This window comes from Trinickia violacea (assembly GCF_005280735.1).
In the GTDB taxonomy this organism is placed as follows: Bacteria; Pseudomonadota; Gammaproteobacteria; order Burkholderiales; family Burkholderiaceae; genus Trinickia_A; species Trinickia_A violacea.
Window position 1 is genome coordinate 3484649 of record NZ_CP040078.1, and the last position, 57257, is coordinate 3541905.

Annotated in this window: 49 protein-coding genes (2 of these 49 running past the window's edge); 19 read left to right on the top strand and 30 right to left on the bottom strand. The window is 65.4% G+C overall.

What is annotated here, in order from left to right; all coding sequences use genetic code 11:
• On the bottom strand, positions 1-814 hold the 5' portion of the coding sequence (locus FAZ95_RS37760) for a GntR family transcriptional regulator (RefSeq protein ID WP_137337377.1). It extends 8 nt beyond the left edge of the window; 814 of the gene's 822 nt are visible here — the first part of the coding sequence; its start codon is at positions 812-814; its stop codon lies beyond the left edge, outside the window.
• 452 nt (positions 815-1266) lie between these two features.
• Here FAZ95_RS37760 and FAZ95_RS37765 point away from each other — a divergent pair, with 452 nt between their 5' ends.
• From FAZ95_RS37765 to acnA, 7 genes are all read left to right on the top strand, one after another.
• Positions 1267-2250 carry a malate dehydrogenase gene (locus FAZ95_RS37765; RefSeq protein WP_137337378.1) on the top strand — a complete coding sequence of 328 codons (984 nt, stop codon included), beginning with the start codon at positions 1267-1269 and terminating at the stop codon, positions 2248-2250.
• Positions 2251-2559: 309 nt separating this feature from the next.
• Entirely contained in the window at positions 2560-3576 is a 1017-nt protein-coding gene (locus tag FAZ95_RS37770; RefSeq protein WP_137337379.1) for an HpcH/HpaI aldolase/citrate lyase family protein, read from the top strand.
• Positions 3573-4466, top strand: a complete 894-nt coding sequence (gene prpB, locus FAZ95_RS37775) for a methylisocitrate lyase (protein ID WP_137337380.1) — start codon at positions 3573-3575, stop codon at positions 4464-4466. The genes FAZ95_RS37770 and prpB overlap by 4 nt, the downstream gene beginning before the upstream one ends.
• 34 nt (positions 4467-4500) lie before the next feature.
• Positions 4501-5679 carry a bifunctional 2-methylcitrate synthase/citrate synthase gene (gene prpC, locus FAZ95_RS37780; RefSeq protein ID WP_137337381.1) on the top strand — a complete coding sequence of 393 codons (1179 nt, stop codon included), beginning with the start codon at positions 4501-4503 and terminating at the stop codon, positions 5677-5679.
• A 110-nt stretch (positions 5680-5789) separates the two neighbouring features.
• Positions 5790-6281 carry a hypothetical protein gene (locus FAZ95_RS37785; RefSeq protein WP_137337808.1) on the top strand — a complete coding sequence of 164 codons (492 nt, stop codon included), beginning with the start codon at positions 5790-5792 and terminating at the stop codon, positions 6279-6281.
• A 37-nt stretch (positions 6282-6318) separates the two neighbouring features.
• Positions 6319-7770, top strand: a complete 1452-nt coding sequence (locus FAZ95_RS37790; protein ID WP_137337382.1) for a bifunctional 2-methylcitrate dehydratase/aconitate hydratase — start codon at positions 6319-6321, stop codon at positions 7768-7770.
• An 80-nt stretch (positions 7771-7850) separates the two neighbouring features.
• Positions 7851-10568 carry an aconitate hydratase AcnA gene (acnA, locus tag FAZ95_RS37795; protein ID WP_137337383.1) on the top strand — a complete coding sequence of 906 codons (2718 nt, stop codon included), beginning with the start codon at positions 7851-7853 and terminating at the stop codon, positions 10566-10568.
• A gap of 120 nt (positions 10569-10688) precedes the next feature.
• On the opposite strand, the gene FAZ95_RS37800 is transcribed toward acnA, so the two are convergent.
• Both FAZ95_RS37800 and FAZ95_RS37805 read right to left on the bottom strand, forming a co-directional pair.
• Positions 10689-11084 carry a SirB2 family protein gene (locus FAZ95_RS37800; protein WP_137337384.1) on the bottom strand — a complete coding sequence of 132 codons (396 nt, stop codon included), beginning with the start codon at positions 11082-11084 and terminating at the stop codon, positions 10689-10691.
• The gene (locus FAZ95_RS37805; protein ID WP_137337385.1) at positions 11084-11755 is read right to left on the bottom strand and encodes a DUF4410 domain-containing protein; all 672 of its coding nucleotides are present in this window, start codon (positions 11753-11755) and stop codon (positions 11084-11086) included. The genes FAZ95_RS37800 and FAZ95_RS37805 overlap by 1 nt, the downstream gene beginning before the upstream one ends.
• A gap of 172 nt (positions 11756-11927) precedes the next feature.
• Between FAZ95_RS37805 and FAZ95_RS37810 the strand changes: the two genes are divergently transcribed.
• From FAZ95_RS37810 to FAZ95_RS37825, 4 genes are read left to right on the top strand one after another with little or no spacing between them, the layout of a single operon-like run.
• The gene (locus FAZ95_RS37810; RefSeq protein ID WP_137337386.1) at positions 11928-12653 is read left to right on the top strand and encodes a TetR/AcrR family transcriptional regulator; all 726 of its coding nucleotides are present in this window, start codon (positions 11928-11930) and stop codon (positions 12651-12653) included.
• The gene (locus tag FAZ95_RS37815; RefSeq protein ID WP_137337809.1) at positions 12653-13633 is read left to right on the top strand and encodes an HlyD family secretion protein; all 981 of its coding nucleotides are present in this window, start codon (positions 12653-12655) and stop codon (positions 13631-13633) included. Before FAZ95_RS37810 ends, FAZ95_RS37815 begins: the two co-directional genes overlap by 1 nt.
• On the top strand, positions 13630-14574 hold the full coding sequence (locus FAZ95_RS37820; protein WP_137337387.1) for an ABC transporter ATP-binding protein: 945 nt from the start codon (positions 13630-13632) through the stop codon (positions 14572-14574). The genes FAZ95_RS37815 and FAZ95_RS37820 overlap by 4 nt, the downstream gene beginning before the upstream one ends.
• 23 nt (positions 14575-14597) lie before the next feature.
• A complete protein-coding gene (locus FAZ95_RS37825; RefSeq protein ID WP_137337810.1) occupies positions 14598-15713 on the top strand; it encodes an ABC transporter permease in 1116 nt (371 codons plus the stop codon).
• Positions 15714-15730: 17 nt separating this feature from the next.
• Here FAZ95_RS37825 and FAZ95_RS37830 read toward each other — a convergent pair whose 3' ends face one another.
• From FAZ95_RS37830 to FAZ95_RS37845, 4 genes are all read right to left on the bottom strand, one after another.
• Complete coding sequence (locus FAZ95_RS37830; RefSeq protein WP_137337388.1) at positions 15731-16756, bottom strand: lipase secretion chaperone; 1026 nt, start codon at positions 16754-16756, stop codon at positions 15731-15733.
• Positions 16757-16859: 103 nt separating this feature from the next.
• Positions 16860-17954: a triacylglycerol lipase gene (locus FAZ95_RS37835; RefSeq protein WP_137337389.1), complete on the bottom strand. Its 1095-nt coding sequence runs from the start codon at positions 17952-17954 to the stop codon at positions 16860-16862.
• 298 nt (positions 17955-18252) lie between these two features.
• Positions 18253-22029, bottom strand: a complete 3777-nt coding sequence (locus FAZ95_RS37840; RefSeq protein ID WP_137337390.1) for a DUF748 domain-containing protein — start codon at positions 22027-22029, stop codon at positions 18253-18255.
• A 101-nt stretch (positions 22030-22130) separates the two neighbouring features.
• The gene (locus FAZ95_RS37845; RefSeq protein ID WP_137337391.1) at positions 22131-23555 is read right to left on the bottom strand and encodes a DUF1254 domain-containing protein; all 1425 of its coding nucleotides are present in this window, start codon (positions 23553-23555) and stop codon (positions 22131-22133) included.
• A 237-nt stretch (positions 23556-23792) separates the two neighbouring features.
• On the opposite strand from FAZ95_RS37845, the gene FAZ95_RS37850 reads away from it, so the two are divergent.
• Together FAZ95_RS37850 and FAZ95_RS37855 are read left to right on the top strand one after the other, a co-directional pair.
• Positions 23793-24437: an FMN-binding negative transcriptional regulator gene (locus FAZ95_RS37850; protein WP_137337392.1), complete on the top strand. Its 645-nt coding sequence runs from the start codon at positions 23793-23795 to the stop codon at positions 24435-24437.
• A 106-nt stretch (positions 24438-24543) separates the two neighbouring features.
• Positions 24544-26898, top strand: a complete 2355-nt coding sequence (locus FAZ95_RS37855) for a heavy metal translocating P-type ATPase (RefSeq protein WP_137337393.1) — start codon at positions 24544-24546, stop codon at positions 26896-26898.
• Positions 26899-26961: 63 nt separating this feature from the next.
• On the opposite strand, the gene FAZ95_RS37860 is transcribed toward FAZ95_RS37855, so the two are convergent.
• From FAZ95_RS37860 to FAZ95_RS37870, 4 genes are all read right to left on the bottom strand, one after another.
• A complete protein-coding gene (locus FAZ95_RS37860) occupies positions 26962-27255 on the bottom strand; it encodes a hypothetical protein (protein ID WP_137337394.1) in 294 nt (97 codons plus the stop codon).
• Positions 27256-27723: 468 nt separating this feature from the next.
• Positions 27724-27879: a hypothetical protein gene (locus tag FAZ95_RS39695; RefSeq protein ID WP_175425876.1), complete on the bottom strand. Its 156-nt coding sequence runs from the start codon at positions 27877-27879 to the stop codon at positions 27724-27726.
• A 169-nt stretch (positions 27880-28048) separates the two neighbouring features.
• On the bottom strand, positions 28049-28588 hold the full coding sequence (locus tag FAZ95_RS37865) for a hypothetical protein (RefSeq protein ID WP_137337395.1): 540 nt from the start codon (positions 28586-28588) through the stop codon (positions 28049-28051).
• A gap of 210 nt (positions 28589-28798) precedes the next feature.
• The gene (locus tag FAZ95_RS37870) at positions 28799-30115 is read right to left on the bottom strand and encodes a hypothetical protein (protein ID WP_137337396.1); all 1317 of its coding nucleotides are present in this window, start codon (positions 30113-30115) and stop codon (positions 28799-28801) included.
• 230 nt (positions 30116-30345) lie between these two features.
• Here FAZ95_RS37870 and FAZ95_RS37875 point away from each other — a divergent pair, with 230 nt between their 5' ends.
• The gene (locus FAZ95_RS37875) at positions 30346-31452 is read left to right on the top strand and encodes an AGE family epimerase/isomerase (RefSeq protein ID WP_137337397.1); all 1107 of its coding nucleotides are present in this window, start codon (positions 30346-30348) and stop codon (positions 31450-31452) included.
• 169 nt (positions 31453-31621) lie between these two features.
• Here FAZ95_RS37875 and FAZ95_RS37880 read toward each other — a convergent pair whose 3' ends face one another.
• Positions 31622-33235, bottom strand: a complete 1614-nt coding sequence (locus FAZ95_RS37880; RefSeq protein WP_137337398.1) for a methyl-accepting chemotaxis protein — start codon at positions 33233-33235, stop codon at positions 31622-31624.
• Positions 33236-33477: 242 nt separating this feature from the next.
• Between FAZ95_RS37880 and FAZ95_RS37885 the strand changes: the two genes are divergently transcribed.
• Positions 33478-33936: a PaaI family thioesterase gene (locus FAZ95_RS37885; protein ID WP_137337399.1), complete on the top strand. Its 459-nt coding sequence runs from the start codon at positions 33478-33480 to the stop codon at positions 33934-33936.
• Between the two features lie 34 nt (positions 33937-33970).
• On the opposite strand, the gene FAZ95_RS37890 is transcribed toward FAZ95_RS37885, so the two are convergent.
• The 9 genes from FAZ95_RS37890 to FAZ95_RS37930 all read right to left on the bottom strand — a co-directional run bounded on the left by FAZ95_RS37890 (position 33971) and on the right by FAZ95_RS37930 (position 43074).
• Positions 33971-34819, bottom strand: coding sequence for an ureidoglycolate lyase (locus FAZ95_RS37890; protein WP_137337400.1), 849 nt, complete (start codon positions 34817-34819; stop codon positions 33971-33973).
• Positions 34820-34972: 153 nt separating this feature from the next.
• Positions 34973-35716, bottom strand: coding sequence for an SDR family oxidoreductase (locus FAZ95_RS37895; protein ID WP_137337401.1), 744 nt, complete (start codon positions 35714-35716; stop codon positions 34973-34975).
• 112 nt (positions 35717-35828) lie between these two features.
• Positions 35829-36659, bottom strand: a complete 831-nt coding sequence (locus FAZ95_RS37900; protein ID WP_137337402.1) for an amidohydrolase family protein — start codon at positions 36657-36659, stop codon at positions 35829-35831.
• A gap of 15 nt (positions 36660-36674) precedes the next feature.
• On the bottom strand, positions 36675-37724 hold the full coding sequence (locus FAZ95_RS37905) for an aldo/keto reductase (protein WP_137337403.1): 1050 nt from the start codon (positions 37722-37724) through the stop codon (positions 36675-36677).
• 17 nt (positions 37725-37741) lie between these two features.
• Positions 37742-39073 (bottom strand): UxaA family hydrolase, encoded by a 1332-nt coding sequence (locus tag FAZ95_RS37910; RefSeq protein WP_175425877.1) that lies wholly within the window; start codon positions 39071-39073, stop codon positions 37742-37744.
• Positions 39074-39125: 52 nt separating this feature from the next.
• A complete protein-coding gene (locus tag FAZ95_RS37915; protein ID WP_137337404.1) occupies positions 39126-39455 on the bottom strand; it encodes a UxaA family hydrolase in 330 nt (109 codons plus the stop codon).
• A 52-nt stretch (positions 39456-39507) separates the two neighbouring features.
• Positions 39508-40539 carry an ABC transporter permease gene (locus FAZ95_RS37920; protein WP_137337405.1) on the bottom strand — a complete coding sequence of 344 codons (1032 nt, stop codon included), beginning with the start codon at positions 40537-40539 and terminating at the stop codon, positions 39508-39510.
• The gene (locus FAZ95_RS37925; RefSeq protein WP_137337406.1) at positions 40529-42076 is read right to left on the bottom strand and encodes a sugar ABC transporter ATP-binding protein; all 1548 of its coding nucleotides are present in this window, start codon (positions 42074-42076) and stop codon (positions 40529-40531) included. The genes FAZ95_RS37920 and FAZ95_RS37925 overlap by 11 nt, the downstream gene beginning before the upstream one ends.
• A complete protein-coding gene (locus FAZ95_RS37930; RefSeq protein WP_437437806.1) occupies positions 42073-43074 on the bottom strand; it encodes a sugar ABC transporter substrate-binding protein in 1002 nt (333 codons plus the stop codon). Before FAZ95_RS37930 ends, FAZ95_RS37925 begins: the two co-directional genes overlap by 4 nt.
• Positions 43075-43366: 292 nt before the next feature.
• Here FAZ95_RS37930 and FAZ95_RS37935 point away from each other — a divergent pair, with 292 nt between their 5' ends.
• Positions 43367-44164 carry an IclR family transcriptional regulator gene (locus FAZ95_RS37935; protein WP_137337408.1) on the top strand — a complete coding sequence of 266 codons (798 nt, stop codon included), beginning with the start codon at positions 43367-43369 and terminating at the stop codon, positions 44162-44164.
• A 119-nt stretch (positions 44165-44283) separates the two neighbouring features.
• The gene (locus FAZ95_RS37940; RefSeq protein ID WP_137337409.1) at positions 44284-44622 is read left to right on the top strand and encodes a type II toxin-antitoxin system HicB family antitoxin; all 339 of its coding nucleotides are present in this window, start codon (positions 44284-44286) and stop codon (positions 44620-44622) included.
• Here the strand turns inward: FAZ95_RS37940 and FAZ95_RS37945 are convergent.
• From FAZ95_RS37945 to FAZ95_RS37960, 4 genes are all read right to left on the bottom strand, one after another.
• Positions 44619-45398 carry a DeoR/GlpR family DNA-binding transcription regulator gene (locus FAZ95_RS37945; RefSeq protein ID WP_137337410.1) on the bottom strand — a complete coding sequence of 260 codons (780 nt, stop codon included), beginning with the start codon at positions 45396-45398 and terminating at the stop codon, positions 44619-44621. The genes FAZ95_RS37940 and FAZ95_RS37945 overlap by 4 nt on opposite strands.
• A 65-nt stretch (positions 45399-45463) precedes the next feature.
• Positions 45464-46465: a 4-hydroxythreonine-4-phosphate dehydrogenase PdxA gene (gene pdxA, locus FAZ95_RS37950; protein WP_137337411.1), complete on the bottom strand. Its 1002-nt coding sequence runs from the start codon at positions 46463-46465 to the stop codon at positions 45464-45466.
• A gap of 62 nt (positions 46466-46527) precedes the next feature.
• Positions 46528-47781 carry a four-carbon acid sugar kinase family protein gene (locus FAZ95_RS37955; RefSeq protein WP_137337412.1) on the bottom strand — a complete coding sequence of 418 codons (1254 nt, stop codon included), beginning with the start codon at positions 47779-47781 and terminating at the stop codon, positions 46528-46530.
• Positions 47778-48770, bottom strand: coding sequence for a 2-keto-3-deoxygluconate permease (locus FAZ95_RS37960; RefSeq protein ID WP_137337413.1), 993 nt, complete (start codon positions 48768-48770; stop codon positions 47778-47780). Before FAZ95_RS37960 ends, FAZ95_RS37955 begins: the two co-directional genes overlap by 4 nt.
• Positions 48771-49114: 344 nt before the next feature.
• On the opposite strand from FAZ95_RS37960, the gene FAZ95_RS37965 reads away from it, so the two are divergent.
• Positions 49115-49660 carry a hypothetical protein gene (locus FAZ95_RS37965; protein WP_137337414.1) on the top strand — a complete coding sequence of 182 codons (546 nt, stop codon included), beginning with the start codon at positions 49115-49117 and terminating at the stop codon, positions 49658-49660.
• An 85-nt stretch (positions 49661-49745) separates the two neighbouring features.
• Here the strand turns inward: FAZ95_RS37965 and FAZ95_RS37970 are convergent, their stop codons facing one another.
• Complete coding sequence (locus FAZ95_RS37970; protein ID WP_137337415.1) at positions 49746-52241, bottom strand: bifunctional acetate--CoA ligase family protein/GNAT family N-acetyltransferase; 2496 nt, start codon at positions 52239-52241, stop codon at positions 49746-49748.
• Between the two features lie 193 nt (positions 52242-52434).
• Between FAZ95_RS37970 and FAZ95_RS37975 the strand changes: the two genes are divergently transcribed.
• Positions 52435-53325: a LysR family transcriptional regulator gene (locus FAZ95_RS37975; RefSeq protein WP_137337416.1), complete on the top strand. Its 891-nt coding sequence runs from the start codon at positions 52435-52437 to the stop codon at positions 53323-53325.
• A 111-nt stretch (positions 53326-53436) separates the two neighbouring features.
• Here the strand turns inward: FAZ95_RS37975 and cyoD are convergent, their stop codons facing one another.
• The 4 genes in view from cyoD to cyoA are tightly spaced (at most 10 nt apart) and all read right to left on the bottom strand, a layout consistent with a single transcriptional unit that may run on beyond the window.
• Positions 53437-53772 (bottom strand): cytochrome o ubiquinol oxidase subunit IV, encoded by a 336-nt coding sequence (gene cyoD, locus FAZ95_RS37980; protein ID WP_137337417.1) that lies wholly within the window; start codon positions 53770-53772, stop codon positions 53437-53439.
• Positions 53773-54387, bottom strand: a complete 615-nt coding sequence (cyoC, locus tag FAZ95_RS37985; protein ID WP_137337418.1) for a cytochrome o ubiquinol oxidase subunit III — start codon at positions 54385-54387, stop codon at positions 53773-53775.
• A complete protein-coding gene (gene cyoB, locus FAZ95_RS37990; protein ID WP_137337419.1) occupies positions 54387-56423 on the bottom strand; it encodes a cytochrome o ubiquinol oxidase subunit I in 2037 nt (678 codons plus the stop codon). The genes cyoC and cyoB overlap by 1 nt, the downstream gene beginning before the upstream one ends.
• A 10-nt stretch (positions 56424-56433) precedes the next feature.
• Positions 56434-57257: the 3' portion of a ubiquinol oxidase subunit II gene (gene cyoA / locus FAZ95_RS37995; RefSeq protein WP_137337420.1), read on the bottom strand. The gene runs 64 nt beyond the window's last position; 824 of the gene's 888 nt are visible here — the last part of the coding sequence; its start codon lies beyond the right edge, outside the window; the stop codon is at positions 56434-56436.

Consider the following 57257-nt stretch of genomic DNA (forward strand, 5'->3'; position numbering starts at 1 on the left):
AGTCGTTCTGATAGTAATACCCGGTTGTGACATACCAACCGCGACGCACTTCGACGGGCCGGTCTCCGTATGTATAGGACACCCGCTCGACGGACAGCAAAGGAAATCCTGCAGGCACCCCGAGTTGGTCGGCCACCGTCGGCTCGGCCGCCACCGCGCGGATCTTCTCCGACGCCCGGATCATCCGCGTGCCGAACTCCGTCTCGAACATGGCGTACAGGGGGCCTTTATACTCGCTTAAGCGCTCCAGCGTGAGTCCGCGGAACACGCCGCCCGGCAGCCAGATCTCGTCGAGCACCGTGGCTTCGCCGTCGAACTGCAGGAGGCGCTTGATCAGCACGACGGGATCGGCCGGCTTCAAGTCGAGCTGACGCGCGATCTCGGCCGGTGCGCGCAGGCGGCGGCATTCGAGCAGCTTGCTGATATGGGGATGTTCGGCGCCGTCGTCGGCCAGAAGGCGGAGGAAGCGGAATTGAGCGCGGTCTTCGTTGTGCGTTGCAACAAACGTGCCTTTGCCCTGGCGGCGCACGAGCAGGTTGTCGGCGGCGAGTTCGTCGATCGCCTTCCTCACCGTGCCCTGGCTCACCTTATAGCGGGCCGCCAGTTCGACCTCGCTCGGAATGATCTCGCCGGGCTTCCATTCGCCCGATTCGAGGCTCTGCGTGATGAGCCCTTTGATCTGCTGGTAGAGCGGACTGAACGTCGGCGAGGCCGCACCACCCGCGCCGGCACCGTCGCCGGCCCCGCCAGAGGCCGCCGCGCCTGCGCCGGCCGCGCCGATCGAATTCGCTGTGTTCGCCGGGTTCGCATTCATGCGCGCATTTCATCACAAACGCCTATTTCGCGTCCAGGTTTTTCCCTGCAATACATATGTCTTATATAAGACATAAGATACTGTTGACTTTGTGTTGCCCCCCTCCTACACTCCAACGCGAGCCAGGGTTTGCGGGTCGTGCGAAGCGCTTCCCGCCAGCCGCGAAACGCTTGGAGCAAAAGCCTTGCGAGTCGCGCGCTGCTGCAGTCGCCGGCGCCATCGAGCACTCCGGCAGGCGTCGTTACCGCCTTCGAACATCCCCATTCCCCGCTTCGCCGCCCCCTTCGCGGCACCGGTTATCCGGCATGGCGGCATTGCCGCAGCGCCAAGCCCGGCGCGGTTTTCGGGCCCATCGCGCGGCTTCGTTGCGCCATGCTTCATTCACGCTTCGCGTAACGCGCATAGAATGGCGTTTTCCCTAGCGTCCAACGCATCGTCCTGGAGATTTCTCAATGGCTAAGCCCGCAAAGCGTGTTGCCGTCACCGGCGCCGCAGGTCAAATCGGTTACTCGCTGCTGTTCCGTATCGCCAACGGCGATCTGCTCGGCAAAGACCAGCCGGTCATCCTGCAACTGCTCGACCTGCCGCAAGCGCAGGCCGCCGTGAAAGGCGTCGTGATGGAGCTCGAAGACTGCGCGTTCCCGCTGCTCGCGGGCGTGGTGGTCACCGACGAACCGAAAGTCGCCTTCAAGGATGCCGACGTCGCCCTGCTGGTTGGCGCCCGTCCGCGTTCGAAGGGCATGGAGCGCAAGGATCTGCTCTCGGCCAACGCCGAGATCTTCACGGTGCAAGGCAAGGCGCTCAATGAAGTGGCAAGCCGCGACGTGAAGGTGCTGGTGGTCGGCAACCCGGCCAACACGAACGCCTACATCGCGATGAAGTCGGCGCCGGATCTGCCGAAGAAGAACTTCACCGCCATGCTGCGCCTCGACCACAACCGCGCGCTGTCGCAACTGGCCGCCAAGTCGGGCAAGCCGGTCGCGTCGATCGAGAAGCTCGCCGTGTGGGGCAACCACTCGCCGACGATGTACCCAGACTTCCGCTTCGCGACCGTCGAAGGCCAGTCGCTCACGAAGCTGATCAACGACGACGAATGGAACCGCAACACCTTCATCCCGACCGTCGGCAAGCGCGGCGCGGCGATCATCGAAGCGCGCGGCCTGTCGTCGGCGGCTTCCGCTGCGAACGCGGCGATCGACCACGTGCGTGACTGGGTGCTCGGCACGAACGGCAAGTGGGTGACGATGGGCATCCCGTCGGACGGCTCATACGGCATCCCCGAAGACATCGTCTACGGCGTGCCGGTCGTGTGCGAAAACGGCGAGTACAAGCGCATCGAAGGTCTGGAAATCGACGCCTTCTCGCGTGAAAAGATGGACGGCACGCTCGCCGAGCTGCTCGAAGAGCGCGACGGCGTGCAGCACCTGCTCGGCTAAACGCCCGATGCGCGCCGGAAACCGTTGCTGTTCGACGCGTTTCCGGCACTTGTTTGCGAAGGCAGGCGCCGAAGATCCGCACGACAGCGCGTCGAGCGGACCCGCGAACGCCAGTCTTCGCACCTGATTCGAGCGCGTTTTGCAGCGCGTTTTGCCGCGAATAACGGCGCAGTCCCGCCGTTTTCATCGTTAGCCGATGCTCATCGCCGATAACAGCGGCAGCCGGCAACCTGCCAGCGACGATCCAGCGCGACAGAACTCGCCCGAATCAGGTTTTCTTCCCGACGACCCACGCTCCTGACGCCGAAGATGCGCGCACTCCTCCCTGCCGTTGTGCTGTTTGACGGCGAAGCGCCACCCGCCATCCTGCCTGCCTGCGACCACTACGCGGGCAGCGAGAAGCTGATGCTCAAATCGCTGGCGCTGCAGGCGCAGCTCGGGCCCGTATTCGACGTCACGCTCGATTGCGAGGACGGCGCCGAAGTGGGCCGCGAGGCCGAGCACGCGGAGCGGGTCGCGTCGCTGGTCGGCGGCGAGCACGATCCATTCGGCCGCGTCGGCGTGCGCATCCACGATTTCGATCATCCGCACTGGCGCGACGACGTGCGCCTGATCCTGCGCGGCGCGGCGCGCGCGCCCGCTTACATCACGCTGCCGAAAGTCCGCCACGCGGGCGACGCCGCCGAAATGTGCGCGTTCATCGAAGCCACGCGGCGTGAACTCGGGATCGCGAAGCCCATTCCCGTACAAGTGCTGATCGAGACGCATGGCGCGCTCGCGCAAGCCTTCGCGCTCGCGGCACTGCCGGCTGTCGAGGCGCTCTCCTTCGGGCTGATGGATTTCGTCTCCGCTCATAACGGCGCGATCCCCGATTCGGCGATGCGCTCGCCCGGCCAGTTCGATCACCCGCTCGTGCGCCGCGCGAAGCTCGAGATCGCCGCCGCGTGTCACGCGCACGGCAAGGTGCCGTCGCACAACGTGAGCACCGAGGTGCGCGACATGAGCGTCGTCGCGAACGATGCCGGGCGCGCCCGCAACGAGTTCGCCTACACGCGGATGTGGAGCATCCATCCTGCGCAGATTCCCGTCATCGTCGCCGCGTTCGCGCCGCGCGACGAAGAGATTGCGACCGCCGCCGAGATCCTGCTCGCCGCGCAAGCCGCGCAGTGGGGCCCGACGCGCCACGGCGACACGCTGCACGACCGCGCGAGCTACCGGTACTACTGGTCGGTGCTGCGGCGCGCGCGCGCCACGGGCCGGCCGCTGCCGCAGGAAACCGCACCGCTCTTCGGCCCGGACGACACAACGAAGGAGACAGGACAATGACGCCCCCCTCGGCGAACCCAGGCGCGGCGTTCCGTGCCGCAGTCGCCGCTGAAAAGCCGCTGCAAGTCGTCGGCACAATCAACGCGAACCACGCGCTGCTCGCGAAGCATGCGGGCTTCAAGGCGATCTATCTCTCCGGCGGCGGTGTCGCAGCCGGTTCGCTCGGGCTGCCCGATCTCGGCATCTCCACGCTCGACGACGTGCTGACCGACGTGCGCCGCATCACCAACGTCTGCGACTTGCCGCTGCTGGTCGACGTCGATACCGGCTTCGGGCCGTCCGCGTTCAATATCGCGCGCACCGTCAAGGAGCTGACGAAGGCCGGCGCGGGCGCGATGCATATCGAAGACCAAGTCGGCGCGAAGCGTTGCGGACACCGCCCGGGCAAGGCGATCGTCTCGCAGGACGAGATGGTCGACCGCATCAAGGCCGCCGTCGACGCGCGCACCGATCCGGACTTCGTCATCATGGCGCGCACCGACGCGCTCGCGGTCGAGGGCCTGCAAGCCGCGATCGATCGGGCCTGCGCCTGCGTCGAAGCGGGCGCGGACATGATCTTCCCCGAAGCGATGACCGAGCTCGGCATGTACCGGCAGTTCGCCCAGGCCGTGAAGGTGCCGATCCTTGCGAACATCACGGAGTTCGGCGCAACGCCGCTCTTTACCGTCGAGGAATTGCGCGGCGCGGAGGTATCGCTCGTGCTCTACCCGCTCTCCGCATTTCGTGCGATGAATAAAGCGGCCGAAAACGTTTACGGCGCGATTCGCCGCGACGGCACGCAAAAGGCTGTGCTCGACACGATGCAAACGCGCGACGAGCTGTACCGGAGCATCGGCTACTACGCTTACGAGCAGAAGCTCGACACGCTGTTCAGCAAAGACAAAGCGTAAGGGCGAGATAACCGCGCAAGGAGAACGAGACCCCATGAGCGAGACGACTACGCAAACCAATGGCGCGGCGGGCACGCCCGGCTTCAAGCCGAAGAAATCGGTGGCGCTCTCGGGCGTGACGGCGGGCAACACGGCGCTGTGCACGGTCGGGCGCACCGGCAACGACTTGCACTACCGCGGCTACGACATCCTCGATGTCGCCACGACCTGCGAGTTCGAGGAAATCGCCTACCTGCTCGTGCACGAAAAGCTGCCGACCCAGGCCGAGCTCACCGCCTACAAGACCAAGCTCAAGGCGCTGCGCGGCTTGCCCGCGAACGTGAAGGCCGTGCTCGAATGGATTCCGGCCTCGGCGCACCCGATGGACGTGATGCGCACCGGCGTGTCGATCCTCGGCACCGTGCTGCCTGAGAAAGACGACCACAACCTCGCCGGCGCACGCGACATCGCCGATCGCCTGATGGCCTCGCTCGGCTCGTTGCTGCTCTACTGGTACCACTACTCGCACAACGGCCGCCGCATCGAAGTGGAGACCGACGACGACTCGATCGGCGGCCACTTCCTGCACCTGCTGCACGGCAAGGAGCCGTCGAAGGCGTGGGTCGACGCGATGCACACCTCGCTGATCCTCTACGCCGAGCACGAATTCAACGCCTCGACGTTCACCGGCCGCGTGATCGCGGGCACGGGCTCGGACCTCTACTCGGCGATCACCGGCGCGATCGGCGCGCTGCGCGGCCCGAAGCACGGCGGCGCCAACGAAGCCGCGTTCGAGATCCAATCGCGCTACCAAACGCCCGACGAAGCCGAGGCAGACATCCGCCGCCGCGTCGAAGCGAAGGAAGTCGTGATCGGCTTCGGCCACCCGGTCTACACGATCTCCGACCCGCGCAACAAGGTCATCAAGGAAGTCGCGAAGAAGCTCTCGAAGGACGCGGGCAACCTGAAGCTCTTCAACATCGCCGAGCGGCTCGAGACGGTGATGGCGGACGCGAAGAAGATGTTCCCGAACCTCGACTGGTTCAGCGCGGTGTCGTATCACATGATGGGCGTGCCGACGGCCATGTTCACGCCGCTCTTCGTGATCGCCCGCACCTCGGGCTGGAGCGCCCACATCATCGAGCAGCGCATCGACAACAAGATCATCCGGCCCAGCGCGAATTACACCGGCCCGGAAGATTTGAAATTTGTCGCGCTAAATAGGAGAAAATAGCGTCCGCTGTGCGCTCTCGGGGCGCGTGCAGTTCAACCCTGGCGGCCGCATTTTCACGCTTTGCGCGGCCGCGCCACCGTTTAACTGATATTCGAAAAGGTCTTGATTCCATGAAGAAATTGCTGATCGCCACCGTTGTCGGCGCTCTCTCCACCACCATGCTGTTCGCCGCGACTGACGCGTTCGCTCAAGCTTCCGGCACCACTGCCAAAGCCAAGCCGAAAGCACCGGCACCGAAACGGCGCCTGATCAAGCGCAAAACCCCAGCGGTCGCGAAGGTCGATCCGGTTCCGGACGGCTCCGTGAGGTGGTCGTGCGACGAGGGTCTGTCTTTCATGCTGAAAGGCGACATGAAGCGCGACCAGATCGTGACCGTGCACTGGGGCGAAAAGAACTACAACCTGCCGCGCGAGCAAACCACGACCGGCGCCGACCGTTTCCACGATGCGGCATCGGGTATGGATCTCGTCGTGATCCCGACGAAGGCCATGCTGTTCTCGGATAAGGACAGCTCGCGTCTCGCCGACGAGTGCAAGACGCCGGAAATGGCGCAAGGCGCGCCGGCTCCGACCCAGTCGAACGAACTGAACAAGACCAACTAAGCCGTATCGGATAGGAACCCACAGGAAGCATCGCTCGATGTCCGCCCCGATCTCCAACGTCCGGCCCGCGCCGGACTCCGTGCTAGTCGATATCGTCGACTATGTGCTCGATTTTCGGATCGACGGCACACTCGCGCTCGAGACGGCACGCAACTGCCTGATCGATACGCTCGGGTGCGGACTCGAGGCGCTCTCCTACCCCGCCTGCACCAAGCTGTTGGGACCCATCGTGCCGGGCACGATAGTCCCCAACGGTGCCAAGGTGCCGGGCACCTCGTTCCAGCTCGATCCCGTGCAAGCCGCGTTCAACATCGGCGCGATGATCCGCTGGCTCGACTTCAACGACACGTGGCTCGCCGCCGAATGGGGCCATCCGTCGGATAACCTGGGCGGCATCCTGGCGACGGCCGATTGGTTGTCGCGCAACGCCATCGCGGCGGGCAAAGCGCCGCTGACGATGAAAGACGTCTTGATCGGCATGATCAAGGCGCACGAAATTCAAGGCGTGATCGCGCTCGAAAACTCCTTCAATAAGGTCGGGCTCGATCACGTGCTGCTCGTGAAGCTCGCGTCGACCGCGGTGGTCGGCCAACTGCTCGGGCTCACGCGCGACGAGCTGATCAACGCGGTCTCGCTCGCATTCGTCGATGGCCACTCGCTGCGCACCTACCGTCACGCGCCGAACACCGGTTCGCGCAAGTCGTGGGCCGCCGGCGACGCCACCTCGCGCGCGGTGCGCCTCGCGCTGATCGCGAAGACCGGCGAGATGGGCTATCCGTCGGTGCTGACCGCGAAGACGTGGGGCTTCTACGACGTGCTGTTCAAGGGCAACGCGTTCAAGTTCCAGCGTCCATACGGCTCGTATGTGATGGAGAACGTGCTGTTCAAGATCTCGTTCCCCGCTGAATTCCACGCGCAAACCGCGGCCGAAGCGGCAATGACGCTGCACGGCCGGCTCGCGGCAGCGGGCAAGCGCATCGAAGACATCCAGCAGATCACGATCCGCACGCACGAAGCGGCCATTCGGATCATCGACAAAAAAGGTCCGCTCGCGAACCCGGCTGATCGCGATCACTGCATCCAGTACATGATCGCGGTGCCGCTGATCTTCGGCCGGCTGACCGCGGCCGATTACGAAGACTCGATCGCCGCCGACCCGCGCATCGACGCGCTGCGCGACAAAATGCAATGCGTCGAAGACCCGCAATTCACGAAGGATTATCACGATCCGGACAAACGCTCGATCGCCAATGCCTTGACCGTCGAGTTCGTCGACGGCACGAAATTCGAAGAAGTGGTGGTCGAATACCCGATCGGTCATAAGCGCCGCCGCGCCGACGGGATACCTCTATTGGTCGAGAAGTTCAAGACCAATCTCGCGCGGCGCTTTTCAGAGAAGCAACGTCAAGCGATTCTCGACGTGTCGCTGGACCAGGCAAGGCTCGAAGCCATGCCGGTCAATGAGTACGTCGATTTGTACGTCATATAAGCAAACTTATGTTTATGTGCGAAAACTCGGTTCAGAAACGTAGCAACGTCATTTCCTCGAATCAATCCTAGGGAACCACCATGGCCCACAATCTCCACAAAACGCTCAAGGAATTCGACAGCGGTTCCGGCAAAGGCAAGTTCTATTCGCTGCCGCAGCTCGGCAAAGCGCTGGACGTCAAGATCGACCGCCTGCCGGTCTCGATCCGTATCGTCTTGGAATCGGTGTTGCGCAACTTCGACGGCAAGAAGATCGCCGAAGAACACATCGAACAACTGGCGAACTGGAAGCCGAACGCGTCGCGCGTCGATGAGATTCCGTTTGTCGTGTCGCGCGTCGTGCTGCAGGACTTCACCGGCGTGCCCCTGCTCGCCGACATCGCCGCCATGCGCGGCGTCGCGAAGAAAAGCGGCAAGAATCCGAAGGCGATCGAGCCGCTCGTGCCGGTCGACCTCGTCGTCGACCACTCGGTGCAGATCGACTACTTCCGCCAGAAGGACGCGCTCGACCTGAACATGAAGCTGGAATTCCAGCGCAACAACGAGCGCTACCAGTTCATGAAGTGGGGCATGCAGGCGTTCGACACGTTCAAGGTCGTGCCGCCGGGCGTCGGCATCGTCCACCAGGTGAACCTCGAATATCTCGCGCGCGGCGTGCACCAGAAGGCTGACAACGGCGACACCGTGTACTACCCGGACACGCTCGTCGGCACCGACAGCCACACGACGATGATCAACGGCATCGGCGTGGTCGGCTGGGGCGTGGGCGGCATCGAAGCGGAAGCGGGCATGCTCGGCCAGCCGGTGTACTTCCTGACGCCGGACGTGGTCGGCGTCGAGCTGAAGGGCAAGCTGCGCGAAGGCGTGACGGCGACCGACCTCGTGCTGACCATCACCGAGCTGCTGCGTAAAGAGAAGGTCGTCGGCAAGTTCGTCGAATTCTTTGGCGTTGGCACAGAGTCGCTCACGCTGCCGGACCGCGCGACGATCGGCAACATGGCGCCGGAATACGGCGCGACGATGGGCTTCTTCCCGGTCGACGAAAAGACCATCGACTACTTCAAGGGCACGGGCCGCACCAAGGCCGAAATCGCCGCCTTCGAAAACTACTTCAAGGCGCAGAACCTGTTCGGTATTCCGAAGGCCGGCCAGATCGACTACACGAAGGTCGTCACGCTCGACCTCGGCACGGTCGCTCCGTCGCTCGCGGGTCCGAAGCGCCCGCAAGACCGCATCGAAATCGGTCACGTAAAGTCGACCTTCACCGACCTGTTCTCGAAGCCGGTCGGCGAAAACGGCTTTGCGAAGAAGGCCGACGATCTCGGCGCCGAGTACACGACCTCGAACGATGTGAAGGTGCACAACGGCGACGTGCTGATCGCCGCGATCACGTCGTGCACGAACACCTCGAACCCGAGCGTGCTGCTCGCCGCGGGCTTGCTCGCGAAGAAGGCTGTCGAAGCCGGCCTGACGGTTGCGCCGCACATCAAGACGTCGCTCGCCCCGGGATCGCGCATCGTCACCGAGTACCTGACGAAGACGGGCCTGCTGCCGTACCTGTCGAAGCTCGGCTTCGAGCTCGCCGCCTACGGCTGCACGACCTGTATCGGCAACGCGGGCGACCTCACGCCGGAACTGAACGAAACGATCACGAAGAACGACATCGTCGCGGCCGCCGTGCTGTCGGGCAACCGTAACTTCGAAGCGCGTATCCATCCGAACATCCGCGCGAACTTCCTGGCTTCGCCCCCGCTCGTCGTCGCCTACGCGATCGCCGGCAACATCACGCGCGACCTGATGACCGAGCCGGTCGGCCAGGGCAAGGGCGGCAAGGACATCTACCTCGGCGACATTTGGCCGACGAGCGAGGAAGTCAACGCGCTGCTCAAGTTCGCACTCGACGCCGACGCGTTCCAGAAGAACTACGCGCAGCTCACGAAGAAGGGCGACCTGTGGAGCAAGATCGAGGGCGAGGAAGGCCAGGTCTACGATTGGCCGAAGTCGACCTACATCGCCGAGCCGCCGTTCTTCGGCGAGCACTTCTCGATGACGCCGGCTGACTCGATCCCGACGGTCAAGGGCGCACGCGCGCTCGGCATCTTCGGCGATTCCGTGACGACCGACCACATCAGCCCGGCCGGCTCGATCAAGGAAGATTCGCCGGCGGGCCGCTGGCTCAAGGAAAACGGCGTGCAGAAGGCCGATTTCAACAGCTACGGCTCGCGCCGCGGCAACCACGACGTGATGATGCGCGGCACCTTCGCGAACGTGCGGATCAAGAACCTGATGATCCCGCCGAAGGCGGACGGCACGCGCGTCGAAGGCGGCCTGACGATTCACCAGCCGAGCGGCGAACAGCTGTCGATTTACGATGCAGCAATGAAGTACATCGACGCCGACACCCCGACCGTCGTGTTCGCGGGCGAAGAGTACGGCACGGGTTCGTCGCGCGACTGGGCCGCGAAGGGCACGCAGCTGCTCGGCGTGAAGGCTGTGGTCGCACGCAGCTTCGAGCGCATCCACCGCTCGAACCTGGTGGGCATGGGCGTGCTGCCGCTGCAGTTCAAGGGCGCCGACAGCATCCAGTCGCTCAACATCACCGGCGACGAAACGTTCGACATCGAAGGTCTCGGCGACGACTTCAAGCCGCAACAGGAAGTCACGCTTGTCATCAACCGCAAGGACGGCAAGTCGCAACGCGTGCAAGTGCTGCTGCGTATCGATACGCCGATCGAAGTCGACTACTACAAGCACGGCGGGATTCTGCCGTTCGTGCTGCGCTCGCTGCTCGCGGCTTAAGCGCAAACGGAAGTCTGCTTCTTTGCAGGTGCCGCATCCCTCCGTCAGGGATGCGGCAATTTATGAGGCCCGGCTAAATGCCGGGCTTTTTTTCGTCCACCGAGAGGAGAAAAGGTCACGTCAGCTTCCCAGAAAGCCGAATGGATTGTGCGTCACCGCGACCGATGCGATGAACAGGTACACGCCGATTGCACATCCGTAGCTTGTGCCGCGCACGAGCCTCGAGCGTCCCTTCATCGCGAGCGAGCCCGCTGCGATGTAGACGAGCAGCAGAAGCAGCTTAGTGCCCAGCCACGCGTCGCGCACCGGATTCAGGTGAAGCATCAGCCACAGCGTGACGCCAGCGCCCAGCAGCAAGGTGTCGACGATTTGGCTGAGCACGCGAACAGGCCGGCGCGTCGGCCAGCCCTGTCCCATCCATACCGCCGCGCCGCGCACGGCGAACAGCACCCCGCTGCAGCCGACGAGCGAGACATGAATGAATTTCAGCGCGGGGTAAGCCTCAATCGCCAACATCAATGGGCCTGTGCCGCAAGATCCTTCTGCTGCAGCGTCTGCAGGTTGCCGACGATCTGATCGGCGATGTCCTTCGCGAGCCCGTCGACCGCGGTCGTGCCTTCGACTTTCTTGAACACGAACTTCGCCGCCACGATATACGGGTTCCAGCTCGCGACCGTGCCCTGCCCCTTGATCGCGTCCTCGGCGCCGATCACCGCGAACGGCACGTTGGGGTCTCCCGCCACGTCGGCGACGGTCACCGAAACCTCGGTATTGGGTGTGCTGCTTCCGCTCGAGCCGCCTTGAAGCAGCGACTGGATGCGCCCGCCCGAGTCGCGGGAATAGAACACGCCGCCGATCAGCCATCCCGACGCGGGCGCCGGCAGCGGCTCACCCGGCGCGAGATAACGCGCGGTAATGCCCTGGCTGCTCAACTGTTTGACGATAGCGTTCGCCAAGGCACCCGCATTCTGTCCAGCCGACCGTTCATGGGCCGCATCGCGCAAGCGATGGAGCAGACCTCCCGAACCACTGCTTTCCTGAACGGCCTGAAAGTCCTTCACGTACATGACCGGCGCCCCCGCTACGGCTGCGCCGCCTGGCGCCGCAGGCTGCTGCTGCGCATGCGCGAAGGTAGCCGCCAACGACACGACCAGTCCCGCAAAAAACAACCGATTCAACTGTTGCACGTCTGGCTCGCTTTTCAGGATTGAAACGTGGGCCAGCTTACGTCCGTGAAAGTGGAGCGTCAACGTGCGAGCGGTATAGCTTGCCCCCGCCTTTTGCCGCACCCATTGCCGCCGTCTTTCTACGGCAAAACCCTTCCTTGAATTTAACTAACTCGTCAATTAGCCTTTTTTGATGAAGCCCAATCACCCGGCCCCCAAGCCGCGCGGGCGCCGCCCGTCGGTGGAAGATTTCGACGTGCGCGAGCACATGCTCGACACGGCGACGCACCTGTTCGCCGAGCGTGGCATCGCCGCGACCACCGTCGCGCAGATTGCGGGCGAAGCCGGGGTCACATCGGCGATGGTGCACTACTACTTCACGAACCGCGAACAGCTGCTCGATGCCGTCGTCGACGAACGGCTCGCGCGCGTGGTCGATTTCGTCTGGCGTCCCGTCGAGCCCGAAACCGGCGGCGATCCGTTTGCGTTCGCGAACGAACTCGTCGAGCGGCTCTTCGACGTCACCGCGCGCATGCCGTGGCTGCCGCCGCTTTGGATGCGTGAAATCGTCAACGAAGGCGGTCTGCTGCGCGAACGGATGCTCAAGCGCATTCCTCTCGAACACGTGAAGCGGTTCGCTTCGCATGTGCAGGAAGCGCAGCAGGCGGGCACGGTCAATCCAGGGCTCGAGCCCGTGTATTTGTTTCATTCGATCCTCGCGCTCGTCATGCTGCCGCTCGCGACATCGAAGATCTGGCAAAGCGCGCGCGGGCTTCCACCGTTCGATCGCGACATGCTGCGTCGCCATGTGCGCGCATTGCTCGGCTCCGGGATGCAGGTGCCTGGGGCCTCTTCCGCGCGCGCCGCCGTGAAGGCGAACACGAACTCGAAAGCGAGCGCATCGCGGAGGAAGCCATGATGCCCGTGCGTCGTGCGCTCATCGCCACGTTTACCGCGTGCTGTGCGATCGCCGCACTCGCCGCACTCGCCGGATGCGAGCAGCGGTCCGGTTCGCATCTCACGTTTCAGGGCTACGTCGAAGGCGAATTTGTCTACCTGTCGTCATCGCAATCCGGCACGCTCACGCAATTGTCCGTGCAGCGCGGGCAGACCATCGCCGAGAACGCGCCGGTATTCACGCTCGAATCGGTCGACGAAACCGCCGCCTTGCAGCAGGCGCAGCATCAGCTCACTGCGGCCCAAGCCCAGCTCGCCGATTTGCTGACCGGCAAGCGTCCGCCCGAAGTGAACGTGACGAAGGCGCAGCTCGTGCAAGCGGTCGCGCAAGCGAACCACGCCGCCGAACAGCTCAAGCGCGACGAAGCGCAGTTCCGCATGGGCGGCATTTCGCAGCAGCAGCTCGACGATTCGCGCATGAACGCGCAAACGACCGCGGCGCAAATGCGCGAGATGCAGAACCAGGTCGACGTCGCGAATCTGCCGGGGCGCGGGCAGCAAATCGACGCGCAAGCCGCTCAGGTCAAAGCCGCTCGAGCCGAAGTCGCACAAGCCCAATGGAAGCTCGATCAGAAGCGCGTGGCCGCGCCGCGTGCGGGGCTCGTCTACGACACGCTGTATCGCGTCGGCGAATGGGTGCAGGCGGGCAACCCCGTCGTGCAGATGCTGCCGCCGCAGAACGTGAAGGTGCGCTTCTTCGTGCCGGAAGCGATCGTCGGCTCGCTCGCGATGGGACGCGGCGTGTCGATCCATTGCGACGGCTGCGCGGCCGACGTGCCCGCCACGATCACCTACGTCTCGAGCGAAGCCGAATACACGCCGCCCGTCATCTACAGCAACGAAAGCCGCTCGAAGCTCGTGTTCATGATCGAGGCGCATCCGGCCGTCGCCGATGCGCCGAAGCTGCATCCCGGGCAGCCTGTCGAAGTGAGGCTGCCATGAGCGAGCCCATTGCCGAATACGCGATCGACGTCCACAAGCTGAATAAACACTTCGGCATGAAGCATGTCGTCAAGGACGTCTCGCTCCAAGTCGCACGCGGCGAGATCTTCGGCTTTCTCGGCCCGAACGGCAGCGGCAAGACGACGTCGATCCGCATGATGTGCGGCCTCCTCACGCCCGATTCGGGCAGCGGCACCTGCCTCGGCTACGACATCCTCACCGAGAGCGCACAGATCAAGCGCCGCGTCGGCTACATGACGCAGCGCTTTTCGTATTGGGACGACTTGTCGATACGCGAAAACCTCGACTTCGTCGCGCGCGTCTATCAGATGCCGAATCGAAAGCAAGCCGTGCAGCGCGCGCTCGAATCGCTTGGCCTCGCGAGCCGCGCCAATCAGCTGACGGGTGCGCTCTCGGGCGGCTGGAAGCAGCGTCTCGCGCTGGCCGCGTGCATGCTGCACGAGCCCAAGCTGCTGCTGCTCGACGAGCCGACCGCAGGCGTCGACCCCGCCGCGCGCCGCGACTTCTGGGAGGAGCTGCATACGCTCGCCGCGCAGGGCATTTCGGTGCTCGTCAGCACGCACTACATGGACGAAGCCGAGCGTTGCCATAAGCTCGCCTACATCGCCTACGGCGAGCTGCTCGCGCAAGGCACCGCAAGCGAGGTCGTCGCATCGCAAGACCTGGCGACGTGGACGATTACCGGCGAGCGCCTCGCGGAACTGTCGAACCGTTTGCGCACGATGCCCGGCGTCGACCAGACCGTCGTGTTCGGATCGGCATTGCATGTGAGCGGCCGCGACCATCGCGCGCTCGACGCCACCGTCAAGCAAGTCACCGAAGGCACCGCGTTCGCCGCCGCACCGCTCGAAACCGGTCTCGAAGACGTGTTCATCTACATGATGGGCCGCACCGCCGACAATTATGGAGAGCCGTCGTGAGCGCGCGCGCGAGGTTTTCCTTCATGCGCTGGTGGAGCATCGTGCTCAAGGAGTTCCTGCAGCTGCGACGCGACCGCGTGACGTTCGCGATGATTGTCGGCGTGCCGATCATCCAGCTCACGCTGTTCGGCTTCGCGATCAATACCGATCCCAAGCACCTGCCGACCGCCGTCATCGTCGCGGATCAAAGCCCGTTCTCGCGCAGCTTCATCGCGGCGATGAAGAACTCGAACTACTTCGACGTCGTCGAAACCCTGCCGAACGAAGCCGCGGGCCGCCACGCGCTCGCGCGCGGCGACGTGCAGTTCGTGCTGTCCGTGCCGGTCGATTTCTCGCGCAAGCTGTTGCGCGGCGAGCGCCCTTCTCTTCTCGTCGAGGCCGATGCCACCGACCCGCTCGCCACGTCCACCGCGCTCGGCGCGCTGCCGGGGCTCGTGCAGCCCGTCATCGACAAAGACGTCACCGGCCCGCTCGCGCACTTGAGCGGCAGCCCCGCGGCATTCGACGTGACGGTCCACCGCCTCTACAACCCCGAGAACATCACGCAATACAACGTCGTGCCCGGCCTGATGGGCGTGATCCTCACGATGACGATGGTGATGATGACGGGCCTCGCGATCACGCGGGAACGCGAGCGCGGCACAATGGAGAACCTGCTCGCCACGCCTGTGCTTCCCGTCGAAGTCACGTCAGGCAAGATCGTGCCGTACGTGTTCATCGGCCTGATCCAGGTGTCGATCATCCTCACCGCCGCGCGATTCGTGTTCGGGGTGCCGTTCGTCGGCAGCGTCGTTGCGATTTATTTATCGGCGCTGCTCTTCATCGCGGCGAACCTCACGGTCGGCATCACGATCTCGTCGCTCGCGCAGAACCAGTTGCAAGGGATGCAGCTCACCGTGTTCTATTTTCTGCCGAACATCCTGCTCTCAGGCTTCATGTTCCCGTTCGCGGGGATGCCGAAGTGGGCGCAATACATCGGCAACGTGCTGCCGCTCACATACTTCAACCGGCTCGTGCGCGGCATTCTCCTCAAGGGCAACGGCTGGACCGACTTGTGGCCGTCCGTGTGGCCCATCGTGCTTTTCATGGTCGTCATGATGGCCATCGCCTTGCGCTTCTATCGCCGCACGCTGGATTAGCGTCGCCGCTAACCCGATCAACCGCCCGCGCCTCGATCCAATGAGGCGGCCCGCATTGCATCGCTCGGGTTCGGGAAAACCTGCTGCCTCAATTGCGCGATGCGCGCGTCGCGGCTCTCAGGGCTCAAGCCCTGTGCATCGATCTGCGCACGCTGCGCGGCGTATTCGGCGTACTTGGCCTGCCACGCGTCCTCGTCCTTTTGCATCTGCACGACGCGCTCCGCCGCGTCGGGCCCGAGCGTCTGCGCCACCTGTGCGCGCATCGCGTCGGCCGAAGCACCGCCCTTCTGCAAGGCGGCGACCGCGTCGATCGCCTGCTGCTGCTTGCGCATCCGCTCCCGCGCGGCTCGCTCCTCGGGCGGCAGTTGTTGTTCGAGCGCCTGCATCCGCGCCTGCTTTTGCGCGTCGCTCAGCGACGGATCGGCGGCGATGCGCATGCGTTCGAGATCGAGCTGCTGATGCTGGCGTTCGTCGCCAAAGAACGGCGCGTCCCACTCCCCCATCGTGCGGCTCGCCAGCGACGCGCGCTGCTCGAGCGAGAGCTGCACGGCGTCGAAGTTCAGCTTGCCGTCCGGCGGCGCGGGCACTCCGGGCAAATGCGCCAGCCCGTCCTGATACAGCAGATAGCGCCGCCACACGTCCAGCGCTTCCGCTTGAGCGGCCGTGCCGTCGAGCTGCGCCGCGATTTGCCGGCGCACCAGCGCATCGAGCGCGGCGGGGGACATGTCGTCTTGCGCCGTCATCAGATAGTCGAAGAAATCGCGTACGGCACGCGTCTTCAGCAAGTGGCCGCCGTCGCCTACGGGCAGGCGCGGCACCGACGAGCCCGCCAAGGATGCCGGCAGCGCTTGCGACGTGGCCGCCATCGCGCTGGCCGCCGCTGCGGCTCCCGCGCGAGGGACGTCGGCAACTTTCGCCGTGTCCGGGCCGTTAGCGCCCTTCGATGCAGCGAAGAGCCAAACAGCGCCGGCCAGCGCAACACTCGCTGCGATAAACAGCACACCGTAGTGCCGGCGCGTCAATCCGTTTCCGTTACGTGCCATCGATCCCATGTCCTGCGTGTTGCAGCGGTGTCTTCCGCCATAGCGTCCGCCGCGCCCGGCCTTGCGGACCTGCGGCGCGGCCAATCCCACCTCGTGCGGCTCGCTACACGCCCTGCAGCTTCAACCGGTTGGCGTGCGCGCGAATCACCGCCACCGGGTCCGCCGCGTTGGCGCCGCGAATCCCGAGCAGCTGATTGATTTCGTCGAGGTGATTCCACTTGTAGCTCGTGCTCAGCACGTTCCCATACAGCGCGCTGCAGACCGAAACCAGGCCGTCGTTCTGACCCGATCCGCGGTTGATCATGATCGTGCCCGTACCGTACAGCACGAGCGTCGACGGATCGGTGACATCGGCCGGGTCGAGCAGACCCACGCTGGTATCGGTCGCGCCCTGGATGCCCAGAACCGAGGTCGGTTGAATCGCGCTGCCGGCCCACGAGTACAGCAGGTGCGTGTTGCCGCCAACCGTCTCCGTCGGCGCACCCGTCTGGCACGAACCCGGCGCGCCGAGCCCCGCGCTCGGGAACAGCTGGTTGAACGACGCGGCGTTGGCCGTCTCCAGCGTGGCGAGCGCGGCAAGCGCGTCCTGATTCGTGTTGAGGTTGCTGCTAAAGAGCGTGCCGAGCACGTTCGCGAACGAGCCGATGATCGGTGCGGCGAGCCCGGTTGGGTCTTTCGCGAGCACCCCGGCGACGAAGTCCGCGAATTGCGAGCCCCAGTGCGGCGAGCCGATCGTCGTCACCGACGCCACCAGGTCCGGCGCCACCGCCGCGACATAGCGCGAGGTCAGCCCGCCCTGGCTATGGCCGATCAGATTGACCTTCTGCGCGCCCGTCACCGCGAGCACCTGCTTCACATACGCGAGCAGTTGCTCGCCGCGCCCATTCGGGCCGGTATCGCTTTGAAAGCCGGAAAGATTCGCGACATAGACCGTCGCGCCGTGCGACTCGAGATCCGACTGGATGCCGTACCAGTAATCGAGCACGCCCGCGTATTTGTCGGTGCCCGAGAGGCCGTGCACGAGGATGATCGGATAGCGCGTATCGGCGTAGCCGTCGGTGGCCGCCGGCGCGACGGCGGCGGCCGCCTCGCGCGCACTCGACAGCGAAAGAAAAGCGGTTAGTCCTGCGAATTGCGTGCTGCTTAGCGCCAGCGCCGTGAACCCGGCAAGCGCGCGTTTTCGAATGGATCTCGACATGCGTTTCCCTCCTTTTCGTTCACTTCATGGTTTCCGAGCGAGCCTGCGCGAACTTCGTCACGTACGCAGGCTTAGCAGTGAAACAGCAAAAAGAGAGACGGTGAATGAGGAAACGGCTGTTTAGACAGGTACCCCTAATCAGGTGACGCGCACGCCGCCGCGAGGCGGGTGCGGACCTTGAAACAATGAGGCCTATTGTTGTGCGATCGCGCCGTGCGGCTGCTCCATGATGGCGCACGCAAAGGGGAGCCTCACGGTTCCCCTGGGCTCCCCTGATTCGAAACGCATCAACGCGACGTCACTTCAGCCCGAAATCGACTCGCGTCGTCGCGCCCTTGTCCTTGATGCCTTGCGCATCGAGCTTCGGCGCGACGATGAACACGCGGCTCGAATCGACCTTGCTTTCGAAATACTGCTGAACGGCCTGCGCGCGCCGCTGCGCGAGCGCACGCAGGCTCGCGTCGTCGATCGGCGCGTGCTCCGCGAGCGCGGTCTTCATGTCGTCGGCGGGAATGCTCTTCGTCAAGCCGATGAAGTTGCGCGGCTTCTTGAAGTCCGCGTCCTTGTACGCCTTCGTCAGATAGTCGTCGTACTCCTTCGGATCGACCTTCACCGTCGACGGATCGACGCTCTCGCCGTGCCCGACCACATCCTTCACCTTCTCCTGCCGCACGAGGCGGTCGACGTAGGCAAGGCGCAGTCCGGGCGTATCGATAGCCGGGTCGACGCGGCCGATCAGGTCGATCTTCACCGATGGCTTGTCGTTGAGCGCCTTGACGATCGTGTCGAGTTTCTGGGTCGTCGCATCGGTGAGCTTGGCCGAGCCCGGATCGAACTCGACATAGCCGAGATCCTCGCCGCCTCCGCCAAACGCGTTGGCAAGCAGCGAGAACGGCGCAGTCACCGCCTTCTCGATCAGGTTCACGAACGCGTGCCAGATCACGCCGCCGATGCTGAACTCGGGATTCGCGAGCGACCCCGACACCGGAATGTTCACGTCGATCTCGCCGCGCGAGTTCTTCAAGAGCGAGATCGCGAGACGCACCGGCAGCTTCGTCGCCGTGTCGTTCTGGATGTGGTCGCCGAACGTGAGCTGGTCGATGAAGATGTGGTTGTTCGCGGTCAGCTGATCGTTGTCGAGCTTGTAGCTCAGATCGACGTTGAGCTTGCCCTTCGTGATCGGGTAGCCCGCGTATTTCGCGGAGTACGGCGTGAGGTTCGTGAGCTCGATGCCATGCGCGGTCGCGGTCAGGTCGAGCTGCGGCTTCTTGGCGAGCGGGTTCACCGTGCCGCGGATCGAGATCGGGCCGTTCGCCTCGAGCTTCGCGCCGACGTCGACCGGCGCGGGCGTCGTCGATTGCGTGCCGAAGGCGCCGATCGTGCCCGTGATGTCGACGAGATTCGCCGTGTAGTTCGGCTTGATGAAGTCGTCGGTGTAGTTCACACGGCCCTTTTGCAGCACCAGTTGGCCGAAGTGCAGATTGACCGGGGCGCTCGGAGCGGCGCTGGCCGTGGCCGCTGAAGCTGCGGCGGGCGCGGCGGCATGCGCGCTTGCGGACGCCGCCGCTGCTGCCGATGCTTGCTGCGCGACGGCAGCAGCCGGCGCCGAAGCCGGCACAGGCGCCGAGCCCGGCGTCAACGGAACCGGCTCGCCCTTGCCCTGCGCTGCCGATTTCTGCTGCGCGAGCACGTCGTTCAGGTTCAGCTTGCCTTGCGCATCGAGCAGCACGCGTCCGAAGAAGTTGGCGAGCGTCACACGACCGACGTCGACATCGGTGCCGTGCTCGTCGTAGCGCGCTTTCAGGTTGGCGAGCGACAGCGCGCCCCAGCCCGCGAGCGGCGTCGAATTCACGCGGTCGAGCAGGCGCACGTCGACGAGCGCGGCATCGCCGCTATACGACGCGCTCATCGCTTTCTCCGTCTGCGCGAACGCGAGATCGCCCTTCAGGTTCAAGAGCGCGCTCGCCATCGTCGCATTGAGCTTGCTGCCGAAGTACGGCTCGAACGCGGCCGCGTCGAGCCGGTTGCCGTTCACGTTCAGCGCGAGCTTGAGCGGGCTCGCGGTCACGTCGCCTTTCACGTCGACCGAACCCTTCTGGTTGAGCGTCGCCTGCAGCGTGACGGGCAGCGGCTTGCTCAAGTCGTCGCTGATGTTCTGCACCGAGAGCTGGATCGGCGTGAAGCTCAGCTTCGCGGGCTGCGGCGTGCTGTTGTCGACGAAATCGGCGGACGCATCCTTCAACGTGAACGAGCCGATCTTGTAGCGCCACGCCGGGCCTTGCGCCTGCGCCTGCTGCGCGCCGTGCGCGACCTTGCGCTCGGGCCCGGCTTGGCGCGGCGCGGCGAGCGTCTGCAGATCGATGCGGCCGTCCTTCATGCGCTGCGCGTTGATGGCGAGACCGGTCGCATCGATGCTCGTGATGTCGGCGGTGCGCGCGGTCAAGTCGATCTGCTTGATCGCGACGTGACCGTCCGCGAGCGCGACGGCGGGCGTCTTCGCATCGTTGCCCGCGATCTTGAGCGACTTGAGGTTCACCTCGCTGTCGCCGACCTGCACCGCGACCGGCGACTTCGACCAGTCGGCGGTCGCGTTCACCGTCGTGCTGAGCGTGCCGTCGGTCACGCGCGCGGAGCTCACGCCTTCGATATACGGCTGCGCGATCGGCAGCGGGATCGACGCGAGCGTCACCTTTGCGTCGGCGTTCTTCGCGACGAGGCCGAACGAACCCGCGAGCCCGACCGAGCCGCCGTTTTGCAGATCGGTGTTGAACGTGTAGCGGGCCGGCGTTTTCGCGAGCGTCGAAAAATCGTCGAGCCCGACGGCCAGATGCGTGAGCCCGACCGACACCGGCTGCGCGGGCACGCGGTCGTCGACATGGATCGTGCCGTCGTTGATCGCGAAGCGCTTGATCGACAGATCGAGCGGCGCGGCGGGCTTCGATTCGGGCGTCGATTCGGCCGTGGCCGAAGACGCCTCGGGAGCCGACGCCGCAGCCGCTCCGCTCGCGGCAGGCGGCGTCAACGCGCGCATGATGGAGAGCGTGCCGTCCTTCTCGCGCGCGAGATTCACGACCGGCTGATCGATGTGGATGTCATCGAAATGAAACACGCTCTTCAGCGGCTGCAGCTCCGCGGCCGCGACGTGCACGCCGCTCGCGGCGAAGAGCGGCGCCTTCGCCGCATCGACCACCGCCAATTCCGTGAGATCGGTCGTGCCGGTCACGGAGAGCGTCGGCGTCTCGCCTTCCATCATGAAGTTCAGCTTCAAGTCGCTCGCGAGCTTGCCCGAGGTCACCGTCACCGGCAGCTTGGCGGGCACATACGAGAGCATCTTCGGCACGTCGATGCCGTCGAACTTGAGCGCGACTTCCGATTCGCGCGATGCGGCAAACGGCTTGGTCTTGCCGTCGATCGCGAGCGGGCTGCCGTCGATGCGCGCGCGCAAGCGCGGGTCGACGAAGACGTTTGTCTTCGACGCCAGCGTCGCGATGAACGGCACGCCGAGCGCGAACTGATCGACGACGTGCTTCTGGCCGAGCAATTGGTCGTCGAAATAGAAGCTGCCGTTTTCGATCTGGATGTTCGAGATCGAGAACGGCGTCGGCTTGCTTTCGGGCTTGCTCGGCGTCGAGAACTTCTCGATCAGGTCGGTGAAATTGAAACGTTGCGCGTCGTAGCGAACGAGGTGAATGCGCGGCGAATCGATCTTGATTTCATTGACGATCGGCGCGAGACGAAACAGCGACGACCACGACGCCTGCACCACGAGCCGCGAGATATCGACGAAATCGCCCACGCCGCTGCGCTCGCCGACGTGAATGCGGTCGGCTTCGAGATTGAGCGTGTACGGATTGAGCGCAATGCGCCCGATGCTGGCCGGCCGGTCGAGCTGCTTGCTCAATTGCTGCTCGGCGATGTGCCGGATGAGCGGCGGCGCCGCGAAAAAGCCGAGCAGCCCGAACAACACGATGAAGATCAGCAGCCCGATCGCGATACGCTTCGCGCGATTCGATTGCGCTGCCGAGCGCAATGTCTGCAACGAGGAAACCAGTGCTGCTTTGCTTGGACTTGCCATGCTTTATTGCCTATTTATCGACGCGAAACCGCCGCGCAAGAAAACCAAAGTCCGCCGCTCGGAAGTATAGGCGGCGGCCTCCGCTCACGACAGCAGCCGGATTACTGCCGCTCGACCGCGGGCGGCTGCCAACTGCCGTCGGTGGCCTGCGGCTTCGGCGCGTACAGGCGCATGACGAGCTTGAAGTCGCTGCGCGGCGTCGGCAGCCAGTTCGACGCACGCACCTTGCCCGGCGAATTCGCCGACACGTAGATGTCGACCGAGCCGTCGCGGTTGTGGCGCAGCCGGTCGTGCGAGCTGATCGAGCGGCGCGCTTCGTCGGTGTCGGCGAGCGCGCCGTCCGTCGTGTATGGCGTGATTGTCCAGAACGCGCGCACCGGCGGCAGCGCCTTCGCGTCGAAGTGGATCACGTAGCGGTTCGCGCCGTTCAGCGCCTGGCCGTCGCTGTCGATCGTCACGGTCGGCCGCACCTCGTCGTCCTTCGTCCCGCTGCCCGGCTGCGCGTAGGCCGCGTAGGCGCGCAGCGCGTAGTCGTTGCTGTAGTGACCGATGTCGTCGCCGAGCCAGCTCCAGCCGTTCGCCGTGAGCGCGTTCGCCGGCACCGCTGCGACGCGGGCGCGTCCGTCGGCGAGACCCGCGGCGATCGCGTCGGCGGCGCCGTCCGGCAGCTTCACGGGCTCGCCTGGCTTCACGCCGAGATCGGCGAGGATCTTGACCGCGTGCGGATCGTCCGGCGACGGCGGGTTGTCGCGCAGCGCGTCGGCGAGCTGGGTGAAGTACGCGTTGGCGTCGAGCGCGGCGACCTGCGCGGCCGGCGCGGCTTCCGGCGCGGTGTCGGCGGGGCCGCCGTGCGCCGCCATCGACGAGCCGCGGGCGTCTCCCGTGTACACCGACAGCGGCACGACGCGAATCAGGCGCTGCAGCTTCTTGACCGCCGTCAGGTCACGCGGACCGTTCGACTGAATGCGCACCGACAGCCAGACGTTCGCCGAGCTCGCATCGACGCGTTGTACGTTCTTCGGCAATTTGCCGTCCCAGCCGGGCGCGACGAAAGCAATCGTTTGCGCCTTGGCCGAGCCGGTGCGCGGATTGGCGTCCGCGCCCGTCGACCAGATCACGTTGCTCCACATGTCGAGCGCGCGGGCGCCGAGGTAGCGGCCGCGGGCATCCGGCAGCGTCACGACGACCGGTTCGGCGGACAAGTCGAGCCAGCCGTGCGAGTCGAGCGTGTCGACATTGGGCGTCGGCGGATTGGCCGCGCCGACGGGCGGCTGCGCCTGTTCGTGGCGCAAGGTGTTCACGGGCGCCTGGCCGGGCTGCGTGCCGTCATCCCCGACGGCCGCCGTGCGCGACGTCTGCATCAGCACGAGCGGATAGCCGAACACATAGGAGTCGGCGACTTCGTCTTTGATCCAGCCATGATTGTCTGCCGGAGCGGGCGCGGGATGATTGGCGGCGCAACCCGCGAGGACAGCCAGGCCCGCGAGCGATGCGCAGGCCGTCGAAAGCAGTGATTTTCTTATCATTGGGTGATGTTGGGCGACGCTTGCCGGGCAGCCGGCCGTCGGGGGCCAGCGATGCAGCGCTTCCCGCCGACCCCGGTCCGGTCCGCGCGCGCTGTCCTTCTTGATCTTGAGAACGCGTTTTATCGTATCCTCGTCGGCTAAGCAAGAACAAGGCGGGCGTGGCGCGAAATCGCGTGCAAAACCGCCTTCTTGCACTATTTGACGTTGCCGGCGCCGACCGGCGCCAGGAGTCCCCGCATGTACATGCCCGCCCAATACGAAGAGGCCCGGCCCGAAGTCCTGCACCGCCTGATGGCCGATCATCCGCTCGGCGCGCTCGTCACCGTCGGGCCAAGCGGGCTCGACGCCAACCATATTCCGTTCGAATTCGCGCCGGGCGAGGGACCGCACGGCACGCTGCGCGCCCATGTCGCCCGCGCGAACCCGGTCTGGCGCGAGGCGGCGGACCGCCCCGACGCGCTCGTCATCTTCCAGGGGCCGACCGCCTACATCTCGCCGAACTGGTACCCGAGCAAGCACGAGGAGCACCGCAAGGTGCCGACGTACAACTACATGGTGGTGCACGCGCACGGACGGATTGTCGTCCACGACGATGAAGCTTTCGTGCGCGGCCTCGTCGCACGGCTCACGCGCAAGATGGAAGCCGGCGAGCCCGTGCCGTGGAAGATGGGCGACGCACCGGCCGATTATCTTTCCCAGATGCTGTCGATGATCGTCGGCATCGAGATCGAGGTGACCAAGCTCACCGGCAAATGGAAGCTCGGCCAGGAAAAAGAGGGCCGCGACCGTCGCGGCGCGATCGCCTCGCTGCGCGAGCGCGGCGGGGATGCGCGCTCTCAGGTGGCGGACGCGATGTTCGAAGCGAAGCCGGGGCTGGAGTGAGGCGTTAGCGTGCGGCATTGGCGCGAGCCGGGCTTGACCTTCCCATCATGGGAAGCTTGATACTGCATTCATCGGCGGCCATTGCCGCCTTCAAGCCCTCTCCGTCATGACCGACTTGTCCGAACCCACCACTGTCGCCATCCCGCCCGTTACGACGGAACTCGAGATCGGCGGCATGACCTGCGCGATGTGCGCGGCGCGTATCGAGAAGGCGCTCGCGCGTACGCCCGGCGTCGCGCGCGCCGCCGTCAATCTGGCGACGGAGCGCGCCACGGTCGCCTCCGATGCGCCGCTCGACGTCGACCGGCTCGTGGCCGTCGTCGTTCAGGCAGGCTACGAAGCACGCCCGGTCGCGGCACCCGAAGCGGCGGCTCAGCCTGGCGCAAACGCCACCGATACCGACACCCTCAAACGCCGCCAGGACCGCCGCGAGCGCAACGCGCTCATCGTCGCGGCGCTCCTGACGCTGCCGCTCATGCTGCCGATGCTCACCGAATGGTCGAGCGCGCCGCTCGCGCCGCCGGTCTGGCTGCAACTCGCGCTCGCGAGCGTCGTGCAATTCGGCTTCGGCGCGCGCTTCTACTCCGCCGCGTGGCGGGCGCTGCGCGCGAAGGCCGGCAACATGGATCTGCTCGTCGCGCTCGGCACGTCGGCCGCGTATGGTCTCTCCGTCTGGCAGGCGGCGGCGCATCCCGGCGAGACGGCGCACCTCTACTTCGAAGCCGCGGCGGTCGTCATCGTGCTGGTGCGCTTCGGCAAGTGGCTCGAAGCGCGCGCGAAGCGCCAGACCACCGACGCCATCCGCGCGCTCAACGCGCTGCGCCCCGACCGCGCCCGCATCCGCGGCGGCGACGGCCAGGAACGCGATGTGCCGCTCGCAGAGGTTCGCGTGGGGACGGTGGTCGTCGTGCGGCCCGGCGAGCGCGTGCCGGTCGACGGCGTCGTGCTCGAAGGCCGCACTCATATCGACGAATCGCTGATCACCGGCGAAAGCCTGCCGGTCGCCAAGGAAGCGGGCGAGCGCGTCACGGCGGGTTCGATCAACGGCGACGGCCTGGTTGCCGTGACGACGAGCGCGACCGGCGCCGAGACCACGCTCGCGCGCATCATCCGGCTCGTCGAGACCGCGCAAGCGGAGAAGGCGCCGATCCAGCGGCTCGTCGATCGCGTGAGCGCCGTCTTCGTGCCGGCGATCCTGGCGATCGCGCTCGTCACGCTGTGCGGCTGGCTGCTGGCCGGGGCGTCGGGCGAGACCGCGATTCTCAACGCGGTGTCCGTGCTCGTGATCGCCTGCCCTTGCGCACTCGGGCTCGCGACGCCTGCGGCGATCATGGCGGGCACCGGCGTCGCCGCGCGCCACGGCGTGCTGATCAAGGACGCGCAAGCGCTCGAGCTGGCGCAGCGCGTGTCCGTCGTCGCGTTCGACAAGACGGGCACGCTGACGGCCGGCAAGCCGTCGATGGTCGCGTTCGAGGCGCTCGGCATAGAGGCGCTCGGCATCGAGGCGCTCGGGATGGCGCGCGGCGAAGCGCTCACGCTGGCCGCCGCGGTGCAGCGCGGCAGCGATCATCCACTCGCGCGGGCGCTCGTCGCGGCGGCGGAATCGGACGCGGAAGGTTCGGAAGGCGTGAGAGGCACGGCAAGTCCGGAAGGCACGCAAGCACCGGCGGCGCCGCGCGCGCAGCCGAAAGTCGCGCACGCGGTCGCCGTGCCCGGACGTGGCGTCCAAGCCGAAGTCGACGGCCGCACGCTCGCCATCGGCAGCAGCCGCTGGCTCGCCGAGCTGGGTATCGATTTGCCGCCCGCCATCGCCGCGCGGGCCGAGGCATTCGAGGCGGCCGGCAACACCGTGTCCTGGCTGATGCGCCTCGCGACGCCGGACGCGCCCGCCGCCGCTCTCGCGCTGATCGCGTTCGGCGACACCGTCAAGGCAGGCGCGCGCGACGCCATCGAACGCCTCGCCGCGCGCGGCGTGACGAGCGTGCTCGTGACGGGCGACAACCGCGGCAGCGCGGCAAGCGTCGCCGCGGCGCTCGGCATCCGCGAGTTCCACGCGAACGTGCTGCCCGCCGAAAAGGCGCGCGTCGTCAGCGAATTGAAGACGCGCACCGGCGGCATCGTCGCGATGGCCGGCGACGGCATCAACGACGCGCCCGCGCTCGCGGCCGCCGATATCGGCATGGCGATGTCGACCGGAACCGACGTCGCCATGCACACCGCCGGCATCACGCTGATGCGCGGCGACCCGGCGCTCGTCGCCGATGCGATCGATATTTCGCGGCGCACATACCGCAAGATCCGCCAGAACCTGTTCTGGGCGTTCGTCTACAACCTGGTGGGGATTCCGCTCGCGGCGTTCGGCCTGCTCAACCCGATGCTCGCGGGCGCGGCGATGGCGTTTTCGAGCGTGAGCGTCGTGACCAACGCGCTCTTGCTGAAGACCTGGCGCAGCGGCAAATGAGCCCCAGAAAGGAAAAGCCCCGCGTCCAAGACGCGGGGTTCGTGCCGTGACACAGCGTGACGCTTATTGGCGGTAATCCCCGTGATCGCCGTGATCGCCGTGGTCGCGGTGCGGATCGTGATCGTGCGGATGATGGCGCATCCACTCGTCGTGCTCCCAGTAGCGGCGGCCGTCCCAGTAGCGCTCGCCGTGCCAGCCGAGCGAGACGTTCGCGTCGACGGGAATGGAGTGCGGCGCGTCGTACGCCGGATGCGGCGCGTACACCATCTGCGCGGAGGCCGACCCTGCGGCCAACAGTGCGCTCCCAGCAACGAGCGCGGCGGCGATCGAGTGCGAAATCTTCATCGTGAGTTTCATCGTCGTTCTCCAGTAGTCGAGTCAATATCCGGTCATGCCGCACGGCTTTGTGCCTGCGTGGAAACGTAGTCAGGCGCGGCGCCTGCCGCTCGAAAGGCGGCTTTCCGGGCGCCGGGCTCCGGCGACGCGCGTCAAACCGTGCGCTTGGGAACCAATGTACTGGACTCGGGGCTGGGGAAAAGTGAACGGGTGTAAGACGAAATTTCAAGCGAAACACACGGCTCGGACGGCGCAAATAGACGGGAAAGTCTGCACAGACAAAGCGATGCGGGCGTAGCGGCCCTATTTCCACGCTGAAACCGGCATGCAGCGCGTTACATCCGTAACGGACAGGAAATCTTTGAGGGTCACTTCAAAGCGTGCGCTCGAAATGCAAAACGCCGGCGTACGCAGTGCGTGCCGGCGTTCGAGAACTACCGCAACCGCAGGCCACGGCGACTGCCGAGGCCTGCCTAGGTTTTGCGCGGCTTAGCCGCGCATCAATCCGACGAGCGAGACCTGCGAGCGGCGGATGCGCTCAGCTTCGCGGTGGCGTGCTTCGTACGAATAGTCCGAATCGAGCGGCAGGTACGGCGATGCGAAAAGGTCGCTGGCCTTTTGGATCAGGGCGAGGATAAAGCTCATGAGCGACTCCTGTTGAACAATGGACTAGGGTTTTCCCTTAAGAAGAATTATAGGGTTTTCCCTAGCTCATTGCTAGTGCGACGCAGCAATTTTTTGACGCGCCACGCTGCCGCACGAGGTCGACGCCGCTTGTGCGTTGCACCAATACAACAAGCCACTGCCGTCTCGGTCAGGTGCCCGGCTTCCACGGCCAGGACGGATAGATCCGCTCGCTGGTCTCGACGCTTTCGCGCGGGGTCGTCTCCGAATCACTGGCGCGTTCGATGTCGCTCGACTCCGGCGCGTCGGCCTCGGGGGCATCCTCGACCGCCTCCCAAACCGGCTCCGCGACCGCTTCGAGCACGGCTACGCCCTCGCCGAACCACGGCACCTCGACGCGCAGCTCGGCAACGTAGGCGCGCCATCCGTCCGGGTTGCCGGCAAAGAGGTGCTGCTGCACGGTCGACGCAAGCTCCTCGCGATTCAACTCCGCTTCCAGCAATTCGCTCGGCCACGTGCAGAAAGCGGCGCTCGCGCGCTGTGCGAACTCGACCGGCGTCATGCGCGGCGATACGTGTTCGAGCAACGGAAGGCTCGCCAGCGACGTGTCGGTCTCGGCGAGCCGACGCACCGAGCGTTGACCGGCCTCGCGTTTCAGCAGACACGCCACCGTCTCCATGACCTCGCCAAGATGCAGCAACAGTGCGCGGCGCTCGATTCCGTCTTTCATTGATTCCTCTCCTGCGGGTGAACTCAATCCCAAATTCTAGCCGCCGTAGCGGGACTGCCAGTTGAATAGGCGCAATGGCGTGCGCGAATCCGCGCGTCCGGATTGCGTCGCTCGCGGCAAGTGCAAAGGCGGCGCGAAGGCAATGCGCGCGGGAATCGGCGGGAATGTGGCGACAAGCCGGCGCGCGACGAATTGTCGTGCGCCGCGCTGTCAATGCATCGGTGCCGCTTTGGGCTTGTGCGAGTGCGGCTGGGGTTTCGCGTGCTTGGCGACAGCCGGCGCCTGCGAGGTCGGGCGCGTCGCCGGCGCGGACGGCGGCGTCTCGTTGACGGGGGGAGGTGTGTTGGCCGATGCGGCGGCATCGGCGAGCGTCGTCAGCGTGGCCTGCTGGCTTCGCAGCATGTCTTCGATGCGCTGCTGCTGGGCCGCGCTCTCGCGCGTGAGCCGCATCAGCAGCGCCGTCTGCGTGATGCCGATCGCGATCGTCACCAGAAGCGCCGCCACGACGATCGACAGCAGCCACTTCATGCGCCGAGAATGATCGCCGGCCGCGCGGCGCTGGTCGGCGATGACGCCGTAGAGCGCATCGACCGTGTCGGCAAACGCCGTGGCGCGAGCCCAGTCGAGGTCCGGTGCGCGCCGCGAGGCGGCCGGCGTGTAGGGTGCAGTCTCGCGGGCAAAGGACTTGGCCTGAGCAGGCGCTGCGCTTTGCTGGACGGACGCCGGCGCGGGTTCCGGCGCGGGCGCGGATGCGGCACCCGTGCTTGTGGCGGTGGACCCGGTGGCCGATTGCGGCGCGGCTTGCGGCTGCGTCCCCGGCATCACCGTTGATTCCGCGACGACCCCAGGCGAGGCCGGCATTGGCTCTGCCTCATTGGCACGCGGGGTGACGCCGCTCGCCGCGTTCTCGCTCGGGCGCGCAGCGGCTTGGCGCCGCGCCGACGCCACGCTGCGTATCGTCGACGCGACGCCAGCCGACGACGGCGCCAGCACCGCATCGAGTTCCGCCGTGCTCTTGGGCACGGCATCGGCGTCCGGAGTCTTCGCGGTGGCGGGCAACGCCTTGGATGCAGCCTCCGGCCTGTCCGCGCCTCGAGACTCAGCTTCAAGCGCCGGTGCTTCAACGGCCGCGTCGCTCGAGCGCGCGCCGCGCGCACTACGCGACGCCTTGGCTTCCGCTGCTGCCGGTGCCTTGGACGAGGCCACCGCCTCGCCCCCCGTCTCGGCGCGCTCAGCGGCCGGCATCCCGACTGCCGCCAGCACGTCGTCCGGCAGCTCGAACCCCGCGAGCGTGCCTTGCCGCGTATCGATGTTCATCGCTTCGAGCACGGCGCGCGCCGGATCGTCGCTGAACAGATCGCCGGTGCTGTCGTCGCGGGTGGCGTCGCTGAGTTCCGCGAGGCGCTGCGCCGACTTGGCGGCGCGCGCGAGCTTGTTTTCGGTATCGGATGAGACGGCGCCTGTACGGCGCTGCGCCGTGGCAGTGCGGGAGGAGCGGGAAGTCGTGGGTGCTGCGGTGTCTGCCATAGCGTGGAGGAGCGGCCGCCCGTCAGGCGCCGCTCATGGATATTGTCTGCGTTTTGCGAGACCGCATTGTCTCATGCTCGCGACGCGTTGCCGCCGCGATTTGCGTCCTTCATCGCGCGCTTGCGTCGGCCCGCCCAGCAGGCTACGCGGGCGCAATTTGCTTTATCCTTGCGCATCGCGCGGCACCTCGCGCCGCGCACCGCCCGCTTTTTTCCGATCCAGCGCACACCATGCCCTCCGACGTTTCGACCACGGCCCAAGCCGCCACGCTCCGCGAGCACTTTTCGCAAACGATCCTGCCGATCTGGCGCGGCCCCGGTTTCAATGCGTCGCGGCAATTGCCGTACGAAGCCGTCAGCGCCGACGCCCACCAGCCGCTGCCCGTCACCCGCTATCGCGCGATGGCCTGCGCCCGGCAGCTCTTCGTGTTCTCGCAGGCGGGCGACGGGGAGCACGCGCACCGTCTGTTCGAGTCGCTCACGCGCTACTTCGCGGATACGCGCAAAGGCGGCTGGCTCTATAGCGTCGACGCGAACGGCGCCCCGCTCGACACGACCAAGGATCTCTACACGCACGCTTTCATCGTCTTTGCGTGCGCCGAATACTTTGCGAAGTTCGGCAACCGCGGTGCGCTCGCCACGCTGAACGAAACGGCCTCGCTGATCGAAGCGCGTTTTGCGGCGCCTGCGTCGAACGGCCTGCTCTACGCCGCGCTCGACGAAGACTTCGCCACGGTCCGCGAGGGCTTGCTGCAAAACCCGCTGATGCATCTGACCGAGGCGTATCTCGCCGCCAGCGAAACCACCAGCGGCACCGCGTTCGGCGACGCCCTCGCCCGCCTCGCGCTTGGCGTTGCCGGCACCTTCGTGCACGCGCCGACGGGCTGCATCGCCGAACTGCCGATCGGCGACGCGGACAATCGCTTCGAGCCGGGCCATCAGTTCGAATGGTTCTATCTCGTGAAACGCGCGGGCAAGACAATCGCCGCATCGGGTCTCGACGCGGCGCTGGAGCGTGCGTTCGATTTCGCGCAGGAGCGAGGCATCGACCGCGCGACGGGCGGTGTCTGCGCAGCGCTGGACGAACAAGGCGCGGTGAAGGACGCGACCCAGCGCATCTGGGCGCAAACGGAATACCTGCGCGCGCTCGCCACGCGCGGCGACAGTGCGTCGCTGCAAACCCTGCCGCAGCAGATCGAGCGATTTCGCACGCGCTTCCTGCACGCGCGCGGCTGGTACGAATGCAAAACGCCGGAGGGCGCGGTCGCGCGCGCCGACATGCCGTCGACGACGCCCTATCACTTGGCAACCGCCTACGCGTCGCTGCCTTCTAATTGATCGACGAACGCTCGGCAGGCGAGGCGATCGTAAGCGGCGTTGCACGGGACCGCTTTGCGTGGGACTCACTGTGGGCCTGGAGTAGCCGCTAAAGCGCTAACTCCGGTCGACAAAAAAACGCCGGCATATAAGCCGGCGCCAACTCCTACCCCAAAAACGCTGTCCGCGATCAGTACGCCGCCTGCGCCAAGCCTGCCGGTTCGATGCCGTTGGCCAAGAACCGCGCTTCGCCCAGCACCGTGTTCGAAATCTCGAACACCGAAACGGCCTCCTTCAACTGCCGCGTCTGATCGTGCAGCGACGAAGCCGCAGCCGCCGCTTCCTCGACTAGCGCCGCGTTCTGCTGCGTCATCTGATCCATCTGCACGACCGCCTGATTGACCTGCTCGATCCCGGTGCTCTGTTCGAGCGACGACGCGCTGATCTCCGACATCATCTGCGCGACACGCGAAATCGACGTCGACACGTTCTGCATCGCCTCGCCCGCGCGCTCGACGAGCTCCGAGCCGCCTTCGATTTGCGCGACCGATTCGCTGATCAGCGCCTTGATCTCCTTGGCCGACTGCGCGCTGCGCTGCGCGAGACCGCGCACTTCGCCCGCGACGACCGCGAAGCCGCGCCCCTGCTCGCCCGCGCGCGCCGCCTCGACCGCCGCGTTCAGCGCGAGGATGTTGGTCTGGAATGCGATGCCGTCGATCACCGTGATGATTTCGGCGATACGGTCCGAGCTTTGCGCGATCGCGCGCATCTTCTGCACGACGCCGTCGACGACGCCGCTCCCGCGCGAGGTCGCCTCGAGTGCGTCGTCGGCAAGCGCGTTCGCGGAGCGCGCGTGATCGGCGTTCTGGCGCACGGTCGCGGTCAGCTCCTCCATGCTCGACGCCGTTTCTTCGAGCGACGCGGCCTGGCTCTCGGTCCGGGCCGACAAATCCGCGTTGCCGGTGGCGATTTCATCGGCGCCGAGGTGGATCGAGTCGGCCGCGTCGCGCACGGTCTTCACGGTGCGCGCGACGCTCGCCTGCATCCGCGCGAGCCCGTCGAACAGGTGGCCGATCTCGTTGGTGCCGCGCTGCGTGATCGGCTGGTTGAGCCGGCCAAGCGCGATCCGGTCGAAATGGCGGCCGGCCTCTTCGAGCGGCGCGACGACGCCTCGCTTCAACGCGACATACACGGCGACCGTGCCCGCCAACAGCGCGACGAGAATCACGATGCTCACCGTGCGGAATACCGCGAGACGCGCATCGATCGAATCGATCGACGCCTGGCTCGCCGCATCGCCGAACTGCGAGAAGTTGTGCTGCTCGGCGAGATAGGCGTCCTGGAACGACTGCGTCGGCTGATCGAGGAACGCCTGCACGTTGCCGGCGTCGAGGTACTGCACCAGCTCGCCCAGCGCCGTGTGCAGCTTCTGATACTTCTCCGCGAGCGCCGCGGCGCGGGCGCTGTTTTCGTCGCTGGTCTTCGTTACGCTGCTGAACTTCGCGAACGATTGGTCGGCGAGCGCGAGCTGGTCGCGTGCGTGCTGCACGATGTCGGTGGGCTCGGTGCCGCCGCGTACCATGCGCGTGCCGGCGCGCGACAGGTTGATGCGCGCGTCCATCAGATGCTGGGTCGTCTCGTTGACCGCATCGACCTGCTTCAGTGCGACGTTAGCCAGATCGCCCACGTCGCTGTGCGTGGTCGTCAGCGACCAGAAACCCAAACCCGCTGTGACGAGCTGAAGCAGACAGAATGCGGCCAACACAGACAGCAGGCCGGAAGCGAGTTTGATCTTGCTGAACATCGTGAATACCTGAAAAAACCTAGAGAAAAACCACTGCACAGAACCACTGTGCTCGTTTACGGCACGGAGAACGTTTGCTTGAGTGCGGATCGCGCGATTTGTGCAAACTGCGGGAGGACGCGATGCTTACGGCGAATTTCGATCAATTTGCACAACAATTCGGGTCAATCGCTTCGAATTGCCTTGACTCGGCACACGGGCGCTTCCTAGAGTGAAGCCAACCAAAACCCGGGGGATCGAGGATGACCGATTTCGTAGATCTCGCGCGCAGTGCGCTGCACGCCCAGCCTTTCAGCATGCTGCTCGGCACCGAATTGATGCACGTCGGCACGCGCGAGCTGGCGCTGCGCTTGACGATTCGTGACGAGCTTCGCCAGCAGCACGGCTTCGTGCACGGCGGCGTCATCAGCTATCTCGCCGATAACGCGCTCACCTTCGCAGGGGCGCTGGCGCTCGGTCCGAGGGTGGTCACCATGGAGTACAAGATCAACTACTTGAGGCCCGCCGTGAACGGCACGCTGATCGCGCGCGCCGAGCTGGTCTACGCGGGGCGCGGGCATGCGACCTGCCAATGCAACGTGTTCGTCATCGACGGGGACAAGGAAAAGCTGGTCGCGATCGCGCAGGGGACCATCAATCGCGTGGGGGATGGGGGAGAGGGAGGAGAAAGCGCCGCCTCGCGCGAGACGGCGCCCAACTGAAGCGCGGCTGATTGGGCCGCGCTAGTTCACGGACTTATTCCGCCGCATAAGTCCGCTGCTGCTGCTCGCCGAGCCCTTGGATGCCGAGGCGTATCGTCTGGCCCGGCTTCAAGTACACCGGGTTCGGCTTCACGCCCATGCCGACGCCCGGCGGCGTGCCGGTCGAGATCACGTCGCCCGGCTGCAGGCTCATGCATTGCGACAGATACGACACCAGCTTCGCGACGCCGAACACCATCGTGCGCGTGTTGCCGTTCTGGTAGCGATGGCCGTCCACCTCGAGCCACAGGTCGAGCTGCTGCGGATCGGCCACTTCGTCGCGCGTAACGAGCCACGGACCGATCGGGCCGAAGGTGTCGAAGCCCTTGCCCTTGTCCCACTGGCCGCCGCGCTCGATTTGCCATTCGCGCTCGGACACATCGTTGACGACGCAGTAACCCGCCACGTAATCGAGCGCATGCGCTTCGTCGACATACTTGCAGGACTTGCCGATCACGACGCCCAACTCGACTTCCCAATCGGTCTTCTTCGAGCCGCGCGGAATTTCGACGTCGTCGTTCGGGCCGACGATCGCGCTCGTCCACTTGTTGAAGACGACGGGCTCGGTGGGCACCGGCAAGCCCGATTCCGCCGCGTGGTCCGCGTAATTGAGGCCGATGCAGACCAGCTTGCCGACATTGCCCACGCACGCGCCGATACGCGGGTTGCCGGAGACGAGCGGAAGCGATTTCGGATCGACGCCGCGCAGCTTGCCGAGACCGGCATCGGTCAGCACATCGCCGGCGATATCGCGCACGACACCCGACAAGTCGCGAATCTTGCCGTCAGCATCGAGCAAACCCGGCTTTTCCTGGCCCTTCGGCCCATAACGAAGCAGTTTCATCGTTGCACTTCCTCACGTCTCGTTCAGTTGATGTAAAAGCGAACCGGTTAATTCGGTTCTCCTATCGAACGCGCGCCCATACGATCGGCTTACGTTCGACAGGCGATGCCCCTCGAATCATTCTTTTGTTCGACGCGGCCGGCCTAGGCACGGTCAGTTCGACCAGCCGCCATCGATCACATGCGCGTGCCCGGTGGTGAACGCCGACTCGTCCGACGCCAAATATAACGCCAATGCGGCAATCTCATCCGCCTTGCCCACGCGCCCCATCGGCTGACGCGCGACAAACGCGGCGCGCACGGCCTCGATCGTCGCGCCCTGCGCTTTCGCCTGCGCGGCGATGCGATCCTCCAGCGACGGCGACTCGACCGTGCCCGGGCAAATCGCATTGCAGCGGATGCCGCGCGTAATGAAGTCGGCCGCGACCGCCTTCGTCAAACCGATCACCGCCGCCTTCGATGCGCCGTACACGCAGCGGTTCGGCACGCCCTTGATGCTCGACGCCGCCGACGAAATGTTGATGATCGACCCGCCGCCCTTTTCCAGCATCGCCGGCAGGAATGCGCGGATCATCCTGAACATCGCCTTCACGTTCAGATCGAACGCGAAGTCCCAATCCTCCTCGCTCGCCTCCAGAATCGAGCCCGCGTGCACGAAGCCGGCGCAGTTGAACAGCACGTCGATCGCGCCGACTTCGGCGGCGAGCGCCTTGATCGCCGCGCCGTCGCGCACGTCGAGCTTGCGGACTTCAAACGGGCGGTTGGCGAGGCCGTCGATGCGGATATCGGTGGCGATCACACGCGCACCCTCGCGCGCGAACGCTTCGGCCGTCGCGAGGCCAATGCCTTGCGCGGCGGCGGTAATCAAGGCCGTCTTCCCGGCCAGTCTTTGTACCATCTGCGGCTCCCCATGAAATGGCGTCTGAGACATAACGAGTATTGCAGTACGCACTCAACGAACGCGCAATACGGATTGCACATCGTCTCTTGCGTATTACGGATTGCGCGTTTTACAGGCGATAGAACGCGCTCGCGTTGGCGCCGAAAATCGCGTCGCGCTCCCCATCGGACAGATCGGCGACGAGCGCGTTCGCACACGCGTGCCAGAGCAGGTAGTCGCCGTTCAGGTTGAGCACCGGCCAGTCGCTGCCCCACATCAGGCGGGCCGGGCCGAAATGGGCGAGAAGATGGGCGACATAGGGCGCGAGCGTCGCTTCGCTCCAGCCCGCGGCGGCTTCGGTCGCGAGCCCCGAGAGCTTGCAGTGGATGTTCGGCAATGCAGCCAGGCGTGCGATGCCGTCCGCCCACGGTTGCCAGCCTGCAGCGCCGTCGCGGATCGGCGGCTTCGCGCCATGATCGACGACGATGCGCACCGCCGGAAAGCGCGTCGCGAACGTGTGGAGCGCGTCGACGTGGCGCGCGAAGATGAGCGCATCGAAAGCGAGGTCGTGGGCGATGAGCGCTTCGATAGCGGGCGCGAGCGCGGGGTTCGCGATCCAGTTGTCGTCGGGCAGGTCCTGCAGCATCGGCCGGACGCCTTTGAATTTGGGTTCAGACGCGAGCTCGGCGATCAGCGACGGCGCGTCCGGGTCCTCGAGCGGCACCCAGCCGACGACGCCCGCCACCGATGCCTCGCGACGCGCGATATCGAGCAAATAGCGCGTTTCGGCCACCGTCGGCGCGGCCTGCACGATCACCGTGCGATCGACGCCTGCGCGCTCGAGCCATGGCGCGAGGTCGGCAGGACCGAACTCGCGGTAGAGCGTGCCGAGCTGCGGCGTGAGCCATCCGTAGTCGCCGCGCTGCGGATTCCAGAAGTGCTGGTGGGCGTCAATTCGCATGGTGAGTTGGCCGGTCTATGAGCTTGGCACCGGCGCGGAGGCATCGAGCAGACCTTGCTCACGCAACTCGGACCACAGCGTCGGCGGAATCGGCCGCGAGAACGACGCGACGTTTTCGCGTAATTCGTCCGCGCTGCGCGCGCCGGTCAGCACGGTCGCGACCGCCGGATGCGCGTAAGGAAACTGCAATGCAGCCGCCGCGATCGGCACGTTGTGTGCCTTGCAGACACGCTCGATACGCGCCACGCGATCGATGATGTCAGGCGGCGCCGCGCCGTAGTTGAACTTGAGATCGCCTTCGACGCCGCGCGCGAGGATGCCCGAATTGAACGCGCCGCCAAGCAGGATGCTGACGCCGCGCTTTTCGCAAGCGGGCAGCAGATCGGCGAGCGTCGTTTGCTCGAGCAGCGTGTAGCGGCCGGCAAGCAACGCGCAGTCGATGTCGAACGCATCCATCGCTTCGAGGATCGCCGCGCCTTCGTTCACGCCGAGTCCGACCGCTTTCACCGCGCCCGATCCGCGCAATTCGTCCAGCGCCCGGAAACCGCCACCCTGCATCAATTGATTCCAGTAATGCGCGTTGCGCTCGCCATGCGTCACGCGGCCGATGTCGTGGATCAGCAGGATGTCGATTTCGACGATGCCGAGCCGCTGCTGGCTGTCTTCGAACGAACGCAGGATGCCGTCGTAGGTGTAGTCGTAGATCGCTTCGAACGGCAGCGGGTTTTGCCAGCCTTCGGGGTTGTGCGCGGCGTCAAAGGGCGTCTTGCGCGGCACGAAGCGCCTTCCGACTTTCGTCGACAGCACGTATTGGTCACGTGGATAGTGCCGCAGCGCATGGCCGAGCCGATGCTCGGCGAGCGTATTGCCGTAGTGCGGCGCGGTATCGAAATAGCGAACGCCCGCGCGCCACGCGGCGTCGATCGTCGCGTGCGCGTCGTCGTCGGACAAATCGCGATACAGCCCGCCAAGCGGCGCCGTGCCGAGCGACAGCCCCGTGACTGCGAGGTCGCGCACGCCGATTTTGCGGCGTTGCGTCACGTTCGATTGAACGGCATCGGTCATGGACAAAGTCTCCGCGTTCAATGCGATGTTATCTCCACGACGCGCTGCGCGTGCGCCGCCGCGCTCGACGGCAGGCACGCCGGTCCGACCGGCTCGAACGACTTGTAGGTGAGGATGAATTCCTGGTGGCCGAGCGCTTCCGATTTCGACGCGCCGCCCGCCGCCACCGCAAGCGTCTGGTCGAACACTTCGCGGCCGACTTCGTCGAGCGTCGCGCGGCCTTCGAGAATGCGGCCCGCGTCGACATCCATGTCGCCCGACAAGTTGCGGTACGTCGCCGGATTCGCGCACACCTTGATGACGGGCGAGATCGCCGAGCCCACCACCGAGCCGCGCCCCGTCGTAAACAGAATCAGATGCGCGCCGCACGCGATCAGCTCGCCGATCTCGGCGTTGTCGCTAATGTTCGGAAAGCCGAAGCGCGGCTCGCCGTCGGGGACGACGTCGAGCAGATAGAGGCCGCCCGTCGGCGGCACGTCGCCGGGTTTCACGATGCCGACGATCGGCGACGCCCCGCTCTTCGCATACGCGCCGAGCGATTTTTCCTCCTGCGTCGTGAGCCCGCCGTCCGCGTTGCCGACCGCGAAGCTGCCGTGGCCGAGGATCGAGTAATAGCGCGCCGCCTTGCTCACGCATTGCACGATCGCATCGCCCAAATCGGGCCGCGCCGCGCGGCTCTTCATGTGGTATTCGCAGCCGACCAGTTCGCCCGTTTCCTCGAAGATGCAGGTCGCGCCCGCGTCGATTAGATGATCGAACGCGCGGCCAACGGCCGGGTTGGCGGTGATGCCGCTCGTGCCGTCCGAGCCGCCGCAGATCGTGCCGATCACGAGCTCGCCGAGCGCCATCGGCACCTTCTCCTGCGCGGCCAGCTGCACGCGCGCCTTCTTCACCCAATCGACGCCGTATTGAATCGTGCTGCGCGTGCCGCCCTTCTCCTGAATCGTCAGCACCTCGACCGGCCGGCCGCTTTCGCGCACGACGTCGGCCAGATAGTGCTTGTTCATGCTCTCGCAGCCGAGCGACACGAACAGCACTGCGCCGACGTTCGGATGCGTCGTCAGCTGCTGCATCATCTTTTCCGCGTACTCGTTCGGATAACAGCCCGGAAAGCCGATCAGGTGCACCGGCGGCTCGCGTTCTGCATCCAGCGCCAGGGGATCATCGAACGCGTCGAGCGACTCGCGAAACTCGGCGACGATCTCGCGCGCGACGTGATGCGCGCATTCGACTAGATACGCCACCGCAACGACATTGCGAATGCCCTTGCGGCCGTCGCCGCGCAAGTAGCCGCGCAGCGCGGGCTGCACCGAGTTGGCGTTCGTTGGAGCTTGAGTAGAAGCAGTCATGTTGTTTCCTGAAACAGCGACAGCATCAGCGGCCGAGTGAAACGCGCGGCAGTCAGTGATGCACGAATTCGTGGCCTGCGTCGTGCGTATAAGTCGGCAGGTAGTCGCTTTCGACGTTGTGGGTGTGCAGGTGCTCGCCGCGTTCGACGCGCACCGTCACGTGACCGATCACCGCGCCGTAGCGCAGCACCTTGGCGTCCTTCTCGATCGGATGGCGCGCGACTTTGTGGCCGAGTTCGATCGTCTTGGCGAGCGTCACATGCTCGCCTTCGATGTCGATCGCCTCGCCCGCTTCGAGCCGCGCCGCTGCGATCAGGCAGTTATCGCCCGGATTCAGCAGGATCAGCCGCACATCGGTATGGAGTTGACGTTCACTGCTCAAGAAAGCCTCCCAGGTTGCCTTGGCCTGTCCATGTGAAGAACAGGCCCTCGTTCTAGTTCTGTCCTTCGCCGCCCGCGATGCGCGCCACCATCAGCGAGCCGAGGATGATTGCGCCGTAGATCGCCTGAATCCAGAACGACGGCACTTGCGCGAGCGTCAAGAGGTTCTGCACGACGCCGAGCAGCAGCACGCCCGTCAGCGCGCCGAGCATCGTGCCCTTGCCGCCGTCGAGCGAAATGCCGCCGATCACCGCCGCGGCGAACACCGTGAAGATCATCCCGTTGCCCTGGTTCGCGTTGATCGCGCCGACGTAGCCCGTCACGATCAGCCCGCCGAGCGCGGCCAGCACGCTGCCGAGCACGAACACGCCCCACCTGATGCGCTCGACGCGAATCCCCGCGGCGCGTGCGGCCTGCGGGTTGCCGCCGATCGCGTAGAGCGCGCGGCCGAGCCGGTGATAGCGCAGCATGAACGCGGCGATCGCGAACGCCACCGCCGCGAGCCACACCGACACCGGCAGGCCGAGCACGATCGTCGTCGCGAGCGCGAAGAATGCGGGCGGCATGTCGAACAGCGTGCCGCCCTTGGTTGCGCCCACCAGCATCCCGCGCAGCACGATCAGCATCGCGAGCGTGACGATGAACGCGTTCAACTGCAGCCGGACGACCAGAAAGCCGTTGATGAAACCGATCAGCGCGCCGACCGCGAGAATCGCGATCAGCCCTGCAAACGTGGGCCATTCCGATCCGAATCCGGCGGACGCTGCCGGCATCACGAGCATCGCGCCGATCGCAGGCGCGATGCCGACCGTCGATTCGAGCGACAAATCGAACTTGCCCGTGAGCACGATCAGCGATTCGGCGAGCACGACGAGCGCGAGCGCCGCCGAGGCGCCGAGAATGCTGATCAGATTCGCCTTCGTCAGAAAACTCGGGCTCACGAATGCGCCGATCACGAGCAGCAGCACGAGCGCCGGCACGAGCGCCAAGTCGCGCAAGCGCGCGATCTCGATGCGCGGTGCGCGGCCGCGCGCGGCACCCAACGTCTGGCCCGCAACCAACGCGGGGGTCACACTATTCTTCATGGAGACTGACTCCTTCGACGGATGCGATCAGGTCGTTGTCTTGCCAACCCGCAGGGAATTCGGCGGCGACGCGTCCGCGGAACATCACGAGGACGCGATCGCAGGTACGCAAGTCGTCGAGCTCGCCGGACACGACGAGCACCGCCTTGCCCTCGTCGCGCACGCGATCGACGACCGACAGCAGCGCTTCTTTCGATTTGACGTCGACGCCGGCGGTCGGGTCGATGAGCACCAGCACGTTCGGATCGTTCGCGAGCGCGCGCGCCATCACGACCTTCTGCTGATTGCCGCCTGAAAGACCCGACACGACCTGCTCGGGCCCTTGCGCGACGATGCCGAGCGACTCGATCGCGCTACGGCCGAACGCGTGCTTTTTCGCAGGCGGCACGATGCCGAACTTGCCCATGAGACGCGCAATCGTCATCGACGCGTTCTCCGCGATCGATTGCGTCAACACGAGCCCTTCGTGATGGCGATCCTTCGGCACGCAGCCGACGCCGCGTGCGAGCGCCGCGGGCACGTTGCCGGGCGGCAGCGCGTCGCCGCCGACGCGGATCTCGCCGCGCTGCTGGGCGCGCAGGCCCGCGATCGCTTCGGCGACGCTCGTGCGCCCGCTGCTCGTCGCCCCCGTGAGACCGACGACTTCGCCACGGTTCACGTTGAACGACACGTCTTCGTAATCGTGGCCGTGGAGCTTCGAGACTTCCAGCGCGACCGGCGTATCGGCGGCCAGCGCCGCGCGCGACGCCGCATCGGTGACGGCCAGCCCGCCGCGCTCGCCCGTCATCGCTTCGATCAGCTTGTCGCGCGGCATGGCGCTGACCGGCGCGCTGACGATGTGCCGCGCGTCGCGCAGCACGGTCACCGCCTGGCAGATGTCATAGACCTCTTGCAGATGATGCGAGATGAAGAGAAACGTCACGCCCTCGGCCTGCAGCTCGCGAATGCGCGTGAAGAGCCGCTTGATTTCGTCGCCGTCGAGCTGGGCGGTGGGCTCGTCGAGGATGATGAAACGCGCGCCGTACGACAGCGCCCGCGCGATCTCGACAAGCTGCCGCGCCTCCACCGTGAGATCGCCCGCGCGCGCGTCCTCGCGCACGTCGATCTTCCAGTGGTGGAGCAGCGCACGCGCATCGCGGCGCATCCCCTTCCAGTCGATGACGCCGCGGATGACGCCGCGCCGCGACGGCTGCCGGTTGACGAACAGATTCTCCGCGACGGTCAAGTCGCGGATGATCGTCGAATGCTGATAGACACACGCGACGCGCTCACGCCACGCGTCGCGATCCGCGATCGGCGGCGCGGCGACGCCGCCGAAGCGCACCTCGCCGACATCGGGCTTGCGCAGGCCGGTGAGGATCGACACCAGCGTCGACTTGCCCGCCCCGTTGCGCCCGACGAGCGCATGCGACTCGCCCGGCATCACGCGCAGGCTCACGTCCTGCAGCGCGGCCGTCGAGCCGAAGCGCTTCGTCACGTTCAGCGCTTCGACCACCGGCGGGCGTTCCTGCTCGGCTGGTGTCGTCGGCACGCTCATTTGACCGTGTTGCCCCACAGGTTCTTGTCGTCGACGTTCGCCTTCGTCACGAGCGGCGCGGGCAATTGATCCTCGAGCACGCCCGGCTGCAGCTGAACGATGTTGCTGCCGTGATCGGTCGGGCCCGGCTTGAAGGTCTTGCCCGCGAGCGTCGCCTGGATGTAGTAGAGGCCGTACTTCGCGTACAGGTCGGCCGGCTGCGAAACCGTCGCGTCGATCTCACCCTTGCGGATCGCTTCGAACTCTTGCGGGATGCCGTCGTTGCTGACGATCACGATGTGCTTCGGATCGCCTGCCGGGACCAGCAGCTGCTTGCGGCGCAGCGTCTGCAGCGTCGGCGAGAGATACACGCCGCCCGCCTGCATATAGATCGCTTTGACGTCGGGGTTCGCGGTGAGCAGGCTGTCGAGCGCGGTGGCCGCCACGTCGCCCTTCCAGCTCGCCGGGATTTCGAGCAGCGACAGGTTCGGGTACTGCTTGAGGCACGAGCGGAACGCTTCGGAGCGGTCGCGGCCGTTCACCGACGCGAGGTCGCCCATGATCTGCACGACCTTGCCCGCTTTCACGTGCTCGCCGATGTACTTGCACGCCTGCTCGCCGTACGCGCGGTTGTCGGCTCGCACGACCATCGCGACCTTGCCTTGCGTCGGCGCGACGTCGACGGCCACCACCGGCACGTTCTTCACCGCGGCGGCATCGAGCGCGCGGCTAATCGCCGCCGAATCGAGCGGCCCGACCACGATGCCCTTGGCACCGAGGTTGAGCAGATTGTTCATGTCGGTGATCTGCTGGGCCGGATCGCCGTTCGAATTGACGGGTGCGAGCACGGGAATGCCCATCTGCTTCGCGTACTGCGTCAGATAGTTGTTGTACGACTGCCAGAACGGCGACGTGAGAAGCGGCAAGCCCAGACCGACCTTGCCGGTTTCGGCGGCGCGCGCCGGGCCGTTCAAGGCAAGGGCGGCCACGCAAGCCGCGCCGGCGGTCAGCGTGAGCATGCCCCGAATAAAGCGACGGGCCGCACGCGGCCCTTGGATGAACGTCATGCTTTGTCTCCTGATTGCGTTGTTGAACTGCCTGTAAGACTGTCCCGCGCTTTTTTGTTGTGGAACGCTATTTCATTCATCAGTGAACGTATTATTCATATACGGACTTTTTGAAGTCAAGGATGAGCAGCGCACAAAGGCATTCGTGTTTTCCCTAGCGCCTCGAGGGCCGGCATGCCCGTACGCTCACTCGTGCCCGCAGGGAAAAGCAAAATGAAAAACTTCGGAGGAGAGCCCGATCACCATGGAACCGGTCACCAAAGAGCCAGAAGAGAAGGACGACGCCGACCGCTACCGCGCCCCCGCGCTCGACAAGGGGCTCGACATCCTCGAGCTGCTCGCCGAGCAGAAAGAGGGGCTGACGCGCGCCGAGATCACGAAGCGGCTCGGGCGCAACGCGAGCGAGATGTATCGGATGCTCGAGCGGCTCGTCGCTCGCCAATATGTGGTGCGCTCGGCGGCAGGCGATCGCTATTCGCTGAGCTTGAAGCTGTTCGCACTCGCGCATCGGCATCCGCCGACGAACCGGCTGATCGCGGAAGCGCTGCCGCTGATGCAGCGCTTCGCGGACGAGGCGGAGCAATCGTGTCATCTGGCTGTCTACGATCGCGGCAATCTGCTCGTGGTCGCGCAGGTGGACGGGCCGGGCACGTGGGGGATGTCGGTGCGGCTCGGGTCGCGGGTCGGGTTGATCGATACCGGGTCGGGGCGCGTGATGCTCGCGTTTCAGACGCGAGAGCATCGCGCGCATATGCTCGCCGAACATACGAAGGTCAAGGGTGAAGTGACGATCGATGTCGAGGAGTTGGAGAAGGTCTGCGAACGCGTTCGCGCCGACGGGCATTCGCAGAAGGACAGTCAGCAGATTTTCGGCGTGACGGACGTGACGTTTCCGATTCTCGGGCCATCGGGGCATGCGCTGGCGGCGCTGACGTGCCCGTATTTGCGGCGGATCGATGAGTATGTGGCGCCGTCGATCGAGGCGGTGACGGGGATGTTGAGCGAGACGGTGAAAGGGCTTTCGGTGTTGGGGGAGGAATAGGGAGGGTTCCTGTACGGCGATGCTCGCAGGCAGTACCACTTTGCAGCACCATGCCGCCCTATGAAGAAGCGAGCCCATCTAAAGACCCTGGAACTCATCTTTGCGCGACGAGTGAAGCCATGAACATGAACATCCTGACCATCGCCAACCATCGCGCAGTCGTCACCTACGACCCCGAGACCGACATGCTGCGCGGCGAATTCCTCGGCCTGAACGGCGGCGCCGACTTCTACGCCAGCGATATCGCCACCCTCAAGGCCGAAGGCGCACGCTCCTTGGCGGCGTTCCTCGAAGTCTGCAAGGAGAACGGCATCGACCCTATCCGCCATTTTTCCGGCAGATTCAACGCCCGCATCAATCCCGAACTTCATGCCCGCGCTGTCGAAGCCGCAGCTGCCGAAGGCATCAGCTTGAATCAACTCATCGAGCGCGCCATTGAGCATGAGGTCACGACCTAGGCCAAATCCCTGCGCGCAACCTCGACCGTCACCTCCCCAAGCGCACGAAACGGCAACAGCATCGCCTCATCGGCCATCCACGACGTAATCAAGCGCCAGTCCCGTTGAATCGGCGTCCAGTGCTGCTGCCGCGCGCGGCCCAGCTTGTCGGTATCCGCGAGCACGATCACTTCCGCCGCGCGCGCGACGATGCATTCCTTGAGCCAAGCCTGCTGCGCGCTCGCCTCGCACAACCCGAAGCCCGCAACGACGCCATCCGCGCCGAGAAACGCGCAGTCGACGGTTAACCGGCTCAACGCCAGCTCCGCGAGCGGACCGAGCGTGCTCATGCTCGATGCACGCACGTCCCCGCCGATCATCGTGAGCCGCACACCCGACGCATTGACGAGCGTGCTGACCGCGAGCAGGTTGTTCGTGACGACGTGCAGGTCCTGCCGAGTCACGAGATGCCGCGCGAGCGCCGCGCAGGTAGTGCCGCCATCGAGCAGCACCGTTTCACCATCGGCGACATGCAAAGCCGCCGCCTGCGCGATCGCTTCCTTCTGCTCGCGCTGCGTCGTCTTGCGTTCGTCGAGCGACGCCTCGGGCTCATGCACACCGACGAGCACCGTCGCGCCGCCATAAGTCCGCACGAGGCGCCCTTCTTTGGCGAGCACCGTCAGGTCGCGCCGGATCGTTGCTTCGGAAACGCTGAGCGTCGCGCTCAACTGCTCGACGTTCGCCTCACGCGTGAGCACGAGATCGAGAATGGCGCGCTGACGGTCTGCTGCTTTCATGAAGCTCCGCGAGAGGGAAATGAAGATGGGCGTGATGTTACCCCAGCCCCCAGCTCCCTCACGCGTTAGCCCCGGCGCGTCGCGAGCTCCGCGCCCTGCCGCAGCGCTTCGAGCATGCTGCCCTCGTCGACCACGCCCTTACCCGCGATATCGAACGCGGTACCGTGGTCGACCGACGTGCGGATCACCTCGAGCCCGACCGTCACGTTGACACCCGCCTCGAGCCCGAGCACCTTGATCGGCCCGTGGCCCTGGTCGTGATACATCGCGACCACGAGATCGAAGTCGCCGCGTCCGGCCCGGTAAAACAGCGTGTCGGCCGGCAGCGGCCCGGTGACGTCGAGCCCGCGCGCTTGCAGCACCTTCACGGCCGGAATGATCTTCTCTTCTTCTTCGCCATAGCCAAAGAGGCCATTCTCGCCCGCGTGTGGATTGATGCCGCACACCCCGATGCGCGGCTTCTCGATACCGGCCTTCACGAGCGTCGCATGGCCGCGCTCGATCGTGCGTTGCACGAGGCCCGGCTCGATCTTGCGGATCGCATCGATGATGCCGATATGCGTCGTCACGTGGATCACGCGCAGCTGCGGCGCGACGAGCATCATCGACACTTCGTCGACGCCCGTCAGGTGCGCGAGCATTTCAGTGTGCCCCGGATACTTGTGACCGCCCGCATGCAGCGCTTCCTTGTTGAGCGGCGCCGTGCAGATCGCATCGATCTTGCCCGCCTGCGCGAGCTCGACCGCGCGCGCGATGTAGCGATACGCCGCGTCGCCCGCCAGCGCCGAGAGCTCGCCGAAAGGCAACTCGTCGGGAATCAGGCCGAGGTCGATACAGTCGATCTTGCCTTGCTCGTAGCGCGCTTCGCTGGCGTCTTCGATGCGGCGCACGCTCAATGCGCCGCCGACGATCTCGTTGGCGCGCTCGAGGCGCTTCGCATCGCCGATCACGAGCGGCCGGCATTGCTCGTACACCGACGCATGCGCGAGGCTCTTGACGACGACTTCCGCGCCGACGCCCGCCGCATCGCCCATCGTGATGCCGATAACGGGAAGGTAGTGGTTCATGGTTGTGCTCTTTTTAGCGTGGAATTCGTGAGGTGGGAATGCGCTTGTCTATCGAAGCGGGTTCAACGCGTGGCGGCGGCCCTATCGTCGGTGCTGCGCAGGCGCAGCCACGCCGCGTACAGCGCGCGGTCGGTGCCGAACGCGCCCGCCTTCGTGACGATGCCGGGACGGTGCGAACGCGCCTCACCAAGCGGCCGCGCGATGGCGACACCCGCCTCGACTTCGTCCACCAGTTGCAGCGCGCCGATCCCCGCAACGCTCAACAGCGCGCGCGCCGTCTCGCCGCCCGTCGCAATCAGTCCGCCCGTCTTCGTGACGTGCGGTTCGACGAGTTCGGCGAGGGCCTGTGAGAGCCGCGCGCCTTCTGCCGGATCGAACGCGTCGTCGCGGCCGATGCGCAGCAACAGGTCTTCGCCATGCGATAACAGCGCGCCAATTTGCGCCTGCCATGTGAGCCAGTCGCCGTGCCGCGGCCCTTCGCGCAACATCGCGGGCGGCACGACCCGCTCGTTGACCCCGCCGTGTTCGCGCAGCATGGCGCACTGCTTGTCGCCGACCGCCGACAGCGTGCCGACCAGGGTCAGGATCGGCGCGCCTGGATGGTGTTCGCCGGATGTTTCAGCCGCGCTATCGCGGCGGCTCAGCGAGGCGATCTCGCGCGCGAGGCCGCCCGAACCGACCCAAAACCACGCGCCGTCGCTATCTATCGTCGCCTGTGCCAAGACGTGCAGCGCTTCTTCGGTCTGCGTATCGACGACGACCGCCTGCGCTCCGCTCGCCGTAATCGACGCGATGCGCGCCGCCAGCGTTTCGGGGTCGCCGCGCAGCGCCTCGGCGTCGAGACTTGCGGCCGCGAGCCCCGCATCGGCCAGCATCGCGGCGACGTCGGCGCGGCGGCCGTCGTTTTCGAGCCGCCATGTGTCGGTATCTTCGAGCGGCACGCCGTTCACGAACACGCGGCCGCCCACGAGCGTGCGGCCAGTCGCGGGAAACGCAGGCGCGACGATCGCGAGCCCGGCGAGCGGCTGCAACGCCGCGACCTCAATCGCCCAATTGCCGCGCAAGGTCGAGTCGATTTTTTTGTAGAGCTTGCGCCCCGTGGCATGCAACGCCACGTACGCGGCGACGGTGTGCCGTGCGGCGTCGGCCGAAGCATGGCGTCGCGTGTCGGTATCCACGGCGACGACGTCCGCGGTTGCGCAGTCGGCAGCATTCGCCGCATCGAGCGTCACGACCGCGCGATGACCCGCGGCCGCGAATCCGACTGCGCAATCGGCGGCGCCGGAAAGATCATCGGCGACGATCAAGAGTTTCATCGAGCGAGCTCCGCGCTTGGCTTCGTCTGTGCAACGCGCCGCTGAAAACGTTTCGCCACGGCGGCGGTCAGCATCGGCGACAGGATCGCTGTCACGACGACGCACGCTGCGACGAGCAGCGTCGCGCTCTTGGCCGCCTCTTCATAGATGGGATTGGCCGCGGCGACGAGCGCCGGAACGGCGGCGGCGTTGCCCGCCGTATTGGCGGCTGCCACGCCCGCGACACCGGTGCCGCCCGTCAAGCGGTCGGCGAGGTAAAGCGGAATACCCGTCACGACCACGACGGCGACGCCCAGCACGATCCCGAGCAGCCCGGCTTGCCACACTTTGTGCAGATCCAATCCCGCGCCAAGCGCGAGTGCGAAGAACGGGATCATCACCGGCACAGCCTTCGCCAGAAAGTCGCGCATTTCACGATCGAGATTGCCGAGCAGCATGCCGACCGCAAGCGGCAGAATGCTGCCCACCAGCGTTTGCCACGGGAACGCAGCCAACCCGGCCACGCCGAGCGTAACCATCGTCAGGAACGGTCCCGATTCGAGCGACATCAACGTGTACGCGCCGACGTCTTCGGAGCGGCCATATTGCCCCATCAGCGCCATATACAAGCCACCGTTCGTGTCGTTCATCGCAGCCACGACGGCGAGCGTCGAGATCCCCGCGAACAGACCCGCCGACACCGGCTGCTCGCCGATCAAATGCCCGAGAATCACCCCGACGACGATCGCCGAACCGACTTTCGTGACGAGCAGCGCGCCACCCTTCTTCACGAGATAAGGGGTGGCTTTCACGTCGATGCTCGCGCCCATGCAGACGTAGAAGACGGCGAGGATCGGCAGCGCCCCGGTGAACAGCGCATTGGTGAACGACCCGAAAAACTTCGGCATGCCGGGCATGAAGGTAGCGACAAGCGCCCCGATGAGCAGCGGCACGATCATCATGCCGCCGGGCACGCGTTCAATAGAACGCTTGATGGGGAATTGGGCCATGCGAGTCTCCGTCTTGTAATGGGGGCTGAATCGAACATTCAGCGCCGTGATTGAAACGAGCAAATCTACGCTCACTTCAATCAAAGCGGAGTGTACACAAGCGATGAGTTATGCGCAATTCGATCATCGATTTGCGCGAATCGATCAAACGCCGCTCACGACGTTGTATTCGAGCCGGCGTGGCGCGAAGGTCCGCCCGGCGCAGGCGCTGCGTTACGAGTGAACGGCAATGATCGCACTACAGCACAGCACCGACGGCTCCGCCGTCCACCTAGGTTAGAATAGCGCCCCTCTCAAAACCCGCATTCACCGCCTCCCACGCGGCGGATGCCCCAGCTAAAGCAATGGCGAAACTTCTGACCGACTCCGAATTCCAGCGTTTTTCCGAACTCCAGCAGAAGCAGGCGAGCTTCACGATCACGATCGAAGAGGCCGACGAGTTGCGCGACATCGTCGCTCGCGCGCAGAAAAAGCGCGACGACCGCGCGGCCGCGATGCAAGCGATCGAAACCTACATCGGCCAATTCGACATCTCGCCTGAAGAGCTTTTCTCGGCCGAGCAGATCGGCGACGCCGCGCGCACCTTCGGCCTGATTCCGGCTGCGAAGAAAGAGCGCGTGCTGCCGCCGTCGCTGACGTTCAACGGCAAGCCGTATCAGTGGACGTCGCGCGCACTTCCCGATGAAATCCGCGTGCCGCTCTTCGACGCCTTCAAGGCCGGCCAATCCGTGAAAGACTTCATCGCGACGCCGAAGGACGCGAATCGCAATGCGGCGACGATCGCGCGTCTCGAGCGTGAAACGGGCGCCGTCTACGCGGATGCGTGGCTCGAGGAATTGTCGGTGTCGCGCGCGCAGGTTGACGAGGCCACGGCGAAGCTCGCCGCGTAATTCGCGCGCCGAATTTCAATTGCGCTGCCTATGACATATGACCGGCGGTGACGCGCAGCTAAAGCGCAGCGCGACCGCCGCTCAGTCAAGCCGAAGCGCTCTCCCCGAGCGCCAGGCGCAATCCCACCACGCTGGGATCGTCGGTTCGCGACACCGCGAACCCAAGCGCTTTCGCCAGCCCGATCATCGGCGCATTCTCGGCGAGCACCTCCCCGACGATCCATCGCGTGCCGCGCGAGCGCACGTACTCGATGATCTTCGTCATCAAGAGCCGCCCCAGTCCCTTGCTCTTGAGCGCTGAGCGTATCGCGACCGCGAACTCGGCCGCTTCGTTGTCCGGGTCCGTGATCGCGCGCACGACGCCGAGCGTGTATTCCATTCCGTTCTCGTCGAAGGCGGTCGCGATCAGCGCCATCTCGCGGTCGTAATCGATCTGCGTCATGCGCGCGAGCTGCGAATGATCGAACCCGCGCACCGCGCCGAAAAAGCGCAGGCGCAGATCATCGGACGTCATCGATTTGATGAAGGCGCTGTGCATGGCTTCGTCTTCGGGGCGGATCGGGCGAATCATCATGTGCTCGCCGTGCCAGTAGAGGTTCTCCTCGAGACGGCGCGGGTACGGAACGATGGCGAGCCGGCTGCGCTTTGCAGCGACCGTCACGCGCGGTGCGACGAGCACGGCGCGCGTGCGCGTCACGCGCAGCGTCGCTTGCAGGCCGGCCACTTCCTTCACATCGCAGACCGCTCGCGACAACGCCGTCAGCGCCGCCAGCACCGGCTCGATCGACGACACCGCCCGCGCATACGGCGAACGCGACACGACTTCGCGCGACAAAACCGGATTCAGCGGCGGCAGGCTATAGAAGCACATCGGCGCCGTGAGGCCGTCGACAGACGGCGCGGTAAAACGGAACACCGGGCCGAAGTTCGCGTCGTCGCGCAATTCGATGGCGAGGTCGACGATCTTGGCGTCGTCGACGGCGGCGGCGGTTTCGGGGCAACCGGGCGCGTCGCGCGTCTCGACGATGCCGCCTTCGGTCACGCCGCCCTGGTACGAACGCAAGCTCGCCGTCTCAGCCGCGTGTTCGCGCAGCACCGTCAAACCGAAGCATTCGAAAAAGCGCGCCGCCTCCTCGCCCGCGAGCGCCGTCTGTCCGGCCGCCACCGCATTCCTGGCCTGCACCTGCGCGCAGTCGATCTGCTCGGGAACCTGAGCGGGCAGGCTCTCCGGCGTCTGCATCAGCAGCTCGCGCGCAAGCCGGTAGTCGACGAGACGCGCAAACGCGCGCGCAAGGCGTTGCGGCGTCGTATGAACGGGAATGCCTTGTGCGTGCAGCGCGTCGCGCGTCGCGTTATCGACGCCGCCAAAGAAGCACGCCAATAGCCCGCGGTAGGCGAGCTTGTGGTTCTCGATCAGCACGCGCGCGACCTCGGCGACAGGCGCGCTATGCGTCGGCGCGTGCACGACGAACGCGGTGCCCGTGTCGCGATGCGGCGCCAGCACCTCGAGCGCGCGCGCGAAATGCTCGGGCTTCGCGTCGTCGCCGAGCAACAGCGGATTGCCGGGCAACGCGGAGGGTGCGTCGCGCGACGCGCTCAGATGCGGCAACGCTTCGGCCACCGCGCGCGCCGCCGCCTCCGGCCATTGCGCGAGCGCGTCGCCGGCGGCGGCGAACGCGTCGGCGGCGAGCGTCGCCACGCCGCGGTCGCTCGTGATCAGCGTGGCTGTCGAACTCGCCGCCACGCGTCCCACGCCGAGCGTTTCGATCTCGTCGAGCAGATCGTCGAGCGAATGGACGCGCACCACGCCCGCGCGCTGGAACGCCGAGCTGTAGAGCGCATCGTCGGCATCCGCGCGCCCGGAGCGCAACGCGAGCACCGGCTTGTTGCGCGCCGCCGCCCGCGCCGCCGACATGAACTTGCGCGCCGCGCGCACCGTCTCGAGTTCGAGCAAGATCGCACGCGTGCTCGGGTCGCTCGCGAGATAGTCGAGCGCATCGCCGGCGTCGACGTCGGCTTCGTCGCCGAGCGCGATCGCGTGCGAGAACCCGAGCCCGCGCGCGTATGCCCAGCCGAGCACGGCATTCGTGATCGCGTTCGACTGCGAAACCCAGGCGACACCGCCCTCCTTCACCGGAAACGGCGAGGCGGCGAAGCGGGCGTTGAACGCCGGCGTGATGACGCCGACGCTGCCCGGCCCGACGATGCGCAGCAAATAGGGCCGCGCCGCCGCGAGCGTCTGGGCGAGCACGGCGCGTTCCTCGCTGCGCTTGACCTCGCCGAAGATGATCGCCGCGCGCGTGCCGAGCTTGCCGAGCTTGTGAACGATGGCGGGCCAGGTGGCGGGCGGCGTGCAGATCAGCGCGACGGTGGGCGGCTCCGGCAGATCGTGGACGTCGCCGAATGCGACCAGCCCGCTCAGCTCGGCGTATTTCGGATTGACCGGCCAGACGGGGCCCGCGAAGCCGCCTTCGAGGACACGCGCCCACACCATCGCGCCGACGCTGCGCGGCCGCAACGAGGCGCCGATCACGGCAACCGATTTCGGCCGAAACAACGCGTCGAGATTGCGAACGGACATGGATACTCCAACGTAGCGCCGCGCGAGGCGTCGCGGGCGGTCTCGAAACATCGCTAGCATAGGCGATCGAGCCCCCTCGCGCGATAGGTCCGGAGCGGTCGTTGCGGCTCCGCGCCGCGGCGAAATGTGGGCATAATCGCAGAACTCGACGCGCCCAACGCGCAATAACAAGTACGACGGAAGGACATAGACCATGCGGCGCTTGCCATCGCTGATCGCGTTGCGCTTTTTCGAAGAGACGGCTCGGCACATGAGCTTCAATCGCGCAGCGACCGCGCTGTGCGTCACGCAAGGCGCCGTGAGCCGCCAAATCAAGATTCTCGAGGATTCGCTCGGCACCAAGCTGTTCGAACGCGACCACAAAGGCATCCGCCTCACGCCCGCGGGCGCGCAATTGCTGCCGTGCGTCTCCGACGCCTTCGACACGATCGAGCGCGGCACGCGGCAGCTCGCGTCGATCACGGGACGCAAGCGCCTCGTGCTGTCGGTGCCGCCGACGTTCGCGACGCAGTGGTTTTCGCCGCGGCTCGGGTCGCTCGCGGTCGAGCTGCCGGATGTGGAGCTGTCGGTGCGCACGGGGCCCAGCGACGAGTGCCATTGCAACGTCCGCTTCGGCCGCGAGGCGCTGCCCGAAGGGCAATCGGAGCTGCTGATGATCGAGCGGCACACGCTGGTCTGCGCGCCCAAGCTCGCGAGCGAATCGCTCGAAACCCTGCTCGAACGCGTGCCGGCGCTCCACGTGCTCTACAACGACACGCGGCTCGAACTGTGGCCGAACTGGCTCGCGCAAGCGCAGTTGCCCGCGCGCTATGCCGAAAACGGGATCGAGTTTTCGAATCTGGAACAGGCGATTCACGCCGCGCGCAAGGGCGTCGGGCTTGCGGTTGTCGATCGCAACATGATTGCCGAGGAGCTGGCGGACGGCTCGCTGGTACGGATCTCCGATGTCGAAGTCATGGGGCCCTATGGCTACTGGCTCGATATCGGCGCGAACCATGCCACGTTTGAGCACGTGCAGGCGTTCGCCAGCTGGATGCGCGAGGAAGTCCTGAAAATGTCCGACGAGGACGGCGGCACGCGCTAGCCGTCACCGCGATGGGCCGGCTCGGACAGGCCGGCCCCGTGGAAAAATGGCGCGAACCTCGCCGGATAATGAGGCTCGCGCCATGTTCAATTCAGGGCCTCGCGCCGCGCGCTATCGCGCCATCATGTTCATCGCGACGTTATGCATCACCCACACCGTCCCGATGACGAGGATGAGGATGCAGAGCACCGAATAAGCGAACGACATCGAATCCCAACGCTGCTGAGACGACGCCAAGCCCATGTGCAGGAAGTACACGAGATGGACGAGGATCTGCACGATCGCCAGCACGGTAATCGCGATCAGCGACGCACTCGGCGACAGATAGCCGCCGATCACGAGCCCGAACGCCGCAACGGTCAAAATCACCGACAGCACGAACCCGACGACGTAGCCACGCGGGCTGCTGTGCCCCTCTTCCACTTGAGTTGTATGCGCTTGGGCCATTTAGATCACGCTCGCAAGGTAGACAAAGGAAAACACGCAGATCCACACGATATCGAGAAAGTGCCAGAAGAGACTGAGGCACGTGAGCCGCGTGATTTCGCGTTGCGTCAGGTTCGGCTTCTTGATGACCTGCACCATGAGCACGGCCATCCAGATCAAACCGATCGTGACGTGCAAGCCGTGCGTGCCGACCAGCGTGAAGAACGCCGAGAAGAACGCGCTGCGCTGCGGACCCGCGCCTTCGTGAATCAGATGCGCAAACTCTTGCATCTCGAGCACCAGGAACCCGGCGCCGAGCAAGAACGTGACCGCGAGCCACTTGAGCACGGTGCCGCTCTTGCGCTGGTAGGCGCCGATCATCGCGAAGCCATACGTAATGCTCGACAGCAGCAGCAACGCCGTTTCCAGCGCGACGCCTGGAATATCGAACAAGTCCTTGGCTGTCGGCCCGCCCGCAAACTGATGCCCCAAGACCGCGAACGTCACGAACAACGACGCGAACAGGAAGCAGTCGGTCATCAGGTACAGCCAGAATCCGAACACCGAATGCGACTCGTGGTGGTCGTGGCCGTGGCCCAATTCGCCATGTGCGGCGACAAGGGTTTTCGTCGACATCAGTTGACCTCCGCTTCTTCGAACGCATCGCTGCGTTCTTTTTCCTTTGCCTTGCCCGTGCGCGCACCCGGCAACGAGGCGCGGTACTTGTCCTCGGTCGCCTTGACGACCGCGGCGGGAATGTAATAGCCGTCGTTATCCTGGAAGCTGCGGCCGATCACGATCGCGAAGATCGAGAAGAGCCCGACGGCGGCCAGCCACCAGATGTGCCAAACCAGGGCAAAACCGAGCACCAGCGAGGACATGCCGATAAAGAACCCGGCGCTCGTGTTCGACGGCATGTGAATGTCCTGGTAGACGACATCCTTGCCGAGACCGCGGCCCGTTTCCTTCATGTGAGCGAACGCGTCGAGCTCGTGAACCGTCGGAATGACCGCGAAGTTGTAGACCGGCGGCGGCGACGAGGTTGCCCACTCGAGCGTGCGGCCGCCCCACGGGTCGCCCGTCACGTCGCGATATTGCGGCTTCTTGCGGTTGAGCACGCCCACCCACACGCTCGCGATCTGGCACACGACGCCGGCCGCGATCAGCACCACGCCGAAAGCCGCAACGACCAGCCACGGATGCCACGCCGGGTTGTCGTAGTGGTTCAGACGCCGCGTCATGCCCATGAAGCCGAGCACGTAGAGCGGCGTGAACGCCACGATAAAGCCCGACAGCCAAAACCAGAACGACGCCTTGCAGAGCTTCTCGTTCAGCTTGAAACCGAACGCCTTCGGGAACCAGTACTGGACACCCGCCAGATAGCCGAACACCACACCGCCGATGATCGTGTTATGGAAGTGCGCGACCAGGAACACGCTGTTGTGCAGCACGAAGTCCACGCCCGGAATCGCGAGCATCACACCGGTCATCCCGCCGATCGTGAACGTGACCATGAAGCCGATCGTCCACAGCACGGGCGCCGAAAACTCGATACGCCCGCGGTACATCGTGAACAGCCAGTTGAAGATCTTCACGCCGGTCGGGATGGCGATGATCATCGTCGCGATGCCGAAGAACGCGTTGACGTTGGCGCCGGAGCCCATCGTGAAGAAGTGGTGCAGCCACACGAGGAACGACATCACCATGATGGCGCACGTCGCGTACACCATCATCCGATAGCCGAACAGCGGCTTCTTGGCGAACGTCGCGATCACTTCCGAATAAATGCCGAACGCCGGCAGAACCAGAATGTAGACCTCGGGGTGTCCCCAGGCCCAGATCAGGTTCAGGTACAGCATGACGTTGCCGCCGAGCTCGTTCGTGAAGAAGTGCATGCCGGCGTAGCGGTCGAGGCCGAGCAGCGCCAGCGTCACGGTCAGAATCGGGAACGTCGCCATGATCAGCACGTTCGAGCACAGCGCGGTCCACGTGAACACCGGCATCTTCATGAGCGTCATGCCCGGCGCGCGCATCTTGATGATGGTCACGAAGAAGTTGACCGCGGTAATCAGCGTGCCGACGCCCGAGAGCTGCAGACTCCATATGTAGTAGTCGACCCCGACGCCCGGGCTGTACCCCAGCTCCGACAACGGCGGATACGCGAGCCAACCCGTCTTCGCGAATTCGCCGACCACCAGCGACACGTTGATCAGAATCGCGCTGATCGCCGTCATCCAGAACGAAAGCGAGTTCAGGAACGGGAAGGCCACGTCGCGCGCGCCGACCTGCAGCGGCACGATCAGATTGAACAGACCCACCATCAACGCCATCGCCATGAAGAAGATCATGATGACGCCGTGCGCCGTGAAGATCTGATCGTAGTGATGCGGCGGCAGATAGCCAGGGCCGTCGAAGGCCACCGCCTGCTGCACGCGCATCATGACCGCGTCGGCGAAGCCGCGCACCAGCATCAGCGTGGCGACCACGATGTACATGACGCCGATCCGCTTGTGGTCGACGCTCGTCAGCCACTCGGTCCAAAGATATTTCCACTTGCCGAAATAGGTGATCGCGCCACCCACTGCCAGCACCAGGATCGCCATGAAGCCCGCCGCGCCCATGATGATGGGCTCGTGGTATGGGATCGCGTCGAGTGTCAGTTTTCCGAACATCTCGTTACCCCTACAGGATTCGGCACACGTTCCCCGACATGTCGAGGTAGTGGCCGTTGTTGTACTTCGCCATGATCTTGTGGAACAGCTCCGTGTCGCTCGACGAGAAATAGCGCACTGGATTCTTCACGCTCGGCTTCGCGACGGCGTAGTAGGTATCCATGTCGAGCCGCTCGTTCGATGCCTTGACCTTCTGCACCCACGCCTTGAACTCTTCAGGGGAAACGGCGAGCGCACGGAATTTCATGTCCGAGAAGCCCTCGCCGCTGTAGTTCGCCGAGATGCCCGCGTAGTCGCCCGCGTGGTCGGCGACCAGATGCAGCTTCGTCTGCATGCCGGCCATCGCGTAAATCTGGCTGCCCAGCTGCGGAATGAAAAACGAGTTCATGACCGCATCCGATGTGATGCGGAAATTGACCGGCGTGCCGACCGGAAACGCGATCTGGTTGACCGTCGCGATGCCGTACTCCGGATACACGAAGAGCCATTTCCAGTCGAGCGCGACGACCTGGATCTCGATTGGCTTGACCTCCGATTCGATCGGCTTGTACGGATCGAGCTCGTGCGAGGTTTTCCAGGTCAGGACGGCGAGGAAAAGAATGATGAGCGTGGGGATGGTCCAGACCACGACTTCGATCGCCGTGGAGTGCGCCCACTTCGGCGCGTAGGTTGCCTTCCGGTTCGACGCGCGGTAGCGCCACGCAAACACCAGCGTCAGAATGATCACTGGTATGACGACGATCAGCATCGCGAACGTTGACGTTCCGATCAGCGCTTTCTCCGCCGCGCCGATGCTGCCCTTCGGGTCGAGCACGTCGAGATTGCTGCAGCCGG

Excerpts from the sequence above, each read along its gene's own strand:
- FAZ95_RS37810 (WP_137337386.1), top strand. The coding sequence starts at position 11,928 with ATGAAGCCCAATCACCCGGCCCCCAAGCCGCGCGGGCGCCGCCCGTCG.
- cyoD (WP_137337417.1), bottom strand. The coding sequence starts at position 53,772 with ATGGCCCAAGCGCATACAACTCAAGTGGAAGAGGGGCACAGCAGCCCG.
- FAZ95_RS37960 (WP_137337413.1), bottom strand. The coding sequence starts at position 48,770 with ATGGCCCAATTCCCCATCAAGCGTTCTATTGAACGCGTGCCCGGCGGC.
- FAZ95_RS37765 (WP_137337378.1), top strand. The coding sequence starts at position 1,267 with ATGGCTAAGCCCGCAAAGCGTGTTGCCGTCACCGGCGCCGCAGGTCAA.
- pdxA (WP_137337411.1), bottom strand. The coding sequence starts at position 46,465 with ATGAACCACTACCTTCCCGTTATCGGCATCACGATGGGCGATGCGGCG.
- FAZ95_RS37920 (WP_137337405.1), bottom strand. The coding sequence starts at position 40,539 with ATGAAGAATAGTGTGACCCCCGCGTTGGTTGCGGGCCAGACGTTGGGT.
- FAZ95_RS37850 (WP_137337392.1), top strand. The coding sequence starts at position 23,793 with ATGTACATGCCCGCCCAATACGAAGAGGCCCGGCCCGAAGTCCTGCAC.
- FAZ95_RS37965 (WP_137337414.1), top strand. The coding sequence starts at position 49,115 with ATGGCGAAACTTCTGACCGACTCCGAATTCCAGCGTTTTTCCGAACTC.
- FAZ95_RS37840 (WP_137337390.1), bottom strand. The coding sequence starts at position 22,029 with ATGGCAAGTCCAAGCAAAGCAGCACTGGTTTCCTCGTTGCAGACATTG.
- FAZ95_RS37900 (WP_137337402.1), bottom strand. The coding sequence starts at position 36,659 with ATGCGAATTGACGCCCACCAGCACTTCTGGAATCCGCAGCGCGGCGAC.
- FAZ95_RS37815 (WP_137337809.1), top strand. The coding sequence starts at position 12,653 with ATGCCCGTGCGTCGTGCGCTCATCGCCACGTTTACCGCGTGCTGTGCG.
- FAZ95_RS37825 (WP_137337810.1), top strand. The coding sequence starts at position 14,598 with ATGCGCTGGTGGAGCATCGTGCTCAAGGAGTTCCTGCAGCTGCGACGC.
- FAZ95_RS37930 (WP_437437806.1), bottom strand. The coding sequence starts at position 43,074 with ATGCTCACGCTGACCGCCGGCGCGGCTTGCGTGGCCGCCCTTGCCTTG.
- FAZ95_RS37895 (WP_137337401.1), bottom strand. The coding sequence starts at position 35,716 with ATGGTACAAAGACTGGCCGGGAAGACGGCCTTGATTACCGCCGCCGCG.
- FAZ95_RS37790 (WP_137337382.1), top strand. The coding sequence starts at position 6,319 with ATGTCCGCCCCGATCTCCAACGTCCGGCCCGCGCCGGACTCCGTGCTA.
- FAZ95_RS37905 (WP_137337403.1), bottom strand. The coding sequence starts at position 37,724 with ATGACCGATGCCGTTCAATCGAACGTGACGCAACGCCGCAAAATCGGC.
- FAZ95_RS37935 (WP_137337408.1), top strand. The coding sequence starts at position 43,367 with ATGGAACCGGTCACCAAAGAGCCAGAAGAGAAGGACGACGCCGACCGC.
- FAZ95_RS37955 (WP_137337412.1), bottom strand. The coding sequence starts at position 47,781 with ATGAAACTCTTGATCGTCGCCGATGATCTTTCCGGCGCCGCCGATTGC.
- FAZ95_RS37785 (WP_137337808.1), top strand. The coding sequence starts at position 5,790 with ATGAAGAAATTGCTGATCGCCACCGTTGTCGGCGCTCTCTCCACCACC.
- FAZ95_RS37770 (WP_137337379.1), top strand. The coding sequence starts at position 2,560 with ATGCGCGCACTCCTCCCTGCCGTTGTGCTGTTTGACGGCGAAGCGCCA.
- FAZ95_RS39695 (WP_175425876.1), bottom strand. The coding sequence starts at position 27,879 with ATGAGCTTTATCCTCGCCCTGATCCAAAAGGCCAGCGACCTTTTCGCA.
- FAZ95_RS37845 (WP_137337391.1), bottom strand. The coding sequence starts at position 23,555 with ATGATAAGAAAATCACTGCTTTCGACGGCCTGCGCATCGCTCGCGGGC.
- FAZ95_RS37940 (WP_137337409.1), top strand. The coding sequence starts at position 44,284 with ATGAACATGAACATCCTGACCATCGCCAACCATCGCGCAGTCGTCACC.
- FAZ95_RS37925 (WP_137337406.1), bottom strand. The coding sequence starts at position 42,076 with ATGAGCGTGCCGACGACACCAGCCGAGCAGGAACGCCCGCCGGTGGTC.
- FAZ95_RS37890 (WP_137337400.1), bottom strand. The coding sequence starts at position 34,819 with ATGAAACTGCTTCGTTATGGGCCGAAGGGCCAGGAAAAGCCGGGTTTG.
- FAZ95_RS37875 (WP_137337397.1), top strand. The coding sequence starts at position 30,346 with ATGCCCTCCGACGTTTCGACCACGGCCCAAGCCGCCACGCTCCGCGAG.
- cyoB (WP_137337419.1), bottom strand. The coding sequence starts at position 56,423 with ATGTTCGGAAAACTGACACTCGACGCGATCCCATACCACGAGCCCATC.
- FAZ95_RS37835 (WP_137337389.1), bottom strand. The coding sequence starts at position 17,954 with ATGTCGAGATCCATTCGAAAACGCGCGCTTGCCGGGTTCACGGCGCTG.
- FAZ95_RS37885 (WP_137337399.1), top strand. The coding sequence starts at position 33,478 with ATGACCGATTTCGTAGATCTCGCGCGCAGTGCGCTGCACGCCCAGCCT.
- cyoC (WP_137337418.1), bottom strand. The coding sequence starts at position 54,387 with ATGTCGACGAAAACCCTTGTCGCCGCACATGGCGAATTGGGCCACGGC.
- FAZ95_RS37880 (WP_137337398.1), bottom strand. The coding sequence starts at position 33,235 with ATGTTCAGCAAGATCAAACTCGCTTCCGGCCTGCTGTCTGTGTTGGCC.
- acnA (WP_137337383.1), top strand. The coding sequence starts at position 7,851 with ATGGCCCACAATCTCCACAAAACGCTCAAGGAATTCGACAGCGGTTCC.
- FAZ95_RS37855 (WP_137337393.1), top strand. The coding sequence starts at position 24,544 with ATGACCGACTTGTCCGAACCCACCACTGTCGCCATCCCGCCCGTTACG.
- FAZ95_RS37860 (WP_137337394.1), bottom strand. The coding sequence starts at position 27,255 with ATGAAACTCACGATGAAGATTTCGCACTCGATCGCCGCCGCGCTCGTT.
- FAZ95_RS37870 (WP_137337396.1), bottom strand. The coding sequence starts at position 30,115 with ATGGCAGACACCGCAGCACCCACGACTTCCCGCTCCTCCCGCACTGCC.
- prpC (WP_137337381.1), top strand. The coding sequence starts at position 4,501 with ATGAGCGAGACGACTACGCAAACCAATGGCGCGGCGGGCACGCCCGGC.
- FAZ95_RS37975 (WP_137337416.1), top strand. The coding sequence starts at position 52,435 with ATGCGGCGCTTGCCATCGCTGATCGCGTTGCGCTTTTTCGAAGAGACG.
- FAZ95_RS37865 (WP_137337395.1), bottom strand. The coding sequence starts at position 28,588 with ATGAAAGACGGAATCGAGCGCCGCGCACTGTTGCTGCATCTTGGCGAG.
- FAZ95_RS37830 (WP_137337388.1), bottom strand. The coding sequence starts at position 16,756 with ATGGCACGTAACGGAAACGGATTGACGCGCCGGCACTACGGTGTGCTG.
- prpB (WP_137337380.1), top strand. The coding sequence starts at position 3,573 with ATGACGCCCCCCTCGGCGAACCCAGGCGCGGCGTTCCGTGCCGCAGTC.
- FAZ95_RS37910 (WP_175425877.1), bottom strand. The coding sequence starts at position 39,073 with ATGACTGCTTCTACTCAAGCTCCAACGAACGCCAACTCGGTGCAGCCC.
- FAZ95_RS37945 (WP_137337410.1), bottom strand. The coding sequence starts at position 45,398 with ATGAAAGCAGCAGACCGTCAGCGCGCCATTCTCGATCTCGTGCTCACG.
- FAZ95_RS37970 (WP_137337415.1), bottom strand. The coding sequence starts at position 52,241 with ATGTCCGTTCGCAATCTCGACGCGTTGTTTCGGCCGAAATCGGTTGCC.
- FAZ95_RS37820 (WP_137337387.1), top strand. The coding sequence starts at position 13,630 with ATGAGCGAGCCCATTGCCGAATACGCGATCGACGTCCACAAGCTGAAT.
- FAZ95_RS37800 (WP_137337384.1), bottom strand. The coding sequence starts at position 11,084 with ATGTTGGCGATTGAGGCTTACCCCGCGCTGAAATTCATTCATGTCTCG.